Source organism: Candidatus Kurthia intestinigallinarum (genome assembly GCF_003991225.1).
In the GTDB taxonomy this organism is placed as follows: domain Bacteria; phylum Bacillota; class Bacilli; order Bacillales_A; family Planococcaceae; genus Kurthia; species Kurthia populi.
The window spans coordinates 1-57671 of the sequence record NZ_JTFC01000010.1 but is presented as its reverse complement, the minus strand read 5'-3'; the positions used below and the strand labels follow the sequence as shown (position 1 = coordinate 57671).

53 protein-coding genes, 1 rRNA gene and 2 riboswitches (1 of these 56 running past the window's edge) are annotated in these 57671 nt (G+C 39.7%); of the genes, 39 read left to right on the top strand and 15 right to left on the bottom strand.

Annotation, left to right across the window (positions count from 1 at the left end; all coding sequences use genetic code 11):
* Positions 1–86, top strand: the end of a protein-coding gene (locus tag QI30_RS03610; protein ID WP_126989589.1) for an ABC transporter ATP-binding protein. It extends 685 nt beyond the left edge of the window; the window shows 86 of its 771 coding nt (coding positions 686–771); its start codon lies off the left edge, out of view; its stop codon occupies positions 84–86.
* A gap of 64 nt (positions 87–150) precedes the next feature.
* On the opposite strand, the gene QI30_RS03605 is transcribed toward QI30_RS03610, so the two are convergent.
* Positions 151–414, bottom strand: coding sequence for a hypothetical protein (locus tag QI30_RS03605; RefSeq protein ID WP_126989588.1), 264 nt, complete (start codon positions 412–414; stop codon positions 151–153).
* 56 nt (positions 415–470) lie between these two features.
* A complete protein-coding gene (locus tag QI30_RS03600; RefSeq protein ID WP_126989587.1) occupies positions 471–1385 on the bottom strand; it encodes an EamA family transporter in 915 nt (304 codons plus the stop codon).
* Positions 1386–1478: 93 nt separating this feature from the next.
* On the opposite strand from QI30_RS03600, the gene QI30_RS03595 reads away from it, so the two are divergent.
* Positions 1479–2168 carry a Crp/Fnr family transcriptional regulator gene (locus tag QI30_RS03595; protein ID WP_126989586.1) on the top strand — a complete coding sequence of 230 codons (690 nt, stop codon included), beginning with the start codon at positions 1479–1481 and terminating at the stop codon, positions 2166–2168.
* Between the two features lie 34 nt (positions 2169–2202).
* Here the strand turns inward: QI30_RS03595 and QI30_RS03590 are convergent, their stop codons facing one another.
* Positions 2203–2769, bottom strand: a complete 567-nt coding sequence (locus QI30_RS03590; protein ID WP_126989585.1) for a GNAT family N-acetyltransferase — start codon at positions 2767–2769, stop codon at positions 2203–2205.
* A 187-nt stretch (positions 2770–2956) separates the two neighbouring features.
* On the opposite strand from QI30_RS03590, the gene QI30_RS03585 reads away from it, so the two are divergent.
* Together QI30_RS03585 and QI30_RS03580 are read left to right on the top strand one after the other, a co-directional pair.
* Complete coding sequence (locus QI30_RS03585; protein ID WP_126989584.1) at positions 2957–3907, top strand: carbohydrate kinase family protein; 951 nt, start codon at positions 2957–2959, stop codon at positions 3905–3907.
* 101 nt (positions 3908–4008) lie between these two features.
* Positions 4009–5205 carry an MFS transporter gene (locus QI30_RS03580; RefSeq protein WP_126989583.1) on the top strand — a complete coding sequence of 399 codons (1197 nt, stop codon included), beginning with the start codon at positions 4009–4011 and terminating at the stop codon, positions 5203–5205.
* Between the two features lie 147 nt (positions 5206–5352).
* Here QI30_RS03580 and QI30_RS03575 read toward each other — a convergent pair whose 3' ends face one another.
* Positions 5353–6033 carry a histidine kinase gene (locus tag QI30_RS03575; protein WP_126989582.1) on the bottom strand — a complete coding sequence of 227 codons (681 nt, stop codon included), beginning with the start codon at positions 6031–6033 and terminating at the stop codon, positions 5353–5355.
* A gap of 283 nt (positions 6034–6316) precedes the next feature.
* Here QI30_RS03575 and QI30_RS03570 point away from each other — a divergent pair, with 283 nt between their 5' ends.
* From QI30_RS03570 to QI30_RS03520, 11 genes are all read left to right on the top strand, one after another.
* Entirely contained in the window at positions 6317–8722 is a 2406-nt protein-coding gene (locus QI30_RS03570) for a Na+/H+ antiporter subunit A (protein ID WP_126989581.1), read from the top strand.
* Complete coding sequence (locus QI30_RS03565; RefSeq protein WP_126989580.1) at positions 8712–9140, top strand: Na(+)/H(+) antiporter subunit B; 429 nt, start codon at positions 8712–8714, stop codon at positions 9138–9140. Before QI30_RS03570 ends, QI30_RS03565 begins: the two co-directional genes overlap by 11 nt.
* On the top strand, positions 9140–9484 hold the full coding sequence (locus QI30_RS03560) for a Na(+)/H(+) antiporter subunit C (RefSeq protein ID WP_126989579.1): 345 nt from the start codon (positions 9140–9142) through the stop codon (positions 9482–9484). Before QI30_RS03565 ends, QI30_RS03560 begins: the two co-directional genes overlap by 1 nt.
* Positions 9477–10955, top strand: a complete 1479-nt coding sequence (locus QI30_RS03555) for a Na+/H+ antiporter subunit D (RefSeq protein ID WP_126989578.1) — start codon at positions 9477–9479, stop codon at positions 10953–10955. Before QI30_RS03560 ends, QI30_RS03555 begins: the two co-directional genes overlap by 8 nt.
* Positions 10956–10969: 14 nt before the next feature.
* On the top strand, positions 10970–11464 hold the full coding sequence (locus QI30_RS03550; RefSeq protein WP_126989577.1) for a Na+/H+ antiporter subunit E: 495 nt from the start codon (positions 10970–10972) through the stop codon (positions 11462–11464).
* Entirely contained in the window at positions 11457–11741 is a 285-nt protein-coding gene (locus QI30_RS03545) for a Na(+)/H(+) antiporter subunit F1 (RefSeq protein ID WP_126989595.1), read from the top strand. Before QI30_RS03550 ends, QI30_RS03545 begins: the two co-directional genes overlap by 8 nt.
* A complete protein-coding gene (locus tag QI30_RS03540) occupies positions 11719–12096 on the top strand; it encodes a Na+/H+ antiporter subunit G (RefSeq protein ID WP_126989576.1) in 378 nt (125 codons plus the stop codon). Before QI30_RS03545 ends, QI30_RS03540 begins: the two co-directional genes overlap by 23 nt.
* A 128-nt stretch (positions 12097–12224) precedes the next feature.
* Entirely contained in the window at positions 12225–12842 is a 618-nt protein-coding gene (locus QI30_RS03535; protein WP_126989575.1) for an NAD(P)-dependent oxidoreductase, read from the top strand.
* A gap of 25 nt (positions 12843–12867) precedes the next feature.
* Positions 12868–13539 carry an ankyrin repeat domain-containing protein gene (locus tag QI30_RS03530; RefSeq protein ID WP_126989574.1) on the top strand — a complete coding sequence of 224 codons (672 nt, stop codon included), beginning with the start codon at positions 12868–12870 and terminating at the stop codon, positions 13537–13539.
* Between the two features lie 232 nt (positions 13540–13771).
* Entirely contained in the window at positions 13772–13972 is a 201-nt protein-coding gene (locus tag QI30_RS03525) for a cold-shock protein (protein WP_126989573.1), read from the top strand.
* A 173-nt stretch (positions 13973–14145) separates the two neighbouring features.
* Positions 14146–15402, top strand: coding sequence for a hypothetical protein (locus QI30_RS03520; RefSeq protein ID WP_126989572.1), 1257 nt, complete (start codon positions 14146–14148; stop codon positions 15400–15402).
* A gap of 988 nt (positions 15403–16390) precedes the next feature.
* On the opposite strand, the gene QI30_RS03515 is transcribed toward QI30_RS03520, so the two are convergent.
* Positions 16391–17569, bottom strand: a complete 1179-nt coding sequence (locus QI30_RS03515; RefSeq protein WP_126989571.1) for an alanyl-tRNA editing protein — start codon at positions 17567–17569, stop codon at positions 16391–16393.
* A gap of 132 nt (positions 17570–17701) precedes the next feature.
* On the opposite strand from QI30_RS03515, the gene QI30_RS03510 reads away from it, so the two are divergent.
* The 6 genes from QI30_RS03510 (at position 17702) to QI30_RS03485 (ending at position 23141) form a co-directional block, all read left to right on the top strand.
* A complete protein-coding gene (locus tag QI30_RS03510; protein WP_126989570.1) occupies positions 17702–17992 on the top strand; it encodes a DUF6509 family protein in 291 nt (96 codons plus the stop codon).
* A gap of 63 nt (positions 17993–18055) precedes the next feature.
* Positions 18056–19204, top strand: coding sequence for a VanZ family protein (locus QI30_RS03505; RefSeq protein WP_126989569.1), 1149 nt, complete (start codon positions 18056–18058; stop codon positions 19202–19204).
* Positions 19205–19337: 133 nt separating this feature from the next.
* Positions 19338–20102, top strand: coding sequence for an ABC transporter ATP-binding protein (locus QI30_RS03500; protein ID WP_126989568.1), 765 nt, complete (start codon positions 19338–19340; stop codon positions 20100–20102).
* Positions 20089–21981, top strand: a complete 1893-nt coding sequence (locus QI30_RS03495; RefSeq protein ID WP_126989567.1) for an ABC transporter permease — start codon at positions 20089–20091, stop codon at positions 21979–21981. The genes QI30_RS03500 and QI30_RS03495 overlap by 14 nt, the downstream gene beginning before the upstream one ends.
* Position 21982: 1 nt before the next feature.
* Positions 21983–22339, top strand: a complete 357-nt coding sequence (locus QI30_RS03490) for a YxeA family protein (RefSeq protein ID WP_126989566.1) — start codon at positions 21983–21985, stop codon at positions 22337–22339.
* A 169-nt stretch (positions 22340–22508) separates the two neighbouring features.
* Positions 22509–23141 carry a DedA family protein gene (locus QI30_RS03485; protein WP_199754631.1) on the top strand — a complete coding sequence of 211 codons (633 nt, stop codon included), beginning with the start codon at positions 22509–22511 and terminating at the stop codon, positions 23139–23141.
* A 136-nt stretch (positions 23142–23277) separates the two neighbouring features.
* On the opposite strand, the gene QI30_RS03480 is transcribed toward QI30_RS03485, so the two are convergent.
* Together QI30_RS03480 and QI30_RS03475 are read right to left on the bottom strand one after the other, a co-directional pair.
* Entirely contained in the window at positions 23278–24690 is a 1413-nt protein-coding gene (locus QI30_RS03480; protein WP_126989565.1) for a sensor histidine kinase, read from the bottom strand.
* 4 nt (positions 24691–24694) lie between these two features.
* Positions 24695–25387, bottom strand: a complete 693-nt coding sequence (locus tag QI30_RS03475) for a response regulator transcription factor (protein ID WP_126989564.1) — start codon at positions 25385–25387, stop codon at positions 24695–24697.
* A gap of 105 nt (positions 25388–25492) precedes the next feature.
* On the opposite strand from QI30_RS03475, the gene QI30_RS03470 reads away from it, so the two are divergent.
* On the top strand, positions 25493–26110 hold the full coding sequence (locus QI30_RS03470; protein ID WP_126989563.1) for a PH domain-containing protein: 618 nt from the start codon (positions 25493–25495) through the stop codon (positions 26108–26110).
* 44 nt (positions 26111–26154) lie between these two features.
* Here the strand turns inward: QI30_RS03470 and QI30_RS03465 are convergent, their stop codons facing one another.
* Positions 26155–26628 (bottom strand): hypothetical protein, encoded by a 474-nt coding sequence (locus tag QI30_RS03465; RefSeq protein WP_126989562.1) that lies wholly within the window; start codon positions 26626–26628, stop codon positions 26155–26157.
* 236 nt (positions 26629–26864) lie between these two features.
* Here QI30_RS03465 and QI30_RS03460 point away from each other — a divergent pair, with 236 nt between their 5' ends.
* A complete protein-coding gene (locus QI30_RS03460; RefSeq protein ID WP_158620951.1) occupies positions 26865–28694 on the top strand; it encodes a S8 family peptidase in 1830 nt (609 codons plus the stop codon).
* 123 nt (positions 28695–28817) lie between these two features.
* On the opposite strand, the gene QI30_RS03455 is transcribed toward QI30_RS03460, so the two are convergent.
* A complete protein-coding gene (locus tag QI30_RS03455) occupies positions 28818–30017 on the bottom strand; it encodes a class I SAM-dependent rRNA methyltransferase (protein ID WP_126989560.1) in 1200 nt (399 codons plus the stop codon).
* 224 nt (positions 30018–30241) lie between these two features.
* On the opposite strand from QI30_RS03455, the gene QI30_RS03450 reads away from it, so the two are divergent.
* The gene (locus QI30_RS03450) at positions 30242–31138 is read left to right on the top strand and encodes an NlpC/P60 family protein (RefSeq protein ID WP_126989559.1); all 897 of its coding nucleotides are present in this window, start codon (positions 30242–30244) and stop codon (positions 31136–31138) included.
* Between the two features lie 66 nt (positions 31139–31204).
* On the opposite strand, the gene QI30_RS03445 is transcribed toward QI30_RS03450, so the two are convergent.
* Positions 31205–32365 (bottom strand): acyl-CoA dehydrogenase family protein, encoded by a 1161-nt coding sequence (locus tag QI30_RS03445; RefSeq protein ID WP_126989558.1) that lies wholly within the window; start codon positions 32363–32365, stop codon positions 31205–31207.
* 143 nt (positions 32366–32508) lie between these two features.
* Positions 32509–32856: a heme oxygenase gene (locus tag QI30_RS03440; RefSeq protein ID WP_126989557.1), complete on the bottom strand. Its 348-nt coding sequence runs from the start codon at positions 32854–32856 to the stop codon at positions 32509–32511.
* Positions 32857–33313: 457 nt separating this feature from the next.
* Here QI30_RS03440 and QI30_RS03435 point away from each other — a divergent pair, with 457 nt between their 5' ends.
* From QI30_RS03435 to QI30_RS20310, 4 genes are all read left to right on the top strand, one after another.
* Entirely contained in the window at positions 33314–34888 is a 1575-nt protein-coding gene (locus QI30_RS03435) for a sensor domain-containing diguanylate cyclase (protein ID WP_126989556.1), read from the top strand.
* Positions 34889–35036: 148 nt separating this feature from the next.
* Positions 35037–35483 (top strand): helix-turn-helix transcriptional regulator, encoded by a 447-nt coding sequence (locus QI30_RS03430; protein WP_186439700.1) that lies wholly within the window; start codon positions 35037–35039, stop codon positions 35481–35483.
* Between the two features lie 158 nt (positions 35484–35641).
* Positions 35642–36574, top strand: a complete 933-nt coding sequence (locus QI30_RS03425) for an AEC family transporter (protein WP_126989554.1) — start codon at positions 35642–35644, stop codon at positions 36572–36574.
* A gap of 63 nt (positions 36575–36637) precedes the next feature.
* Complete coding sequence (locus QI30_RS20310; RefSeq protein ID WP_158620950.1) at positions 36638–36778, top strand: hypothetical protein; 141 nt, start codon at positions 36638–36640, stop codon at positions 36776–36778.
* A gap of 178 nt (positions 36779–36956) precedes the next feature.
* Here the strand turns inward: QI30_RS20310 and QI30_RS03420 are convergent, their stop codons facing one another.
* Entirely contained in the window at positions 36957–38444 is a 1488-nt protein-coding gene (locus tag QI30_RS03420; RefSeq protein WP_126989553.1) for a catalase, read from the bottom strand.
* A 461-nt stretch (positions 38445–38905) separates the two neighbouring features.
* Here QI30_RS03420 and QI30_RS03415 point away from each other — a divergent pair, with 461 nt between their 5' ends.
* The 5 genes from QI30_RS03415 to QI30_RS03395 all read left to right on the top strand — a co-directional run bounded on the left by QI30_RS03415 (position 38906) and on the right by QI30_RS03395 (position 46475).
* On the top strand, positions 38906–39958 hold the full coding sequence (locus QI30_RS03415; RefSeq protein ID WP_126989552.1) for a nitric oxide synthase oxygenase: 1053 nt from the start codon (positions 38906–38908) through the stop codon (positions 39956–39958).
* A 100-nt stretch (positions 39959–40058) separates the two neighbouring features.
* Positions 40059–40886 carry a response regulator gene (locus tag QI30_RS03410; protein WP_126989551.1) on the top strand — a complete coding sequence of 276 codons (828 nt, stop codon included), beginning with the start codon at positions 40059–40061 and terminating at the stop codon, positions 40884–40886.
* Positions 40883–41929: a HEAT repeat domain-containing protein gene (locus tag QI30_RS03405; RefSeq protein WP_126989550.1), complete on the top strand. Its 1047-nt coding sequence runs from the start codon at positions 40883–40885 to the stop codon at positions 41927–41929. Before QI30_RS03410 ends, QI30_RS03405 begins: the two co-directional genes overlap by 4 nt.
* Positions 41913–43304, top strand: coding sequence for a glycosyltransferase family 2 protein (locus QI30_RS03400; protein ID WP_370323578.1), 1392 nt, complete (start codon positions 41913–41915; stop codon positions 43302–43304). The genes QI30_RS03405 and QI30_RS03400 overlap by 17 nt, the downstream gene beginning before the upstream one ends.
* Before the next feature lie 12 nt (positions 43305–43316).
* Positions 43317–46475, top strand: a complete 3159-nt coding sequence (locus QI30_RS03395) for a hypothetical protein (RefSeq protein WP_126989548.1) — start codon at positions 43317–43319, stop codon at positions 46473–46475.
* 797 nt (positions 46476–47272) lie between these two features.
* Here the strand turns inward: QI30_RS03395 and QI30_RS03390 are convergent.
* Entirely contained in the window at positions 47273–48478 is a 1206-nt protein-coding gene (locus QI30_RS03390) for a CynX/NimT family MFS transporter (protein WP_126989547.1), read from the bottom strand.
* Positions 48479–48659: 181 nt separating this feature from the next.
* Positions 48660–48838: riboswitch (Lysine riboswitch) on the top strand.
* A gap of 123 nt (positions 48839–48961) precedes the next feature.
* On the opposite strand from QI30_RS03390, the gene QI30_RS03385 reads away from it, so the two are divergent.
* The 4 genes from QI30_RS03385 (at position 48962) to QI30_RS03370 (ending at position 53797) form a co-directional block, all read left to right on the top strand.
* Complete coding sequence (locus QI30_RS03385) at positions 48962–50413, top strand: amino acid permease (RefSeq protein ID WP_126989546.1); 1452 nt, start codon at positions 48962–48964, stop codon at positions 50411–50413.
* A 249-nt stretch (positions 50414–50662) separates the two neighbouring features.
* A riboswitch (purine riboswitch) is annotated at positions 50663–50764 on the top strand.
* 128 nt (positions 50765–50892) lie between these two features.
* Positions 50893–51462, top strand: coding sequence for a xanthine phosphoribosyltransferase (locus QI30_RS03380; RefSeq protein WP_126989545.1), 570 nt, complete (start codon positions 50893–50895; stop codon positions 51460–51462).
* A gap of 15 nt (positions 51463–51477) precedes the next feature.
* Positions 51478–52827, top strand: coding sequence for a nucleobase:cation symporter-2 family protein (locus QI30_RS03375; protein ID WP_126989544.1), 1350 nt, complete (start codon positions 51478–51480; stop codon positions 52825–52827).
* 184 nt (positions 52828–53011) lie between these two features.
* A complete protein-coding gene (locus QI30_RS03370; RefSeq protein WP_126989543.1) occupies positions 53012–53797 on the top strand; it encodes an SDR family oxidoreductase in 786 nt (261 codons plus the stop codon).
* Between the two features lie 139 nt (positions 53798–53936).
* Here the strand turns inward: QI30_RS03370 and QI30_RS03365 are convergent, their stop codons facing one another.
* A complete protein-coding gene (locus tag QI30_RS03365) occupies positions 53937–54527 on the bottom strand; it encodes an SLOG family protein (protein ID WP_126989542.1) in 591 nt (196 codons plus the stop codon).
* Between the two features lie 219 nt (positions 54528–54746).
* Between QI30_RS03365 and QI30_RS03360 the strand changes: the two genes are divergently transcribed.
* Positions 54747–55796, top strand: a complete 1050-nt coding sequence (locus QI30_RS03360; RefSeq protein WP_126989541.1) for a 2,3-butanediol dehydrogenase — start codon at positions 54747–54749, stop codon at positions 55794–55796.
* 154 nt (positions 55797–55950) lie between these two features.
* Here QI30_RS03360 and QI30_RS03355 read toward each other — a convergent pair whose 3' ends face one another.
* Complete coding sequence (locus tag QI30_RS03355; RefSeq protein WP_126989540.1) at positions 55951–56946, bottom strand: hypothetical protein; 996 nt, start codon at positions 56944–56946, stop codon at positions 55951–55953.
* Positions 56947–57356: 410 nt separating this feature from the next.
* Here QI30_RS03355 and QI30_RS03350 point away from each other — a divergent pair.
* Positions 57357–57671, top strand: a 16S ribosomal RNA gene (locus QI30_RS03350); the annotation flags it as partial.

Here is a 57671-nt window from a genome sequence, read left to right as displayed (position 1 = left end):
AACGTGTGTATAATGTATATGGTGTGACATCACGTGTTTATCAAGACGAAGAGCTTGGTACAGTGATGATGCCAGTATCTCGTTAAAAGGAATTGCGTCAAGCGCAGTTCCTTTTTTAATGCAAAAAAAGCTAAGAGAAAAAAACGCCTCTTAGCTCTTTGGGACAATTCTTGCTATGCGAATAAGTGACAGTACGGCGCAGATGACTACTGGAATACCAAGATACAAAATGAACGCTAGACCGAGGTCGAGTGAACCAATTACGATAAAAATAATGCCAGCTGATAAAAAGGAAAAAGCAATCATCATCGCCGTTTGTTTTGGCATACCTTGTTGTAGGAAATTGCCAATTACCCAGTATTCAGTGACGCCCATGACGATGCCAACAGCGAGCATTAAAAAAGTGATTGTCATTTATATTTCGCCTCCCTATAGTATCCTTTACCCACACATGAAAAAAAGGAACCGCACTAATGTGCAGTCCCTTTTGTGTGTAGCTGTAATTTTCGTTGCTCTAGGTAGGTCGGTAAAATCATACCACCTAACACAAGGATGATGCCGAAAACTTGTAGGGGTGTTAATACTTCGCCTAGTACGATAACTGATGCAATGATAGCTACCGGTAGTTCTGTCGCACTCAGAATAGACGCTGTTGCGCCACCAACTTTTGGTACGGCAATCGAGAATAAAATAATCGGTAAAATAATCCCGAAGAAGCCAAGTGCTAGACCAAAGTATAAAAGATCTGTTGTAAATAATTTTCCGTTGACCATTACTTCTGGTGATTGGAAAAGGGATACGATAATTAAAGCGAATAGTGACATAATCAGCATGCGGCTAATCGGTGTCACACCTTCGACTGGTTTTGAGTTGAACTGCATAAAGCAAGCAAAGCTAAAGGCAGCAGCAAAACCAAATACCCAACCGCGCCAATCAAGACCTGTTAAATCAGCATCAAGTACGCCGGCAGCTAAAATGGTACCGACAATTAAAATGATGATTGAAATGACTTCCATGCGCTTTGGTAGGCGACGATGGATAAGACAATCTAGTAATACACCAATCCATGTAAATTGGAAAAGCATTACTACCGCTAATGAAGCGGGTAAATAATGGACAGATTGCCCGTAAACAATACCAGTCGTTCCGGTGAATAAACCCGCAAACATGATAATCAAAAATCCTTTGCCTGACATGCGAGGCATTTTGCGTTGTGTCAAAATAAATAATACGGCTGCTAATAAAAAGCCGATTGCATATTGTGCTGTGACCGCTTCAGAAGTAGTAAAGCCATGTTGCATGGCTACTTTAATCATCGTTGATAAAATCCCGTAACAGCTTGAGCCGACAATGATTAACAGCGGATAAAGTAATTTATTATTCATAATTTTTTTCTCCTCAAGTAAATTCACTTTCCTCATCATAACAATTCTTTTTATAATGAAAAAGGACATATGTCCAAAAAAGGGGAGCTTCTAATGAAAATTGTAAAGAATGACCAGTTATTGCATGAAAAACTAATGGCGTATCATTTTGACACCATTTTTCCTCAGCTAGAAAAGCACCCATTCATTTTACAGTCATTTGAAGCGGGCGAGATCATGCTTGATGAGGGTGTAGATATGACGGCACTGCTCTATTTAGTGGAAGGAACGATAAAAGTGACGGCAAGTGTAGGGAACGGTAAGTCGCTATTACTACGTTTCAATCATCCATTTGCGGTTATCGGGGATATTGAATTTATTCGTCATGTACCGGTGCAATCTCAAATTACAGCGGTGACCGACTGCTTATGTATTGCGGTGTCTTTTGAATATTTACGTCGTTTTGAAATGAATAACGCGGCATTTTTAAAATCACTTTTACAGCAAGTGACGTATAAATTACAGACGAATACAACCGCATCACGTGTCAATTTATTATCATCCGTTGACCAACGTTTCGCGAGTTATTTACTATCGGTCACAGATAGTGAGCATTTCGCTTATGAAATGCAGTATGCGAGTATTAGTGAGATTGCAGACTTACTTGGTACAACACATCGCCATTTAAATCGTGTTATTAAGCAACTCGTCGAACAAAAGATTATTGAAAAGAAACGACGTTCGATTCATATTTTAAATAAAGAGGCGCTAGAGGATTTATCCCAGGGCGCGCGCTATGAATAAAAAAGAGGCATCGCATGATTGCGCGCCTCTTTTTTTAATGCAATTCTTTTACTAAATGGTCAAATTCTTCGCCAATAATCATCCATGGCTCAGAAAATTTAAAGCCGACACGTTCGTATAACTGACGTGCACGGACCTTTTGTTTTTCAACGCTTAGCGATACTTTTTTATAGCCTTTTTCCTTCGCTACAACATCGGCATAGTTTAGCAGCGCTGTGCCAATACCTTGTCCGCGATGTGCGCGTGAAGAACAGATCGTATCAATATAAAATTCATCAGGGCGCGCTTCGATTTCGATTTTTGGAACCGGTGCACCTTTATCTGCTAGCCATTTTTCTAAGTTGTGATCGAGTGTTTCGGCTTTATCACCGCCGTAAACGACCATGATGCCTGCTAGCTCACCATCGAGTTCTGCTACATATGTGTTTAAGTATGAGTGGCGATTTTTTGTACCTTTAAATAAAACATTTAACATTTCTAATACTTTCTCAGAATCCTCTTCACCTGTTAAGTGGTTTGCGATTTCATCAATTGCATCCACGATTAACGGCGCAGCAAGTACGCCATCTTCCGGCTTCGCTGGTCGAATGGTTACTACCATGAAAAATCATCTCCTCTACAAAGCAGTATAGCAGACAGAACATAAAAAAGCGTTCAATAGACATAGAGCATACAGGCTAATTTTCACATTTTCGAAAAAATTGATGTAATTCTTTTTCATGTACCTTTCCTGTCGTCAGACTTCTATGGTACGATAAGGAGACATATTAATTTGAAGGAGCAGAGCAATGACACAGTCCAAAAAAGAATTCGTTTTATTATATGGGGACGCATTTGTTGATTTTATTTCAAACGACCGAACAAATACAACATTTACGAAGTTTTTAGGGGGAACAACGGTTAATGTGGCAGCCGGCGTAGCACGTATTGGCGCACCGGCCGCATTAATTACAGTTACAGGTGATGACGAGGTATCTGATTTCGTACGCAATGAGATTACGTCGGAAGGTGTTCGTTTAGATTATGCAAAAATCGTTCCAGAGAAACGCGTAACGAGTGTGGATGTTCATTTATTAGAAGGCAATGAACGCATGTTTACAAACTATATTGATGAAACACCTGATTTACAAGTAGAAGCGGATTCTTTAGTGGAAGAAGCGTTTGAAAAAGCTTCTGTCTTTAGCTTCTGTTCCAATACGATGTTTCACCCGGTAGCACTTGAAACGACGAAAAAAGCGGTTGATTTAGCTGTGAAGCATGATGCGATTATCGCAATGGATGCGAATATTCGCCCGCTTCGTTGGGAAAGTCCAAAACAATGCCATGATACGATTGCTGAGTTCTTATCAAAAGCAGATGTGTTAAAGCTAGCTGATGAAGAGCTACTGTTCTTAATGGAAGCAGAAACAATTGAAGAAGGTATTAAAAAATTAGCAGCCTATAATATTAGCCTTGTGATGGTTACAGTCGGCGCAAATGGCACTTACTTAGTGATGAACGGTGAAACACGTCACGTCCCATCAATTAAAATCGTTTGTGTGGATACAACTGGTGCTGGGGATGCCTTTATGTCGGGGATTTTACGTCAAATCCATTTAGAAGGCATGCCAACAACATTAGACCAAGCTTTTGATTACGTTTATTTTGCGAATCAATTAGGTGCAATGGCCGCAACTAAATCTGGCGCGATTACAGCGATGCCACATTTAAAAGATATTCAGCAATTAATTAAAGCGTAATTTTATAGAGGAGTAGCTCAAAAATGAGCTGCTCTTTTTTTGTGGTAAAAAACGAACAACAATTGACAGATTTTTCTGTATACTGAGGAGGGGGAGATTTCATGAATAAGACAACAGGGGTGACCGGAAATCCAATTTATCCAATTATTTTAGCGATTGGATTTTGCCATTTATTTAATGATACATTACAAGCCGTTGTGCCAGCGATGTTTCCGGTGCTTGAAAAGGAGCTCGGCTTAACGTTCACACAGCTTGGCTTTATTACATTTACACTGCAGATGATTGCATCGGTACTGCAGCCGGTATTTGGGTACTACAGTGACAAGCAGCCGAAGCCATTTTGGTTACCGCTAGCGATGATTTCGTCGTCTGTCGGCATACTCGGACTTGCGCTTGCACCAAGCTATACATGGATTATTGTGTCGATGATTTTCTTAGGATTTGGCTCTGCGATTTTTCATCCAGAGGGCTCAAAGGTGTCGTTTATGGCGGCGGGCTCAAAGCGTGGACTCGCGCAGTCGATTTACCAAGTAGGTGGCAATATTGGTCAGTCACTCGCACCATTAATTAGCGCATTCGTACTTGTACCATTTGGTCAAATCGGTGCGGCATGGTTTTTAATCGTATCAGCCGTTGGGATTTTTGTGTTATCGCGCATTGCCCTTTGGTACCGTGGTGTATTAGAAGAAGAAAAACGTTCAAATAAAAAGCGTACGCTCATTTCTAAATTTACGGCATTGTCGAAGAAGCAAGTATATGTTGCACTTGGCCTCTTATTATTTTTATTATTTATACGGTCCTTTTACGTGGCGAACATCACAAACTTCTATGTTTTCCACTTGATGGATCACTATGATTTACATGTGAAATCAGCGCAAATTGTCGTATTTGTCTTTTTATTCTTTGGCGCACTCGGCACGTTCTTCGGCGGACCACTTGCAGACCGCATTGGCAGTAAGACCGTTATTATGGCGTCGATGATTATTCCGATGCCATTTGCGATTATGTTGCCATATGTGCCACTTTGGGGCGCATGGATCCTTGCCTTTATTATCGGTTTTAGCATTATGCTTAGCTTTTCTGTAACGGTTGTTTACGCACAGGAGCTGATGCCAGATAAAATCGGTATGATGTCTGGTTTAACGGTTGGCTTATCGTTTGGGATGGGTGCACTCGGCTCTGTCGTCATTGGTATGCTGATGGACCATATAGGCATTATGGCGACGATGCAAATTGTCAGTTTCCTGCCCCTACTCGGGATTGTTGGCTTTTGGATGCCAAACGACCGCAAAGTATAACGAAAAAGAAGCGGTTAGGACAACATACGTCCTTTTTCTTTTTTCGTGTTCGCAACGAAAAACCGGAACCGCGCCACAGCGCAATTCCGGTTTTTTTATGCTCATCGGAGCGGTTGTTTTTACACGTCTTTTCCAATCTCTTCTTATTTATGCTGATTCAAATTCTGGTAATTTTTTCGCGTCTAGCTCGTCGACAGCGCCTTCATCAATTGGTACCTCATGCAGCGCACCTTTGTACATAAATTTGAAGATACCATTTTCAAAATCCGTCCCGATTTCTTTAAAGAAAATGCCCTCACAAATGACGTTTTTCTTACATACGAATGTAACTTTGTAGCGGTCGTCTTCATTTACTAAATAAGCGCGTGCACCCTTTTCAAACATCGCATCATTTGAATTGACAACCTCTCGTTCAACGGACACGACGTGTAAATCAACGAATGGCAACGCACGCAATAATAAATTGACGAATGAGCCTTTCGTGATTTCCTCCCAGCGACTTTGTGCCGTTTGACCAATGATAGCCTGCGTAATATTTAGGTCATGGCAAACTTCTGCAACGACACGCTGAATCGGGCGGTCCTCATCATCTTTAATAATAAATTCCTCAACCTCAAGCTCGTCACAAAGTTTTTGCCAATGCTCGATACTATCACGTTTTGTTGAGTCGATTTCATCTAATGGTAGACGATCGATTGTTAGTACATATAAAGGGCAATCGAGCATTTGCGCGATTTCATGCCCTCTGCGAATTAAGCGTTCTCCGTTTGGACCGTAGTATACACATACTAAAATGCTTTCATCCATACGTCCGCGTAGATATTTCACAGAAATTCCCACCTTTTCAACGATTTTTTGTATTTTCAATATAATTTCATGCAAAAGCAACCCTCATTGAATGAAAAGCACGAGAGGATTGTGTATAATTTTAGTATAAAAATAACACAAAATAGATTTTTTAAGTGCAAAATAGTACTTATTATTATGTGTTTTAATGTGGTGTTTCAGGCAAGAAAAATAATAGGGTGTTCTTTTTTCTCTATATGGCTTTCTATTATGATGGGTTACCACAGTAACGTCAAGTAAATTACAAAAGGGGGACAAAAGATTTGTGACGATTCATTTAGCGATTATTTTACCATTACTAATGGCTGCACTTATTCCATTTATTTATAAACTTTTCACAAAAATAAAAATCGGCTGGCTCGTATTGCTCGTGCCAGTGACTGTATTTATTCTACTTGCTCGGTTTATTCCACTGATTTCCTCAGGTGAAACACGAACGTATACATATGAGTGGATGCCATCGCTCGGCATTAATTTTACAACCTACTTAGATGGTCTAAGTATGATTTTTGGGTTATTAATTTCGGGGGTAGGGGCACTCGTCGTGTTATACTCTATCTTTTATTTATCCACAAAAGAGGCACTTCATAACTTTTATTGCTATTTACTATTATTCATGGGTGCGATGCTCGGCGTCGTGTTCTCAGACAACTTGATGGTGCTTTATGCATTTTGGGAATTAACGAGTGTGTCGTCATTCCTATTAATCGCTTTTTGGCATCATCGACGTGCTTCGAAGGCAGGCGCACGAAAATCAATGCTTATTACCGTATCGGGTGGTATCGCGATGTTAGCAGGCTTTATTATGCTGCACGCGATGACGGACAGCTTCAGCATCCGTGAAATCATTGCTGAGATGCCAGCGCTTACGAATGAGTCACTTTTCATTCCAGCAATGATTTGTGTATTACTTGGTGCATTTACAAAATCAGCGCAGTTCCCGTTCCATATTTGGTTACCGGATGCGATGGAGGCACCAACGCCAGTGAGTGCGTATCTTCATTCCGCAACAATGGTAAAGGCGGGGATTTATGTCGTCGCTCGTTTGACGCCAGTATTCGCCTACGATTTGACGTGGTTTTGGACGGTAACGATTGTCGGACTGATTACGCTGTTTTGGGGTTCATTTAATGCGGTGAAGCAGACCGATTTGAAGGCGCTACTTGCATTTTCAACGGTCAGTCAGCTTGGTTTAATCATGAGTCTTTTTGGTATGGGTTCTCTAGCGTTTCATGTAGATATTGATGCGTCTACGATTATTTATACGCAGGCAGCGTTTGCTGCGCTATTCCATTTAATGAATCACTCGACCTTTAAAGGGGCGCTATTTATGATGGTCGGCATTATTGACCATGAAGCGGGAACGCGTGATATTCGCCGACTTGGTGGCCTGATGACGATTATGCCAGCGACATTTACAATCGCTGTGATTGGCAGTATGTCGATGGCGGGGTTACCACCTTTTAACGGCTTTTTGAGTAAGGAAATGTTTTTAACATCGGCACTAAAGGTTGCTGAATTTGATATCTTTACGCTTTCAAGTGCAACAGCGCTTGTACCAGTCATTGCCTGGGTAGCGAGTGTCTTTACGTTTATTTATTGCATGATTATTATTTTTAAAACATTCTTTGGTACGACGGAAAAACTACCACAAGATCGTCATATTCACGAGGCGCCAATTGGCATGCTGATTTCGCCATTCGTGCTCGTATTTTTCGTCATTGCGATTTTCTTCTTTCCAAATGTGCTCGCAAAATACATTTTGGCACCGGCAATGCTGAGCGTTTATCCAGGGCTTGCATCAATGACGGATATGACGCCGCATGTCTATGCATGGCATGGCTTTAATACAGAGCTATGGATGACGATTGGTGTCGTTGTTTTTGGTTTTGTATTGTATGCGACATTATCAAAATGGCGCAATATCTACAATACGATTCCGGCACAATTCACATTAAACAATGCATTTAATCGTGTATTGGCTGAGGGTGAAAATGTGTCATCCTTTATTACGAAATTATATATGACGGGGTCGCTGCGTCATTATTCATTGTATATGTATGGCTTTTTAATTTTAGTCGTTGGCAGCTACTTTGCCTTTAGTGATACTTTCCGCTTTAGCATGGAAAATAATGCGGAGATTCATGTGTATGAGGTATTACTTGTACTTGTAATGGCAGTGGCGGCAGTAGCGATGCTGTTTGCGAAATCGTGTGTCACAGCGACAGTTTTAAATGGTGTTGTCGGCTTTGGAATTTCGCTCTTCTTCGTTATTTTCCGCGCACCAGATTTAGCGCTGACACAGCTTATTGTAGAGTCGGTAACAACGGTACTGTTCCTACTATGCTTCACGTATTTACCAACATGGAAGCCGGAGAAAACATCGCATCGCCAAAAAATGACGAATGCGACAATTTCGATTTTAGTTGGCTTGCTTGTTGTTGCGGTATCGTTATCCGTTTTATACTTCAATGAATTTAAAACCATCTCGTCATTCTTTGAAAATGCCTATGAGCTTGCGGGTGGTAAAAATATCGTTAATACGATTTTAGGTGATTTCCGTGCATTTGATACAATGCTTGAAGTTGTTGTTCTATGCATCGCGGGAATTGGCGTCTATACGATGATTAAATTTAGAACGAAGAAGGGGGACGACCGCCATGAGAATTAATGATGTCATTTTACGGACGGTCGTACGCTTTGTCGTATTTATTATTTTAACGCTAGCGATTTATTTATTTTTCGCAGGGCATTATTCGCCAGGGGGCGGCTTTATCGGTGGCTTAGTCATCGCGTCAGCTTTCGTATTATTATATGTCACATTCGACATTGAAAAAGTGAAAAAAGGCATTCCTGTCGACTTTAAAAAAGTGGCCGCGCTAGGCGTCTTCTTAGCAGTCGGTACAGGCTTTGGCTCGGTATTATTCGGCGTCGATTTTTTAACGCAAGCAGCAAAGAAATTCCATATTCCACTGCTTGGTGAAAAGGAACTTGGTACGGTGATGCTATTTGAGCTTGGCGTAGCGCTAACGGTTGTTGGTGTCGTTATGACAATCATCGTAAGTATTGCAGAGGGGGACGGAGACTAATGGAAACGTTAATGATTTTATTAATTGGCGTACTCGTCTCTGTCGCCACTTATTTAGTATTATCACGCAATGTCATTCGCGTGATTTTAGGGACTGCCGTATTATCTCATGCGGTGCATTTATTAATTTTAACAATTGGTGAAGTGAAAAAAGGGGAGGCACCACTGCTTGGTAATCAAACCGCAGATGGCCCGTATACAGATGCGCTACCACAAGCCTTGATTTTAACGGCGATTGTCATTAGCTTTGCGGTGACGGCTTTTGTGCTTGTGCTCGCATTTCGTGCCTATAAAACAAATGGTACCGACGATTTAGAAAAGTTGCGAGGTGATGAGTATGACTAACTTGATGGCGATGCCACTTGTGCTCCCAATTCTTATGGCAGTGCTACTCATTTTCTTACGTAACTACCGCTATGTACAGCGCGTACTCGTTGTGGTGACACTTCTTGTAATGATTGGCATGAGCATTGTGCTGTTACAACATGTGCATACAGATGGGATTTTACGCCTTGATTTCGGCGGCTGGCAACCACCATTTGGCATTTTATTTGTAGCGGATCCATTTGCGGTATTACTCGTATTAATTGCAACGATTGTGACGCTATTTTGTATGGTATATGCTTTTAGCTCGTTCTCAGCACGCTATGAGCGCATGTTTGCGTATCCCTTAATGTTGCTGATGCTTGCAGGGGTAAATGGCTCGTTTTTAACAGGCGATATTTTTAACTTATTCGTGTGCTTTGAAGTGATGCTACTGGCCTCTTATGCGCTCATCGCACTTGGTGGTCGTACAGAGCAGCTACGCGAATCATTGAAATACGTTATCACAAATATTATCGCGTCATGGCTATTCCTTGTAGCGATTGCCTTTTTATACGGCACAATCGGAACGCTAAATATGGCACATATTGCACAGCGTGTCCAAGAGGTCGGGTCAGACCCACTGATTACGACGATCGCACTATTTTTCTTAATTGTGTTTGCTTTAAAGGGTGGCTTACTGCTGTTCTTCTGGCTACCTGGTTCGTACAGCGTGCCTCCTGTGCCGATTGCGGCGATGTTTGGGGCCCTGCTGACGAAGGTAGGGATGTATGCGATTATTCGAACATTTACGTTAATGTTTACGGCGCAACCGGAAATCACGCATCAGCTTATTACCATTATGGCGATTATTACGCTAATTGCGGGGTCACTTGGCGCACTCGCTTACCGAGATATTCGCCAAATTGCGGCGTTTAATGTCATCATTGGTGTCGGCTTTGTATTACTAGCACTTGGCGCAAATAATGAAGCGGCTTATGCAGGGGCTATTTATTATATGATGCATGATATGGTCGGCAAGGCGATGCTGTTCTTAATTTGTGGCACGATGATTTATTTAACGAAGCAGGAGCGCTATGACGATATGAGCGGTCTGATTCGTCATTATCCGTTATTCGGCTGGATGTTTTTAGTGGTCATGGTGTCGTTGACTGGGATGCCACCGTTTAGCGGCTTCGTTGGGAAAGTTATGATGGGTGAAGGGCTTGTTGCCTCAGGTTCTTATGTGTCACTTGCAATTGGATTTGGCGCAAGTGTCATTATCTTATATTCATTGCTGCGCGTGATGCTACATGCGATTTTCGGTGAAACGATGATTGCAGATGAAGATAAGGTTAAGCTACCAAAGCCAATGCTTTTATCCATCGTTGTCCTTGGTGCTGTATCGCTTTATTTAGGAACAAGTGCAGAAATGGTATTACCATATGTGACGGATGCGGCGCGGGTACTCGCAGACCCATCGATTTATATAGAAGCGATTTTAGGAAAGTAGGAGGTGTACGAAATATGTCATCGCAGTTTTTATTAAATTTATTTATCGCGGTACTATGGATGCTATTAAAGGATGAAAATAAAATCCATTTAACGACGTTTTTTAGTGGATTTTTAATCGGCATCGTCGTGCTCTATTTAATGCATCGCTTCTTCGGTACACCGTTCTATTTGCGTCGTGTCGTAGCTATTATTAAATTAATTCTGTTGTTTTTAAGAGAACTAATCATGTCGAGTATTCTCGTTTTCAAGCAAATTTTAAGCCCGAAAATGGATATTACACCGGGAATTTTTACGTATAAAACCGATTTAAAAAGTGAAACAGAAGTGACGACACTGGCATTACTTCTTACATTAACGCCAGGCTCAGTCGTAATGGAAGTATCACCATCTGGGAATGTATTTTATATTCATGCAACGGATATGGGCGATACACGCCTGTCGATTTTAAAATCGATGCAGTCATTTGAAGATGCCATCAAGGAGGTGACACGTCGCTATGATGATTAAAGGAATCCTTACCATTGCGCTCATTTTCTTTACGATTACAGTAGTCATTTGCTTGTATCGTGTCATAAAGGGCCCAACACTACCAGACCGTGTTGTGGCGCTTGATATGATTGGTGTTAATATGTTGTCGATGATTGCGATTATCTCGCTGCTTCAAAATACGACAGCTTATTTAGAAGTTATTTTGATTCTTGGCATTCTATCATTTATTGGGACGATTGCATTCTCAAAATATATTGAGCGAGGTGTTATTATTGAACGCAAATCAAATCGTTGAGTTAATTGCAGCGTTACTTATTTTATTCGCGAGTATCATGAGTGTCATTAGTGCGTTTGGAATTATTCGAATGCCTGATGTTTATACACGTTCTCATGCGGCAACGAAAAGCTCGACGCTTGCGGTATTACTCGCACTGACAGGCGCGTTCATTTATCTAATTGCATCAACAAACTACGTCAGTATTCGTTTGCTATTAGGCATTATTTTTGTGTTCTTAACAGCACCAGTAGCGGGTCATTTAATTACGCGAGCAGCCTATCGTTCGGGTGTACCACTATCCGAGCAATCAGGTGATGATGCACTCTATGAACAAATATTTGACGAAAAAGGGAAGAAAAGAATAGAACAATGAGATGGGGAAGCCAATTTATAGGGCTTCCTTTTCTTTTTGATTACAAAGCAGGCACTTTCTAACTATTTTACGTAAAAATAAATTACAATAAAGATACCAATATCATTCAAACAAAGGGGGAGTAAGTCGTGCACATCGCTTTATTTGGCGCAACCGGGCGCGTCGGAACTGTTTTTTTACATAAGGCATTAGAAGAGGGGCATCATGTAACAGCACTTGTGCGTGATGCGACAAAATTAGCTACACATCCAAATTTAACGCTTATTGTTGGAGATGCGAAAGTATATGAGGATATTGAAAAAACGGCAACAAAAGCCGATATTATCCTATCGTCACTTAGCACAGATCAAACGACGACGCTGACGGATTCGATGAAACATATGATTGCCGTTTGTTTGAAACTTCAAATCAATCGAATCGTCTCTATTGGCACAGCGGGTATTTTAGATAGTCGTTTAGAGCCAGGCAAACTTCGCTATGACTCTGTGGAATCTCGTCGCTCGAAAAAATTTGCGGCGGAGGAACACGCAAAAACATTTTATATGTTGCAGCAAACGACGCTTGATTGGACACTTGTTTGCCCAACAGCCTTGCCAATGGGCGAACGTCTTGGCAACTACCGTGTAGAAGCCGACTTACTGCCTGAGGAAGGAAAACGCATATCCGTTTATGACACCGCAGACTTTACGTACAAAGTAATGACCGAGCATTTATTTTCAAAAAAACGTGTCGGCATTGCGTATTAATCGACTATAGGATGTGTTTGCTTTTATGAAAAATCGCAATAAATTAGCGATGCTCGCGCTCTCAGTGGGTGTGGCGCTGGGCTATAAAAAGAAAAAAGATGGCCAGGAACCTACATGGTTTCGAGCTATTCAAGACCAAGAACTTAAAGAAATAAAACGATATATAACACATGGCCAAAATGTACATGTGACAAATCGCCGAGGCCGCTCTGCATTAATGATGGCTACATACAATCATCATATAGAGCTTGTGCAGCTTTTAATTGAAGCAGGCGCCGATGTGAATCAGCAAGATGATTTAAAAAATACACCCTACTTATATGCGGCAGCAGAGGGCTATACCGAGCTTTTAGAGCTGATGAATGGAAAAGTGAATCCATACATTACAAATCGTTATGGTGCTAGTGGATTAATTTCAGCCTGTGAGCGAGGATCTGTGGATGCAGTTGAATGGATTTTAAAACATACAGCAAGTGATGTAGACCATATTAATAATCTCGGCTGGACGGCGCTACTTGAAGCTATTATTTTAGGAGATGGCAGCGGAAATTACCAGCAAATCATAAAATTATTACTTGACGCAGGGGCGAATGCCAATATTGCGGATAAAGACGGTGTTACACCACTTGAGCATGCAGAAAAGCGTGGATACACTGATATTGCTTCTCTGCTTGTACATCAGCAAAATCTGCTGTAAAAACGAAATTTACTATGTAAAAGGCTGATAATTCCGATGTTTTGTAAATTTTTTGTTCGACATTTAGGCCTATATCGTTATATAATGATTGTAATAAAGAAATCGGTTCATCGTAATTAATACATTCACTTATTGGAAGGGGATCGTGTTTTGCGATTCACTCTCTAGTAAGTGTATTTTTTTACCAATTGAAGGATCTCTATTATTAATTTTTTTTAGGAGGTCATTACACATGACACAAGGTACAGTTAAATGGTTTAACGCAGAAAAAGGCTTCGGCTTCATCGCAGTAGACGGCGGCGAAGATGTATTCGTACACTTCTCAGCAATCCAATCTGAAGGTTTCAAAACTTTAGAAGAAGGTCAAAAAGTTGAATTCACAATCGAAGAAGGCAACCGCGGACCACAAGCAGCTAACGTAGAAAAAATCTAGTAGCTGATTAAAACGGAGTTGGGATTTCCCAGCTTCGTTTTTTTTGTACCTAAATGTAGTCCTATAGTGGATAATTTCAAAAACCTATGGAATCTTTTATAATAGAGCTAATATGAATAATTTAACTATTGAAAACTGTATGCGTATACATACGAGGGGAGTGTGGGATAAGTATGACGATTTCAAATGATGGGAAACGAACAGATCACATCGAGGGGGATGTTGATTTAGCAGATTTATCTGAACTGAAACGAGTTTATATTGAGCAGGCAGAGAAGCGTCTGCCACATTATTATTCGCCGGATAAGCAAGTGATGCTACAAAATATGTCGCGTACTGAAATTTACGAAAAGGGTTTGCCACGTGAGATTTTATGGAAAATGGTCGAGTATAACTTGAGCGCTAAAAATGGAATTTCAACGAAACGAATGTGTACAATCGTCGAGCATATTGATTATTTAGCATCGCAATATGTAACGTATCATGCACGGATTCATCGTGATTTTGAACAAGATGAGCGTGAAGTAGAGCTAAACAATTTGCGTGAAATTTTCAATCGTAGCTTTGAGCGAATGGCGAGTGTATTTGTTGAAGACATTGGCGACTTTCTTGCGCGGAATGAATTACCAGATGAAGGCCCGTTATTATTTGAATCAATCCAAGAATTATACCGCCGTAAAATTTATCAGTATGCAGAATATGTACGCTTGCATGAGGATTTTGCACAAGTAGTTGGTACAGCGGAGGAATGGCTATTACGCGATTCTTATTTCATGGGCGATATTTTACGTCTTGTAACATTAAAGAACGGTACAGAGCTTCCTGAGCGCCTTTATAGTGAACAGGAGCTGATTGCGGTAGCAGCGTTCTATCAGTCTGCACGTAAATGGCTCATTATGCAAAAATCCACAGCTGTTAGTGAGGAGCAGTTAGGGATTGAACTAGGGATTTTCGCGATGAAGACACAGGTGTTAATTGAGCATCCACAAATCACACCAGGCCTACGTAAAAAATTCCAAATTGCTTACAACTCATTTTATAACTATAAGGTGAATGATTTAGACAAGCGTCAGCACGAAGAAGCTATGAATCCGTATGAGCCAGATAAGCGTTTATATGGACCAATTGACCGCGAGGCTGTGGCGCTTTGGACGAATAAATTGCATAAGCTTGCTATTGCACATGCTATCGAGCCGATTTTCACGAATGTCGTACATGAAGCGTTTGAAATCTTTGATGAAAAGGTTCGCCTTGGTAGTACACTAGAGCGCTATCAAGATTCAAATGAATGGTACCGCTTCAATCAGCAAGATGATATGATCAGTCCAGAGGCAGATGCTTTTACGTTACAGCTTCGTATTGCTGACTGGAATAAATTTTTGAAAATCATTAAAGCAGAAGAATTTTGGTTTTTCGAGATAAAATATTAAATTATTAACTGAATTGTGTTTTATATAAAAAGAAGTGGGTAAATAATAAGTAATCCTTAATAGAAAATGCGAAATAGTTAATGACCACATTGTTGGCTTATCCATTTCGCTTGGATAAGCGAATATCACTTACACCTAATGCTTTCTATTAAGGAACGTAATTAGACAGCTAGAATCTCCCATAGTCTAGATTTGTCAAATAGGCGTTCGCTCTTCCTTTTACCGATTAACCGTCGGGCGTGTCCATAATGATGAGCAGGGGCTAACGTCTATACATAACCACTTGCTTTGCAGGTGGTATGTAATCTCCCTTTTCATATTCTTTTTTGACTCATCGATGTTGATGAGTTTTTTTTTTGCGACAAAATTTGTCTTAATAGCTTCGAAATAAAAGAGGGCACTTTCAAAGGGGATAATCTTTGGAAGTGTTTTTTTGATGAAAAAAACAAGCGTATGCATGCAAAACAAAATTGAAAACGATTAGAGATGAAGTTAGCAAATGCACTAGTGACTGAAATGAAGATGGTGAGGGACATCATTTACACAAAGTAATGCAGTTAGGAGAAAGGACCAACGGAAGAAACATTGCTAGCGGTACAAAGTGAAGTCTAGCTAGCACTTTTAAAAAGTACAGTGCATGCTTATCAGCAATCAAAAAAGGCGTTATCATGAGCATGCCTAGGAAAGACATACTAGCTGATAACGCCTGCATTAAAATAGTTAACTATGACAATTATACGCGCATTTTAGCAAAGCTAAATCTCAGTTACGTACCGAAAAAAAGATGGCAAAATAAGAATTTGACGGCGACTCCTAGGGGAATAGCATGAGTGGAAGACCCCGCAGTGAGCTTGCGAGCGAGGCGGCTTCCGCCATGCCCCAGGAAAGCGTCCGTCAAATTTAATTGAAAAAATGTGTCTTTTTCTTTGTCTTACTTTCGTAGGTCAGTTCCCTTTAGCGCGATGCCTTTTTTATTACGATTCTTTAATTAATGTAGCTGTGCACATATATTCGCCAGCAGTTCAGTCGTTGAAACCGTTGTATCACCGCCACCTTGTGCGAAGCTATCGTTACCGCCACCCTTGCCGTTAATGGCTGTAAGTACTTGTTTTAGGACATCATTGGCACTTTTTGCTACGGCTGTTTCTTTTCCTTTTGCAATAACGATTTGTGTTTTCGTACCATCAGCGGATACGAGTGCTACTGTTTTGTCAGTATGCTCGTTTGTTAGTGTACGCGCAATTTTTTGGAGTTGCTGCATTGAGTAATCATCAAATGTTGTCGCAATGACAATGTTGTCTGTTGCTGCTAATTGAGCGATTTCAATGTCGAGTAATTGCTCGCGTGCTTGTGCCAATTGCTTTTCAAGCTTTTTATTCGTTTCAAGTAAGCCCTCGATACCAATCGCAATCTCGCTTTCTGGACGACTTACGAGCTTCGCTGCTTGTGCCATAACGTCTTTACGCATTGTCATATTTTCACGTAGGCGTTCGCCACACATAAAGTGCACACGCGTTTGTTTTTTCTGACGCTCAGTTGATAAAATTTTAATCATTGCGACCTCGCCAGTTGTGCGTGGATGCGTACCACCGCAGCCGTTATAGTCAAAGTCTGGGATGATGACAAGACGTACATCGTCAGTGAATTTTAATTGCTTACGGAGCGGATAACTTGCAGCCTCTTCTGCCGTTACCCATTTCGTTTCGATTGGACGGTTTTCAAGCACAATTTCATTTGCGCGGTCCTCTGCCTGTTGTAGTTGTGCAGGCGTCACATGTTCTGTGTCTAAATCAATCGTAATCGTGCCAGAGCCTAAATGAAATGACACCGTTTGATAATCAAATAACTCAACGAATGCGGCCGTTAAAATATGCTGTCCCGCATGCTGTTGCATATGATCAAAGCGTACCGCCCAGTCGAGTTGACCATGAACCATACCGCTAAGTTCGGCGTCTACATAATGACGGATTTCGCCGTCAATTTTTTGAACATCTGTGACACGTACATCATTGAGTGTCCCGATATCTGCCGGCTGACCGCCACCTTCTGGATAAAAGGCTGTATTGTCTAAGACGACATAGAAGCCTTGGTCGTCTGTCCCTGTGTGAAGAATGTTTGCGTCAAATGCTTGTATGTACGCATCTTTGTAATAAAATAAATCGTGCATGAAAAAACGCCTCCTTTTCGTGTTATTTCTATTGTACCGAATTTTATCGAAAGAAAAATAGTGGTCAAAACTTTACTAATTGAAAATATTCGTTATCATAAAGAGTGAACTAGTATTAAAGGAGCTTAAAGAATGAACATTCTCGCATATATGATGGAAGAAATTAAAGACCCAACAAACATTTTGGAAGGTCAACGCTTCGAATTTTTATTAGATATCGAAGTAGACGAAGAAGATGAACTTTATACTGAAGGTGGCATCGACCTACGTGTTATCGTTTCAAAAAATGACGATGACATTAAAATCGAAAATTATTTCTTCATTCAAAAATCAGACCAAAAAGTACTTGAATTTGGTTTAGAAGACGATGAAGAAGCAGAAGTGTTGGCATTTGTTAAGCAACATATTCTAGCTGGAGAGTAATCACGAGGGAGGGGCTATGACAATCGTCAAGCCTCCTCTTTTTTAATGAAAGGGGGAATAAATATGTCGGCTTATATGCAGCCGCTTTATTCTGCTTCGATTGCCTTTGTGTTATTAGGCTTCGTATTATGGATTCCTTGGATGATACATATGTATCGCAAACACGGCTTTTTCTCATTATCCCAAACGTTATTATCATTTTCATTTGTTTTTTATATGATATCAGCGTTATTTTTAGTACTACTACCACTGCCTGACACGCGCAATACGTGTGCGATGCAAAATCCCAATACCCAGCATTATTCGCTGATGCCATTCCGTTTTATTGCGGATACATTAAGTGGGGGCTGGTTTGATATTAAACGGCCCGCAACGTATATGCTCGTCTTTAAACAACCGGCATTTTATCAAGCATTCTTTAACTTCATTTTATTAATGCCACTTGGCGTTTACTTACGTTATTTCTTAACGCATAAAAAATTATGGTGGAAAGCGGCGATCATTGCTTTCTTCGTGACATTATTCTATGAAGTAACACAAATTACCGGCATTTATGGTATTTACAACTGCGCATACCGTATTTTTGATGTTGATGATTTAATGTTAAATACAATGGGCGGCATTTTAGGCTTCTTCTTAGCACCAGCGGCTCTTGCGATTTTCCCATCAAAAGAACGCATTGATGCGCGTGCGAAATATTTATTAGAGCGCGATGAAGTGAAAGCCATGTCCGTATTGCTTGCGATTGCGATTGATATTTTCTTAGTAGATATTATTCGTCAAATTATTTTACACTTCACGAATCAAAATGAAGTAACATCGTTTATCGTGTTCTCGGTCGTATCATTCCTTTGGATGTGCGTCGTACCAATTCTTTGGAATGGTCGCACAGTTGGTACCGCCATTATGCGCTTCCGCTACGATAGTAAGTTATCGAAGAAAACGACGATTTCACGTTTAATTAAACGGTATGCCGCTTTTTATATGGCGTACTTTACGCTTGCGATAGTAGGTGTATTAAATAATGTCGAAGTAACGATGGCTTCACCTTACTACAAAGCATCTGTCTTTTTAGCATTCGGCTCTGCGGTATTAACGGCGATTTTAATGGTTGTACTCTTTATCCACATTATGCTTGTCGTATTTGGTAAAGGAAAACGTCGCTTCTTCTTTGACGAATCTGCAGATCTGTATACAACACGTAAAAAATAATGATTAAGACGTTCCTCACAAAAAGGGGCGTCTTTTTTTGTGGAATTAAGGTTGTTGTAAGGTTGGCATAAACCAGCTGTAAGGAGCCTCGTTTATAGTAAGGGTATGAACAACGATGAAAGAGGGATGGCATATGACATTATTAGATGTAGCACATATACAAAAAAAGTTTGGTAAAGGACAAAATGAAGTTACTGCGCTGAACGACGTTACATTTTCAATCGACAAGGGTGAATTTGTTGGTATTATGGGGCCAAGTGGAGCAGGAAAATCAACACTGCTTAATTTATTAGCAACGATTGATACACCAACTGAGGGCTCGATTATTATGAATAATTTAAATTTACATGCGATGAGTGAAAATGAGTTGGCGGATTTTCGTCGTGATCATCTCGGCTTTATTTTTCAGGACTATAACTTACTTGATTCACTGACGGTGAAAGAAAATATTTTACTACCACTCGCTATAGCGAAAGTGAAGGCGAGTGAAATTAATCAGCGCGTCCAGGACATCGCGAATTTATTTGGTATCGCAAATCTACTCGAAAAATATCCCGTGCAAATTTCAGGTGGACAGAAGCAACGTACGGCAGCGGCACGTGCACTTGTGACAGAGCCTTCGATGATTTTAGCGGATGAACCAACCGGCGCACTGGATTCAAAATCAGCGACCGATTTACTCGAAAGTCTGCAGCATCTAAATGAAGCAAAACAATCAACGATTATGATGGTGACACATGATGCCTTTGCGGCTAGCTTTTGTGAGCGTATTTTATTTATTCAAGACGGGGCGTTATCAACAGAACTTCATAAGGCGGGGAAACCACGAAAAGAATTTTTCCAAGAGATTTTAAGCACAGTCGCAACATTTGGAGGTGGCGCGCATGACGTTATTTAGCATCGCTAAAAAGAATGTTGCGCGTAACTTCTCGCAGTACTTTCTCTATATCGCATCGATGGTTTTTTCGATTGTTATTTACTTCACGTTTGTGACATTGAAATATAGCGACACCATTGAACGCGAAATTGAAAGTTCACAAAAAATCGGCTCACTTATGAGTGGCGCAGCGTTCGTATTAATCTTTTTTGTCGCGATTTTCATTTTTTACTGCAATGCCTTTTTTATGAAGAAGCGAAAAAAAGAAGTGGCACTCTATGCATTACTCGGTGTTCGAAAACGCCAAATCGGCTTTATGCTATTTTTTGAAAACTTATTACTTGGCGCTGTATCATTGCTTGCGGGTATCATTATCGGCTTTCTGGCATCAAAAGGACTGTTGTCGATTTTAATTCGATTAATGGGCTATGATGTCGCGGCACCGTTTGCCTTTTCATGGCAGGCAGTAATGAATACAGTCATCATCTTTATGATTATTTTTCTTGTGACGTCACTGCAAGGCTACCGCGTCATTTACCAATTTAAATTGATTGATCTATTCCATGCTTCTGCAAAAGGAGAGGCTGTTACAAAGCCCAATCCAGTCATCGCAGCTATTGGCGTCTTTTTAGTTGGACTTGGTTACTTCCTTGCGCTACAAGATATGACTAGTAAAATTTGGCAGGTGCTCGGCTTCTTAGTAACCCCAATGGTTATTTTATTCGCAACGATTATTGGAACGTATTTATTGTTTCATAGCTTTACAGGAACGATGTTAAAATGGCTGAAAAAATCCGAAAAATGGCTATGGCGCGATCTGCGTGTGCTAACCATTTCACAGCTATTACATCGTGTGAAGGCACATGCGACGACACTTACGCTCATTGCGATTTTAAGCGCAACTACGATTACAGCGGGCGGTGCGGTCTTCGGCTTGTATTACAATATTTCATCGACTGTTAAACAAATGGATCCAAACACGTATATGTTTGTCGAGCAGGACGAGGCGACAACGAAAAAAATCAATCGTATCGTTGGGGATACGGATTATAACCGTGTTGTCGAAACAATTGAACAAAACTTCACGTATAACGACGAGAAGATGGCGTATACATTACTATCAGAAAGTGAGTACAATCGTTTAGCGAATGTACAACAGCGTGATGAAATTCATGTGAAGGGGCATCAACTTTATGCGCTTGATGCGGCATATGATGAACGTTTTTCACCGAGCTATACGAATATGACGCTACAAACGAAGCAAGAAGATTTTAAAGTCATCGATTACAAACCGTATAATTTGTTGAACTCAGCGCTTGCGTACTCAACAATGGTTGTGTCTGATGACGTATACGATACATTTGCTGCAAAAAAATCAGCAAAACTTCAACATTTCCGTGTCGTCATCGACCCAGATGCGACAAAGGCTGATGCGAAAAAAGTGGCGACAATACTTCCAGAAGATGCACAGTTAAGCAGTCAGCCGGCAGATATGCAGGCAAATGTTGAAAGCATGGGGGTGCTACTATTTATCGGTAGCTTCTTAGGGCTTGTATTCCTCGCTGCAACGGGCAGCATCATTTACTTTAAAATGTTGACAGAGGCAGAAGAGGACAAAGCAAAATATGTGATGCTTCATAAAATGGGGGTATCAATGAAGGCCATGCGTCGCTCGATTGCAGGACAAAATGTTGTGATTTTCTTCGTACCATTACTTATCGGTATCCTTCACAGTGCAGTCGCACTAAAGGCATTTTCGAGTTTACTAAGTATGAATTTAATTATCCCAGTATGCATGTGGATGCTCGCGTACACAATGATTTATGCGTTATTCTATGTATTAACAGTATGGTCGTATACAAAAATGATAAAACAAACAATTCAAACGGAGGGTGTATAATATGAAAAAATTTCTACTAACAATCGCGATTTTATTTGTCGTTTGCCTTGGTGCGCTCTATGCACTTATGACAATTGACTTTAATCGTATGAATGCAGATCATTACTATTTACAAATTACGCAGGACGGGGAAGTATCGGAATCTCGTGCCTCAGACGGTAAAGTGTATAAGGATTATAATTACAAACTACCAGCCTACAATGAAGATGGCAAAGAACGTGAGCTTGAGTTTATGGCACAGAAAGATTTACGCAAAGATGCGTATTTAAAAATGTATGTGAAAAAAGATGGCGTATCGTCGTATGATGAAGTGAAGTTTGAGGAAATTCCTGAAAAAGCACAGGCTAAATTGAAGTAATGGAAGGAGGTTGCGAAAATGCAGCCTCTTTTTTAAATTTAATAGGAATATATGGCGGCGCTATGGCAAAAATCAAATTTACATGATGTGCTTTGTTGTTCATAGTTGCATTGCTAAATGAATGTATGTAAAAATCGAAGAAACGACAAAATAAGATTGGAGTATTCTAGTGATTGAAGAGTTGATTTTATCGTTAATCATGATGTTTAAAAGTCTCGGCTATTTTGGCGTGCTATTAGCATTATGCTTTGAATTTATTCCAGCAGAAATTGTGCTACCACTTGCAGGCTTTTGGGTCGCAAATGGCGAGTTTAATTATATCGGCATGGTACTAGCAGGGACAGTCGGGGGGACGCTTGGACCGCTGACACTGTATGCGCTTGGACGCTACGGTGGTCGCCCGCTCGTTGTGAAGTACGGCAAATATTTTTTAATTAATGAACGACAAGTAGATGCAGCAGACCGCTTCTTTGATAAATACGGTGCCGGTGTGGCATTCTTTGCGCGCTTTTTACCAATCGTGCGTACAGCGATTTCCGTACCGTGTGGCATGACAAAAATGAGTGTTTGGAAATTTTCGATTTATACGTTTTCTGCGATGCTACCAATTACAGCGCTCTATATTTATTTAGGCATGAAGCTCGGTGAAAACTGGGAAGAGGCGAGTGCATTATTCTCTGAATATATGACGCCTGTCATTATTGTCATTGTTATCGGCATTGTGATTTATGCAGGTATTAAATTGTATCAAAAGAAACGTCAAAAAGATGCGAATTTAATTCAAGTAAAAGAGCGTAATTAAGAAAAAGAGGCTATGACATACGTATAAAAAAACCTCTCCTATGAGCATAAGAAAAACCGGAATCGCGCTGTGGTGCGGTTCCGGTTTTTCGTTGCGAACGCTAAAAAAAATGACATGTTTTGTCCCAGCCTATTTTTTAAGGAAGTAACACAAAAATGGTCGTCCCTTTACCTCGTTCACTGCGGAGTACAACGCGACCACCATGTGCCTCGACAATATCACGCGCAATCGCCGTCCCAAGTCCGGTACCACGTGTATTTGTCGTATTCGTACCACGGTAATAGCGTTCGAAAATATTATTCAGCTCATCTTCAGGGATGCCTTTACCTGTATCTTGAATCATTATGCAGGCACGCATTGTGGATAACTTTTCATCGTCTAAAATTTCCTGTGGATAACTTTTTGAAACACTAACAGTTACATTGACCGCTTTATCATTGTGGATAAATGCATTATCAATAAAGTTTAATAATGCGCGTTTCATTAGCTTTTGGTCAATCGTTGTCATAATCACGTCATCCGCTACTTGATAGTCAAGTGAGCGCGCCACAAATGCCTCATCATTTAATACATCAATGACGATTTCACGACTAAAGGGTACGAGATTCGTTTCCTTTAATTGAAGCGGCAGGGCATTATTACGTAGCTTCATTGTTAAATTCAAATCGTCGAGTAGCTCTTTCATATAATGCGATTTTTGCGTAATAATCTGGCTGTATTCAGCGACCTCTTCAGGTGTATTGGCATATTCAAGTAGCTCTGCATAACCTTGAATGGATGCAAGTGGCGTTTTTAGGTCATGTGAAATATTACTAATCCATTCATCACGCATTTTCTCGTGCTGCTGCTGTGCTTTTTCATACATATCTAGCGTATTTGATAGCTCATTCATATTATCAAAAACTTCCTTATAAACACTGCTTTTCACTGGCATTTGTGTGAAGTTACGTTTGCGTAAAGTACTAATACCCTCGATTAATTGATGCAGTGGTTTTGTGAGCTTTTGACCGAAAAAGACGCCAATCAAGAGTGCAATTAAAATATCGACAAATAAAAACATGAGTAAGTAACGCCCAATTATGAGCGCGGCGGTTTGAATATCAAACGTAAAAACGCTACGCTGAACGTTTGAATTTTTAATACCAACAAAATAGCTTTGCCCCTTTTTTGTTTCACTAATATAAAGTGTCGTATCTGCGACAATGCGGTTTTTATAGTTATTAATTAATGCATTTGGACTGTAATGCTTTGGAAATTCCTTGGCAACCCGGTAGCGATAAATTTCATTACCATTATCATCAAGTACTTGTAGCCAGGCGTTTCGTTCATCAAGACGTTTTTTCCCTGCTGGTGAGAGAAAAATGGTTTCATTGCTACCAGAAATTTCATTCGCTAGCTGGCGCGTAAATTGCTCTGGTGTATTTTTGAATTGTTCTTGTGTGGCCTGATACCAAATAAGACTAATGCCAATAATCGTATTTACAACAAGGACGATAATGACGATGATAATGGTCGATAATAAAAAGCGACTCGCAATTTTCCAGCGCATCGTATCAGCTCCCTTGTACGAATTTATAGCCAAGTCCTTTTACAGTAATAATATGCTGTGGCTTTGAGGGCTCATCCTCGATTTTTTCACGCAGACGACGAATATGGACCATCATTGTATTGTCAGAGCCAAAAAAATTTTCACCCCACACACGTTCAAATAAGGTTTCCTTACTTAAAATTTGATTTGGGTGATGCATAAATAATGCCATCAAGCCCATTTCTTTAGCGGTTAAATCGAGTGCACGATTATTTTTCGTCACACTCGTTTCAGCGGCATCCATCGTGAAGGGCCCTACCTGAATGACTTGTGGCTCTTGCTCACGATAGCCGAGACGGCGTAGATGTGCCTTCACACGGTAAGCGACCTCTTTTGGGCTAAAAGGCTTTGTAATATAATCATCGCCGCCAATTGCAAGTCCGAGTAATTTATCAACTTCCTCATCTTTTGCAGACATGAATAAAATCGGAATATTGGATTCTTCGCGTACTTTTTTGCATAGCTCATACCCTTCGCCGTCTGGTAACATAATATCGAGCAGCATGAGAGAGGGACCTGCCTGCTTAAATTGAGTATAGCCCTCTGCTACCGAGCTTGCTGTGACGGTATGAGGCATGCCTTCTTTATGTAAAACACGTTCAAGTAATGATGCAATTTCAGGTTCATCATCAACAATTAAAATCGTATGCTCTGTCATCGTAATCCCACCTTTTTCTTCAGTATAGAGAAAGCGCCAAAAAAAATGAAACCTTTTGATAGATTTCGGGGTAAAGAATAATAACAACATGAATGGGGGAATTAGATGTTTAAGAAAATGGCTTCAGATGCGTTAGGTTTATCAGATATTGGGATTGTCGTACCAAGAGAGGATTTCGATAAAACGGAATCAGATGATTTTGTAAAACATGAAAAACAGGAAAAAATCTATTTTCTAATTAAAACAAAATCCGATGAGTACTGCTTCACAAACCTAGCATTAATTCACGTTGATGGTACGAGTGCGATGAGTAAAAAGCGTACCCTTCGTCGCTATGACTATGAGACAACAACCTTTACAGATGTGACACTTGAAACAGCCGGTACAATTGATTTAGATGTAGAAATTAAATTTACCGTAGCGGGTGTGCCGGTGTCGATCGACATTCATAAAAAATTCGATACAGAAATTAAAGATTTATATAAAGCATTACATGAGATTTCAACAATCATGTATAATAACACGATTAAAATGGAATACGCACAGCAGAGTTTAAATTTAGCGGCTTCTGCGGTAGGGCGTAACAGCTCTGCGGGTACGGTGACGCCTTCGCAGTCATTTGAGCAAATTACACGCTTTTCAAATAGCTGGTTAGTCGAGCATAAAAAGGAATACAAACGCGTGGACTACGGCGATGTGTTTGAGTTGTACATTAATCAATAACCTAAAAAAGAAGGCATCGTGCCAAAGCGCGGTGCCTTCTTTTTTTATGATTCTATCGGTGTTTTTTTCTCGTAACTAAAGATGGCGATGATGCCATAAAGCAAGATAAATAAAATGATGAGACCCGGCCATTCAATCGAAATGCGATCAAAGTAGGGCAAAACAAACCGATGGAAAAGGCCAATTGAAATGACCATTTGTACGATAATACTTAAAAGATCCACAAGTGTCGTAATTTGAATCTTAAATGCTGCAAGAATAAATAACGTTAAAAAATCGAGTGCAAATACTAAAATTACAAGTAATAAAATAAATCCGCCAAAATACGTTATATCATGCCAAAAAGATTCGAATAAATCGATATGGGCAAAATCAAATTTTGCAAGAATGTTGTAGAGACCGAACATTACGAATAACGGAATGAATACGATCGCGCCAACAAATAATACGAGCCCTAGTAAAATAATGACTAGTGCCGACCAACCATTTAGACGAATTTTGAAATTTTTGTTCTTCAATGTAAAATCCCTTCTCATATGTAAATGTCCCAGTTGTTAGTGCAATAATTTCTATTATAGAACAGACTTCAAAACATTGCACATTTGAGATTTAGCTTAGCATGTTTTGTCTTTAGCTGAGAATACCTAAAATTAAGCTATCTCAACGTATAAAAATTTGAGCGAACAATGAACCATTCAACAATTGGGGTGAAATACGTTATAGTTAGAACAACTAAAATGAAATGGTGGAGAATATGAAAAGCTTTTATCAATGGAGTGTCATTTGTTTTTTAGCGGTTTGTAGTGTGTTCTTTATGACATCACAAGCAAGCGCAAAGGAACAGACGGCCATTGTGATATATAATGATGCAACAGGATTAGCGAACATTCAACAGAACCATAGAGGGATAGAGAATCATTATGAAAACTTAAAGACAGTTGAAGGTGATTTTACAGCAACACAGCTGAAACAATTGAAGAAAGATCCACATATTGCGCTCGTTGAAACACGTGATATCGAGCTCAACACGCTTAGTGAGGATATCCCTTGGAATTTAGCATTATTAAATACTACGTATGCATGGAGTCATGATTTAACGGCGGGAAATATGAAAGTAGGGATGCTCGATACAGGTGTTAACTGGCAATCAGGCTTAGAAAAAGTACATCGTATCACCCTCGTTGATAGTGATGCATACCGAGATATTCGAAATCACGGAACGATGGTCGCAAATATTTTAGCCTCAACGAATGAATATTTACCAGGCATTGCGCCGAATATGGATTTATATAGTATTAAAATTTTTGATGATGACAATGAAGCCTCTGTATCTGACTTTTTAGCAGGTATTGATTGGGCGATTGATAATGACTTAGACGTATTAAATATGTCGCTTGGCACAAAAAAGGATTATCAATTGCTACATAATGCGGTACAAGCTGCTGAAAAAGCAGGCATCACGATGGTCGCTGCGGCTGGGAATGACTATTCGAAAAAACCCATTAATTATCCCGCAGCCTATAAGGAAGTTATCGCAGTAGGCGCAATTAATAAGGAAAAAGAACATGCTGATTTTTCAAATGGGGGTAAGGAACTCGAATTTGTTGCACCAGGTGAAAAAATACCGAGCCTAACAAATAAATTGTATAGTGGTACATCTTTTGCGGTACCACATGTCACGGCGAGAATCGCAACACTCAAGCAGCAGTATCCTACATGGTCGACAGCAAAGCTTCGTAGCTATTTACGTAATTATACCGAGGATTTAGGGAGTGCCGGGCGAGATAATCTATATGGCTACGGACTTATCTCGTATACATTACAAGCACCTCAACCCCTTAGTACATTAAAGACAGATTATATCGGAAAAAATGAGGTGCGTATTCAGTACAGTATGCCGAAAAATGTCACGGTGCCGATTGCTAAATATGAGCTATATGTTGATGGGAAACGTGTGAAAACAACAACAAATACGACGTATAGAATTACGAAGCTTAAAACGAATTCTAAGCATAAAATCGAAGTGATACCGGTGAGTACGGCAGGCAAGAAAGCGAAAAAGGCAAAGGGCATTGTTGTGCGTACCGCAAAAAAGACGGCTTCTAAAGAATACCTTGATCGTCATAAAAAATCGATGCAGTCCTTATTTTCGAATTTAGCAAAAGCAGATATGCGCGATGATTATTCAAAGCTATATAGTTTAAGCGATGAATTAAGTCAGTCGAAGCGTAAAAAAATGCGTACTGCCGCTACAAAAAAACATGCCGTTGTTTTATCAAAGGATAAAACGACGGCATCGTTTGTGAAAGTGAGTAATTTGAATAAAATGCCTGCAAAGGGATATAGCGATATTAAATTTTCGACGGCATTAAAATCGGTTAAATCATCGAGCTATCGATTGAAACGAAGCGGGGCAACCGTATCTGGCTATAAGGTCAGTAAAGTTGATAGTAAGATACTTCGCTTAAAGCTACCAGCGAATGCGAAGCCCGGGCGCTATGCCTTCGTGCTCGAACGTAATAACGTAAAAACGACGAAAAACAAAATGATTGATAAGCATATCATCATTTATTTTGAACTTTAAAATACATCCCTTAATATTCTTCTAGAAACAGCGCAGGCGCATTTATTTATTTTTATTAAAAAAACACGTTCAAAAATGATACTTTGAACGTGTTTTTTCGTTTATATTGGCCTCGTATTTAACTTATGAAAGTTTTTGAATGAAGACAACTTTTAAATAGTTGAACTCAGGGAATTCACGTGTTGCACGGAAATCTTTTGGTAAGCCAAATTGTTCAACGATTTTATATTTAGTATTTGTGTCTTTAAATGCTTGGTCTACGAATGATTTGAATTTCTTCATACCAAAGCTTGCATTGTTTGTTGAAGCGACGATGAAGCCTTTTTTCTCTGTAATCGCAATCGCATCTTTTAATAATTTTGGATAGTCTTTTGCGGTAGAGAATGTCATTTTTTTCGTACGTGCGAAGCTTGGTGGATCTAATACAACTAAATCGAATTTCATTTCATGGCGCGCTGCATATTTGAAGTAGTGGAACACGTCCATTACTTTAATATCTTGCTCTTCAAAATCGATACCATTGATTGAAAACTGTTCGATTGTTTTGCCTAGACTACGAGAAGCTAAGTCTACGCTTGTTGTTTTGTTTGCGCCGCCGATTGCAGCTGCAACAGAGAAAGCACCTGTGTATGAGAATGTATTTAACATATTTGTGCCAGCCGCATATTTATCACGAATCGTACGACGTACATCGCGTTGGTCTAAGAAAATACCTGTCATTGCACCGTCATTTAAATCGACTGCGTAGTTGATGCCATTTTCTTTAATGATGATTGGGAAATCGCCAGGTGTACCTGCTACAAAATCATCTTGTTCCATATACATGCCTTTCGTATCGAAACGTTTTTTCTCATATAATGCATGGAATTGTGTAAGCTCTGTTAATGCTTCGATAACAAATTCACGGAATGAATAAATACCTGCGCTATACCAGCTCATCATGTAATAGCCATCAAAGTAGTCAATTGTTAAACCACCGATGCCATCGCCTTCGCCATTAAAAACGCGGAAGGCATTTGTATCGTCATTGTTGAAGAAGTCTTTACGTAGTGCAAGTGCCTTGTTAATTTTTTTTGTAAAGAATGCTTGGTCTAATTCTTGGTCTTCTTTTGTCGATAGTACCCAGCCAATTCCTTTATTTTGATTGCCGTGATAGCCTTTACCAATAAAGCGCTTGTGGTGGTCGACTACTTCGATAATATCGCCTTCTTCTAAACGGGCCATATCCGCATCTGTTACTGCTTTACGTAGAACAAGTGGATAGCCTTTCTTTAAATCTCCAGCGTACTCGGGGTCAATCGTTAATGTAATAGTTTCTCGCATAATGTCATCCTTCATTTTTAAGTTTCTTCTATTATCTCATGTTTCAAATAATAAAGCGATGTTACAGAAAAGTATTCTCGTGTCATATTTCTTAATTGATTTGTAAACATACTGTCGTTGTATGACAAGGGTTATTATCCTAGAATTAGTATTAGTTAATAATAAGAAAATAATAAAAAACATTTTAAATATCAAAAATATACTAAAGAATATGGAGATTAACTTTGAAGAAAATTCTAGCAACAACAATGGCAGCAGCAGTAGGTTTAGGGACAGTCACGAGCATCGATTTAACGCAAGCAAGCGCAGCAACATCACAAGCAACGAAGGTGTCAGGTACATATGTGACGACAGCTACGAAAAATGTTTACTACCGCGCAGCATCTAAAAAAGTCGGCACAGTTTCAAAGAGTAAAAAAATTAAACTTACACATAAACGTACTGTAAATGGTAAAACATGGTACAAAATTTCTTACAATGGTGGGAAACGAGGCTGGATTGTTGGAGCTAATATTAAACGCTTAACAGTCTCTAGTGCATCAACATATAAGAAAACATTCGTAACGAAAAAAGCGAAAAACTACTATAACTTAGCAGGTGGACATAATAAACGCTTAGGTACACTTGCATCAGGTAAAAAGATTACTACTTCTTATTACCGCACAGTAAATGGTGCTGGCTGGGTAAAAGTGAATGGCTACGGCTGGACACCAAAATCAAATTTAAAATCATATGTATCACAAACATCAAACTCATCATCATATGATAAATTAACATCATACGGTGCACAGTTCTTAGGTGTTCCTTATGTATGGGGTGGATCGACTCCAAATGGCTTTGACTGCTCTGGCTTCACAAGCTATGTGTATAAAAAAGTGTTAGGCAAAACGATTCCACGCACGTCAGCAGCACAATACACAGCTTCAAAAAAGATTTCAAAATCACAGCTTAAAAAAGGTGATTTAGTATTCTTCAACACATCAGGTGGCGGTGTATCACATGTTTCAATCTACGCAGGGAATAATAAACTACTTCATGCGGCAGGAAACAGTGTAAAATATTCAAACCTTTATGATGGTTACTGGGATAAACGTATCGTTGGTTATGGTACATTCCGTTAATTGTAAAAATAAGATATAGTTTAAAAAAAAGAAGGCATCGCGCAAACTCGCGATGTCTTCTTTTTTTTAGTTTTCTTCTAAAGCCGCTGTCGCTAATTTTGTAATCGTCATATCGTCCATTGGTGGATTATGAAGTCCAGCACGCACATCGCGATAATAGCGATTAAGTGGATTGCTTGTCTTTAAGCTCTGAGCGCCAACAATACGCATCGCAATATCGACAATATCAAGTGCATTATTCACAACAACATGTTTCGCTGCACCTAACAGGCCTGCCGCATAGTCATGTGTTTTCGGGTCCTCAAATTTTTGTGCCACATCATATAAGAAATGGCGAGATGTTGTAAGCTTCAATTCCATCTGACCAATTTTTTCCTGAATATGAGGGAGCTGACCAATCGGGAAATCTAAGCTATTTGGTTTATACGTACGCGCAAATTCAAGCGCATGATCGCGAGCCGCTTGCGCAATGCCTAAATAAACAGCTGGAATATGCAGTGCCCAGCCATTTCCCTTTGCGCCGCGCGGTTTATTGTTCAGTTCAACGAGCGCATCTTCTGGTAAGACGACATCATCAAAAATTAAATCATGGCTTGCTGTACCGCGCATGCCCATCATATCCCATGTTTCTTTAATCGTTAACCCATTACTTTGTTGTGGAATTAAGAAAAAGCCGATTGATTCTTTTTCAGGAATCCATGCAGAAGTAATATAATGTGTCGTTGCATAAGATAGAGATGCGAAACTTTTATGGCCATTTACATGCCACTGCCCGTCACTAAATATCGCATTTGTGCCAGGGCGTCCACCACGTGTGGGGCTCCCTGTAATGACCTCGCTTAAAATACGATTTGTTAGAGCGCGCTCATTCACGATTTTTTTTGCGAAATCTTCTAAATGCGCATCATCCCACAGTTTTTTATCATATAAATCACCAACAATACCAAGATGCCAGCCGATCGATAAAGCCGTTGCCGCATCAAAGCTTGCGAGTGTTTCTTGGAATAAAATCATATCGTAAATACCAAAGCCAAGTCCACCGTATGCTGCTGGTAGCGTGACTTTGTTATAGCCAATGTTTAATAAATCTTCGAAGTTTTCAGCGGGGAAACTATTTTCTAAATCGGCCTTTGCACCGCGTTCCTCGATGTTTCTTTTTAGTGTATGTAATTGTGTAATCATCGCTTGCTGATTGTCATTTTTAATAAAAGCATTAAGTGCAGCCATATAAAGCATCTCCTTAAAACATAGTTTGTTAGTAAGAATTAAATTGAATACTTTCATCATACAGATAATAGTCAGAAAAATCCATCAGCTAATTAAGAACATAAAAAAAGGAACTACCTAAGCAGTTCCTTTTCTATATAATGTTATGCTTCTGTTGAAGAAACGATTTCTGAAATAACGATTTGGCTGCCTAGCATTGGTGAACCAGCTTCTGGGCCACCATGTTTTGGAGCTGCTTCGCCTTCTTTTGGTTCTGGACGTTTGTGTGCAGCTTTGAAAGCATCACTTTCACGCCATACTTTAAAGTCTTCTAATGATTCCCAGAACATATTAACGCTCATTTCATCATAGTCTTCAAAGTCGCGTGCAACAGCTACCTCTGTTTTCACGAATCCTTTAAAATCTTTTAAGCCTTCATTTGCTGTGAAACGTGGCGCCATTTTTTCTGCAAAACCTTTTTTAACTTGAATGCGGTTTGTTACGATAAACATAAATTGCCACTCCTTTAGTTATAAATATACTATACAGTAAAAATCCTATATTATTTTCGATATTGTTGCAATGAAAAAGCGCCATTCTTTTTGGGGGAAGAATGGCGCTTTTTACAATTAAGGAGAGTTCTACTTTTGGGTGTGCGTTATGTGTAAAATATAAAGTCATTTGGGGAACGACCTTCAACATAATGTAGAACCATGCACGGTACTAGTATGAGCGATACTAGCAAGGCGATAAGAATACAGGGGGACTAATTCCTAATATTCTAATCTATCTCAATTATAAAACAGGTAAGGATTTCCATCAATACAAATTGGATATTTATAGGAAAAGATACGATGAAAGTCTAAAAAATGACAGTTAATTAAATAATTAAGTACTTGCTATATTGCTTACATTAGGTAAAAAGGGTATGTTAAAATGCGTATAAGTCACAAAAAATTGAGGTCTACAATGAAAAAATATACAACGTTTAAATTGCAATATTTAATTATGGGTGTTGCCTTTTTAGCGGTGTTTTTAACGTCGTTGGTAAGTATTTGGAGTGGTTATCGTATGAACGAAAAGACACTCACAGAAAATACACTTGAAACCCATCGAGTATATGCTGAGAAGCTTGCATCAAGTGCAAATGGTTATTTAGAGGAAACATTTAAGTTATTAAATGTAAATGCGACTGAGATGAGTGCTTATATGGATGACGGAGAACGATTAGAACGCAAGGCGGATTTATTACGCCGCGGCTCGACCGCTTTTAATTCCATTATTGTAATGAATGCAAAAGGAAAAATCATTGCTACTTCGCCGCAGTCACTAAATTTAAAAGGAATTAAGGTGACATCTAGGGCGTCGAAAAAAGCGCTTGAAGAACGAAAACCAATGATTTCAAAGCCGTATAAAACAACGACTTCCGGGCGTGAAATCATCTTTATTTCGACACCAATTTATGATGCCAATAATCGCTTTTTAGGTGTGTTAGGTGGCACGATTTATCTAAAAGAAAATAATGTCTTAAACCAATTGCTTGGCAAGCATCCGTATGAGGATGGCTCGTATGCGTATGTTGTCGATGCGGACGGTCAAATTATTTATCATGAAGATAAGACACGTATTGGCGATAATGTGATGAAAAATACGGTCGTTAAAAAAATGCTAACGACCGATTCAGAGACAGGGGCCGAACGCGTTGTAAATACGAAAAATACAGATATGCTCGTAGGCTATGCGAAGATGGAAATTAGCGGCTGGGGTGTTATTACACAGCGCCCAACGGAACTAGCATTAGCACCAGCAGGTGAAATGGTCAATCATATGATGCTTGTTGGATTGCCTTTATTATTGTTAGCTTTAGTAATTGTCATTATGCTTGCACGTAAAATCGCAAAGCCACTGCAGGAACTTGCGGATATTACAGTGGTAGACCGCGATGAGGCGGATGCTGCGCAGAAAAACTTCCAAAGTGTCACGGCTTGGTATTATGAGGCAATTCAATTAAAGCAATCGCTGATGTCGAGCTTCTCACATTTACACAACCAAGTGCATTTTTTCCGAGACCAATCGGCAACTGATGCGCTAACAGGACTGACGAATCGTCGTACCATTGATGAGTTAATGAATAGCTGGCATATTGAGCAGCGTATGTATTCGCTTATTTTAATTGATATTGATAAATTTAAATCAATTAATGACACCTATGGGCATGGCGTGGGGGATGAGGTACTACAGTTTTTAGCACGCAAAATGGAGAATGTCGCACGTAGTGAAGATGTATGCTGCCGCTATGGCGGAGAAGAGTTCGTGATTTTACTACCGAATACACCGAGTGATATTGCGATGACAATGGCGGAGCTACTGCGTCAGGATGTAGAATCAACGGCTGCACCGCATGCCATTCAGGTGACATTGTCAGCAGGTGTAGCGACATTTCCAGTGGATGCACATCATCCGAAACAATTACTTGAAAAGGCAGATGATGCGCTCTATTATGCAAAAGAACATGGCAGGAACCAAGTTATCCTAGCTAAATAGTCATATCTCACAAAATACGTTAATTGATTAACTGGCATAATAATGGTAACAAAATAGACAATTTTTTCGGATTATTTTAACGATCATCTCTTTTTTAAATATCCATTTCATTTGAAAATGTGTAACATGTGAAAGAGAGGTGGAAATGATGAATCGCGAAGAAATTATTCAAATTGTTTCGGAAAAGATCAAGCTTATACGTACAGAAAACAGTTACACACAAGACCAAATGGCGGATATTGTGGGTATTTCAAAAAAGACACTCGTGCAAATCGAAAAACAACGAATTGCCTGTGGGTGGAATGTGGCTGTAACGATCTGTGCGTTATTTAGAGACAGCACAATTTTACAAAACGTAATGGGTGGCGATCCACTCGAAGTAATTGAACTAACTGCGCATGATTGCATTACTCGACCAATGAAAACAACACCAAATACGAATGTATGGTGGAAAACGCTTGAAGAAACGACTGCGTATCGTTTACAGCAAAATCTTTTAAGTCATCATTATCGTATTGTAGATACAGAAGGATTCCGCATCTTCACAAGCTTCGATGAACCACTGACGCGTGACCATTACGCAAAAATTCAGTAGTCTTGCATCATTGATTGAACGATTCAATTTAAGAGCAAATAGCAAAAAGGAAATATTAGAAAAGAGCGTTAGGTGATTGGGATGAATCATCTGGCCCTCTTTTTCTTTTTGCTAAAAAGGGGCATAATGAAAATGAAATAACAATTTGAGGTGACAGAATGTACTATTTAAGCATGATTTTCTTTCAAGTCGTTGCGCCCATTTTGCTATTACTTGTATTAGGTGGCGTTATTCAAAAACGATTTCAATTTAATTTAAAAGCATTATCAAATTTGGTGACATTTTGTTTAATGCCCGCTGCGATTTTTTTAAATATTTATGAAACAGAAGTTGATGCGGCGGTACTCGGAAAAATTCTTCTTTATTTATTCACGTTTATTTTCTCACTCATGCTAATTAGTAATTTACTCGTGAAAATCCTGCGCTTAGAAGGAGCGAAGGCGGCAGTATTTAAAAATAGCATCGTCCTTATGAACTCCGGAAACTACGGCTTGCCCGTAAGTCAGATGGTTTTTAGTACACAACCTCTTGGGACGGCGATTCAAATTATTACGATTGTCGTTCAAAACTTAACGACCTATACGTATGGTTTATACAATTTGATTGCAACTTCAAAAAAAGGGCTTGATATTTTACGTGATATTATTAAATTACCGATTGTTCATGCACTTATTTTAGGCTCGATTATGAATTATTTTGATATTCCGCTACCACAGTTCGTTAGTATTCCACTGAATCATGTAGCAGATTCCTTTATTGCGATTGCACTTATTACCTTAGGGGCACAGCTCGCGAAAATTAAAATGAAAACATTGTTTAATAAGATGCTGTATTTAAGCTGCTTTGGTCGTCTGATTTTAGGACCTTCTGTGGCAATGGTGCTCATTTATTTATTCCGGTTTGACGGCATTGTGGCGCAGTCACTGCTCATTGCGAGTTCATTCCCGACATCACGAAATAGCTCCTCTCTTGCACTTGAATATGATGTGGAGCCGGATTTAGCAGCGCAAACAGTGCTTGTGACAACGATTGTCAGCTGCTTGACCGTTACAATTGTGATTTATATGGCTCGTTTATTGTATCCAGTTTAAATTTGTCTAATTGGTTATTGTGTAGTAAAATATGGCTAAATAATGAAAGGAGGCCGTTATTCGATGAAGAAAAAACTAGTATTCGTGTTGACGGCGTGCATTCTTGTACTCACAGCATGTGGTCCAAACGATAACGAATCGAATGATGACCGAGACCGTAATTATTACGCATCAACAACTGTAAATGACAACGACAGCTTATAATTTTTTATAATAGATGGGGCTGGGACATATGTGTTAAAATCACCGCTCCTATGAATAGAAGAAAAACCGGAATCGTGCTGTAGCGCGGTTCCGGTTTTTCGTTATGAACGTAAAAAAAAGAGAAGTAGCCAAAGCCACTTCTCTTTTATAGACGGATAATTGTCGGATTATCTAGTGTCTAGAAGTATTTGATTTCTTTATTTAGGTCGATTGAATTGATATCGATGCCTAAAGCTTTTGCAACACCTTCACCATAAGCTGGATCCGCTTTATGGCAGTGGATGATGTGGCGTTCTTTAATGAAGTCTTCTACGCCATTCATTTCTGCAGCAGTGTTGTTGAATAATTGTTGTTTTTGGTCGTCATTCATTAAGTTGAATAATTTACCTGGTTGCTCGAAGTAGTTATTATCATCTTCGCGGAAGTCATAGATATCAGCAGGTCCATCAAGTTGTAATGCAGGGTCTTTGTATTCTGGTTGACCATGTAATGCACCGTAGCTGTTTGGATAGTAAGTGATTGCAGAACCACGGTTACCATCTGCACGACCTTGACCATCGCGGTGGTATACCATGAATGGACATTTTGGTGCGTTTACAGGAATTTGGTGATGGTTCACGCCTAAACGGTAACGTGTTGCATCTTGGTAGCCGAATAAACGAGCTTGTAGCATACGGTCAGGTGAGAATGAGATACCTGGTACAACGTTTGATGGCGCGAAAGCAGCTTGCTCAACATCAGCGAAGTAGTTTTCAGGGTTACGGTTTAATTCGAATTCACCAACTTCGATTAGTGGGTACTCAGATTTGTACCAAACTTTTGTTAAATCGAATGGGTTATCTTTATGGTTGCGCGCTTGTTCTTCTGTCATAACTTGGATGAACATTTTCCATTTAGGGAAGTCACCTTTTTCGATTGAATCGAATAAGTCACGTTGTGAAGATTCACGGTCAGAAGCGATGATTGCACCAGCTTCTTCGTTTGTAAGGTTTTCGATACCTTGTTGTGTACGGAAGTGGAATTTCACATATACGCGTTCGTTTTCAGCGTTGATGAATGAATAGGTGTGAGAACCGAATCCATGCATATGGCGGTAACCATTTGGAATACCACGGTCAGACATAACGATTGTTACTTGGTGTAATGCTTCAGGTAACATTGTCCAGAAATCCCAGTTAGAATTTGCATTATGCATATTCGTTTTAGGGTCACGTTTTACAACGTGGTTTAAGTCTGGGAAGTGTAATGGGTCACGGAAGAAAAATACAGGTGTGTTGTTACCAACCATATCCCAGTTACCTTCTTCAGTGTAGAATTTCAATGCGAAACCGCGGATATCACGTTCAGCATCAGCAGCACCACGTTCACCAGCTACTGTAGAGAAACGCGCGAACATCTCTGTTTGTTTACCTACTTCAGAGAAGATTTTTGCTTTTGTATATTTTGTAATATCATTTGTAACAGTAAATGTACCGAATGCACCTGAACCTTTTGCATGCATACGACGTTCTGGAATTACTTCACGGTTAAAGTTTGCTAATTTTTCAATTAAGAATACGTCTTGTAATAAAACTGGTCCACGACGGCCAGCTGTTTGTGTATTATCATGTGATACGACTGGAGCACCAGTGATGGTCGTTAACTTTTCATTGTTATTGTTCGTCATTCATATTGCCTCCCATATGTTTAATCATCTCTTCAATCATTACTATAACAGAAGTTATTTAGAATGAAAAGTAAATAATAATTATTATTGTTTAGAAATTATGATAGTTAAGTGAAAAATGTGCAAATCGACATTTCTCCTTATTATAATAGGTCAACATTAATTTATACCCTTTTAATGTGCAAAAAAACATTTGAAATGATTAAAAATCGCTATTTTTCTTTTAAAATAAATTAAGTGATTTTCTCATTAACATCATAAAAATAGTGATAATAAGTGCTCTAATTGATAATTATTGTTTTTTTAAAGTTAAAAATCTAGAAGTATGCGAAAGGCAAATGTCCATTTGTGACAACTTCTTTACATGGATATAAAATACATATTTTTTGCGAGGAAGAAAGATTGTACAATCAACAACAGAGTGCACATTATTAAGACAGACTTATTTTAGGGAAGTGAAGATGTTGTTAGAACAAGTACGAATCTTTTTAGAACAATACACAGCGGAAAATAAACTAGCACAGTCGTATGTTGAAGAGCGTTTACAGCAATTCACAGCTGCAGGAGCTGTCGATTACACAATAGAAGAAATGGATTACGCGCTAAAGCTTGCATGGCGTAATAGTAACAAATGCATTGGTCGTCTTTTCTGGAAATCATTGCATACATTTGACCGACGACATTTAAAGACAGTACAAGAAATCTATGAGGCGTTACTGGCGCATATTGACTACGCGACAAATGGTGGGAAAATTCGTTCGACGATTTCAGTCTTTGATCCAAGTGTGCGCATTTGGAATCATCAGCTTATTCGTTATGCTGGTTATAAAACAGCAAATGAGATTATTGGAGATCCAGCCTCTGTTGAATTCACGCAGAAATGCCAAGAGCTTGGTTGGCAAGGTGCGGGTGGTCGTTTTGATGTTTTACCACTTGTTATACAAGTAGGGGATGCGGCACCCGTCGTTTTTGATATTCCAAAGACGCATATTTTAGAAGTAGAGCTACGTCACCCGACGCTTGAATGGTTCCGTGAGCTTGGCTTGAAATGGTATGCTGTACCGATGATTTCAGATATGAAGGTTGAAATTGGCGGATTAGATTTTGTATCCGTTCCGTTTAATGGCTGGTATATGGGCACAGAAATTGGTGCTCGAAATCTGGCCGATTCAGAACGCTACAATATGCTACCGATTATTGCAGAGAAGATGGGCCTTGATACGTCTAAAAATATGACGCTTTGGCAGGACTACGCACTTGTCGAATTAAATCGTGCGGTATTGTATTCATATAAGGAAGACGGCGTATCGATTGTCGACCATCATACGGCGGTTGAACAGTTTCTTCTATTTGAAAAACAGGAGCAACAGGCAGGGCGTGAGGTGACAGGCAACTGGGCGTGGCTTTTACCACCGATGTCCCCAGCGACAGCGGCGATTTATCATCGCCCGATGGACAATACAAAACATAAGCCGTTTTATCGTTATCAACAAGCACCTTATCAAAATAGGTAAAAAGATTCATTTTTAGGAAAAAGGACCGAAAATATTTAAAAATGTGAAAAAATGGGTATAGTATTTTTTGCATATTATTAGTGAAAGTGAGGTTAGGAAGATGGGAGAATTACCGAAACTCATATCTGAATCTGAAGTAAAAAGGATTTTTCAATTTTTTCAAAATCAGATTGATCGACAAGCTATTGTTGTATCAGTTATTGCTTTGCGTCCAGTTGGCGAGACGCCATTTGAGAAGCTACAACAAATACTTCTTGAAACTGCACGCTCAAGTAACTTATATTTTTTACTATCAAAGGATGTAATAGGCATTGTATTATATGAAGCAACGCAAAAAGATGCGCAATTTTATTTGAAGCGTTTAGAACGAGATTTTCCACAACTAACGTGGCAAGCATCCATTTGTGAATTGCGCCAGAAAGTAGCAGATTTTCAATTCATTAAAGAGGAGCTAATAGAACAGCTACCGACAACTACAACTATCTTTGAAAAAAATATTAGTACGCGTTTTAGTCAGCGCAAAAAAATGAAGAAAAAAGTTAGCATTGTTGAAGCAAATGATGTAGCTCGTCATTTGCTTGAAAATGCCATTCATACGATTAAGCTTCCGAATGTGGAAATTGCGCTTCAGACATTTTCAGATGGAGAAGCTTTTTTGGCGTCTGATTGGTATCAATCAGAGCACGAACATATCGTGCTACTTAACGCAAAATTGCCACGAAAAAATGGTCTGCAAGTCGTCAGTGAACTACGTGATTTACCGAATGACCGGAAGTTTTCGATTTTCTTAATGTCTCGGTTACCTGCAGCTGAGGATCAAATTTCAGCGTATGAGCATGGCGTAGATGCCTACATAATACGCCCGTTTAATCTCGGCGTGTTAAGCGCGCAAGTTAAACAAAAATTAATGAAGAGGGCACATAAATGACAGGTGTTGTATGGCTTTCTTATGGCGTAGTGGCGGCATTTATTGTGCTAGTTTTGATTATGCTTTATGTATCAATTGATACGAAAAATTATCAAAAAAGACAGCAACAAATTAAAAGGGATGTGCAGGAACATACGGCCGCGTGCTATCGCTATTTTATTGAAGGAGACGATGACAGTTGCGTGATTGCTAATACGAATGAAGAATTTGAAGCAATTGAAGAAATTGTAGAAAGCTATATTGCTTATGTCGAAGATGAGGCCATTTTAACGCGTATTTATCAGTATATGGATACGTATTATAGCGCAACATATCGACGACAGTTACGCGGTAATGATACGACAAAGCGTATTAATGCGCTGTATCAAATTATGGATTTTCATATTATTTCACTCTTGCCAGAGGTAAAAGAAATGCTGCTGAAAAAGCATATTACGCTGAAGGAATGCTTTATTGGTCTAAAAATCGTTGCGACATTAGAGGAAGAGAGCACGTACAAATTTTACGTGCACCATAAATCAAAACTTGCCGCAAATCAAGTAACGATGATTGTGAATTGTATGACCGATGATAGAATTTACGATATTGTCGACCATGAGCATACGGATATCGAATGGCTGGTGGCAGCATTAAAGGTGATGGCGAAGCGCCAATTGGCGTATTCAAGTCTTGTTGTGCACGAGCTACTCCATCATGATGTGCAGATTGTGCGAGACGAAGCATTACAGGTGCTTAGTGCCATTGGAACCGAGAAATCATTGATGGATTTTGAAGAGTATTTTTACTCAGAAGATGTAGAGAGCCGGATGCTGTTTGCGAAACTTGCATCCCAGTATAAGCTCGAAGATGTGTCTGCTTATTTAGTTGTGCTAGCGCAGGATAAGTCGTTTCTTGTACGTCAGGCTGCGATTCATGCGATTGCACAATATCCAAAGGGACAAGAGATGTTTGAGCGAATGCTTGAGACGATTGATGATGCGTATATGCATGATTCCATTCATACTTATCTGAAAGGAGGACATGAGCATGTGGCATTGGATTAATCTTTTTTTCCAAACGCTTATTTTAATTTATATGTTTATCGTTATTGGTGTCTATGTGATTATGCTGATTTTCTCGTTGATTGAACTTTATCGCGGGCGCAATATTTCACGTGAGTCGGTAGATGAGGAGCTACAGGATGTTGACTATGTTTATCCATTGTCGATACTCGTGCCAGCTTATAATGAAAGCATTAATATTATCAATACGGTCCAATCACTGCTGAGTAGTCGTTACCCCGAGTATGAAATCATCATTATAAATGATGGTTCAAAGGACGATACGTTAGAAGTAGCGATAACGCATTTTAAAATGAAAAAAGTACATCGTGTCATTCAGACAACCTTGCCGTCGAAGGATGTGCGCGGTATTTATCAGTCAACGATTGATCCACGTATTTTAATGATTGATAAGGAAAACGGCGGAAAAGCAGATTCATTAAATAGTGGTATTAATTTATCAAAGTATCCGTACTTCTGCTCGATTGATGGCGATTGTATTTTAGGGGAAACATCGCTTGTACAAGTGATGGAGGCGTTTGTGAAGGACCCGAATGTCATTGCGGCAGGTGGTAATGTCAAAATTGCGAATGGCTCAGATATTCAAATGGGGACATTAATGCGTTATGGTATGTCAGATAAGCCGCTTGTGATGATGCAAGTTATCGAATATTTCCGTGCTTTTCTTATGGGGCGCATTACATTTAGTCGCTTCAATATGGTGTTTATTATTTCTGGCGCCTTTAGTATTTTCTCGAAAAAGGAAGTCGTCGAAGTAGGGGGTTACTTGCGGGATACAATCGGTGAGGATATGGAGCTTGTCGTGCGTCTACATCGCTTGATTCGCAAAAAACAAAAGTCTAAAAAAATTAAGTTTTTACCGTATCCAGTATGCTGGACAGAGGCTCCTGAAACGTATCAGCAGCTGAAGCGTCAGCGTAGTCGCTGGCATCAAGGGTTAATGGAAAGCTTATGGCGTAATAAACAAATTTTCGCAAATCCCAAATACGGTAAGCTAGGCTTTATCGCCTTTCCGTATTTCTTATTTATCGAATGCTTAGGACCGATTATCGAATTTGCGGGCTACTTATATGTAATTTTCGCCTTTTTCACAGGTGGTGTGTATTTAGAGTTTGCGTTGTTATTACTCTTATTGTTCGTTATCAATGGCGCACTATTTTCGATGGTATCTGTCATTATGGAGTCATGGCTAATGAAGCGTTACATATCAGTAAAAGATATTTGGCGCTTATTCGTCTTAGCCATCACTGAAATCTTTTGGTATAAACCATGTACATTATGGTTCCGTCTACTCGGCTTGTGGAATTATGCTCGCGGTAAAAGTAGCTGGGGCGAAATGGTTCGAAAAGGCTTATAAGGGGATGCGACGATGAAAAAATTACTGATTATTTTTGGTGCGGCCATAGCGCTTTTACTTGTGATTTTTGGGGGCTGGCAATTGAAAAGTGACCAAAAACTCTCGATTGCGATTATCGATAAAACAGTTGCAACGACGGAGTATCAAGAGCATCAGGGGTTAAACTGGCTATTAAAAGCAGAGAAATATGTAAATGACAAGGGAGAACCGTATGCCCTAACAGATTACTTTGGCTATCATCCTGAGCAGGACCAGCCTGTAGGGAAACTCCCGACATCATATGACGATACGAATTTGATTTATATTGCAGATACATATGGTGTCTATGAGGAGAAGCAAGGACAGGCTAAGCCGAAAAAGCTCGATGGTGGGCTGACGATGGATGAATGGAATGCGGTTTTTAAACGTCTTGAAGATGATAAGGCGGTTACGCTTGTAACGGAATTTAATACACTCGCATCGCCAACAACGACCGAGGTACGTGAGCATATGAGCAGTGTACTTGGCATTCATTCGTCTGGCTGGATTGGCCGTCATTTTAATGAGTTATCACTCGACAATCCGGATATGCCGAGCTGGTTAAAGAACGAAAAAAATTGGCCGTATAGTGGCGCTGGCTTTGTGCTTGTGAATGAGGAACAAGAGAAATACTTTATTCTCAAGGATGACAAGGATGTGGCTAGTAAACTTACGGTGAAGTACACCGAAGCGGGTCAAAAAGCATTTGATTTAACAGAGTCCGTCGCATTTAATGGCTGGTTTGATATTGTTGAAAGTGAATCAGCAGAAGCGACACTCGCAAACTTCCACTGGGATTTAACGGATTCAGGGAAGCAGTTAATGAAAGAACATGGTGTGCCAACAAAATTTGTCGCTGTTAATAAAATGACGATGAACAATGCGACAGCGTATTACTTTGCGGGGCAATTCAATGTAACACCGTCTGTGCCGAATTACTATCAATTCCTTGGTGTGGAGATATTGAATAGTTGGATTAGTCATTTTAGTAAGGAAACGGGCTTCTACTGGGATGCATATGTACCGATGATGAAAAAGGTACTCGCCCAAACGACCGCACAAAAAAATAAAAAGGTAGCGGCCCTCAAAAAACCAAAGGAAGTTCAATATGTGTCGCGCATTCATGACAATGATATGCAGGTGCAAGTGAATGGAAAATGGCAGTCAATGAAAATTCAAGGCGTCAATGTAGGGATGGGAAAACTCGGTACGTTCCCTGGACAGGCAGCGATTACGGAAAATGAATATTATAAATGGTTCCAAGATATTGGTAAGCTTGGCTCCAATACGATGCGTGTTTATACGGTGCAACCACCTGGGTTTTATAATGCATTGAAGCGTTATAACGAAGCACACGAACAAAAGCTTTATTTGTTGCATGGTACGTGGATTGATGAGGAACGAATTGTTCATAAGGGTAATGTCTTTGACAAGCAGGCGACAACGGAATTCCGTGATGAAATTCGCCACATCGTCGATATTCTTCATGGCAATGAAATGATTGCTTATAAAAAGGGGCATGCAACAGGGGCCTATACAGCCGATGTGTCAGAGTATGTCATCGGTTGGGTGCTTGGCATTGAGTGGGACCCAGTGATGGTGAAGTCAACGAATAAGAAAAACAAAGCAGTTGGCGACTATAAAGGCACATATGTATATACAAAGGGTGCATCGCCATTTGAACATTGGATTGCTGAAAATCTAGATTACGTCGCAAAATATGAAAAAGATAAGTATAACTGGGTTCGTCCACTAAGCTTTACAAACTGGGTGACGACAGATCTACTGGAGCATCCTGAGGAGCCTGATCCAGAGGAGGACTTAGTATCCGTCAATCCGAATGTTATTCATTTAAAAGGGGACGTAACGAAAACACAGCAATTCGCAAGCTATCATGTGTATCCGTATTATCCTGAATCGCTGAATTACCAATACAATGATTATATCGATTTTCGTGGCAAGAAAAATAACTACGCAGCGTATTTAAAGGATTTACATGCAGCACATGATATGCCGGTGTTAATCGCAGAGTTTGGGATTCCATCATCACGAGGGAAAACGCATAATAACGTCAATGGTTGGAATCAGGGGCATATGTCTGAAACACAACAAGGCGAGACACTCGTTCATTTATTTGAGGATATTTTACATGAGGATATGATGGGTGGCTTAATCTTTACCTGGCAGGATGAATGGTTTAAGCGGACGTGGAATACGATGGATTTAGATGACCCAGATCGTCGTCCATTTTGGTCAAATGCACAGACGAGTGAGCAGCAATTTGGCTTATTGAGCTTTGATGTATTAAAGGTGAAGGTCGATGGGGATGATCGTGACTGGGAAGGCGCAAAGACCATGTATGAGTCAAGTGGGCCAATCGAGTCACTCATGATGCAGCATGATGAGCGCTATGTGTATTATAAAATTCAAATGAGTGCTGATGCGAAGGGGTATCCGATGCTCATGCTTGATACGAAGCAGACGCAAGGTAATACAAAGATTAATAACTATAAGTTGAAAACTGAAAATGGACTCGAGTTTATCGCGCCGTTAAAATCAGCGAAAAATGCTCGTCTACTTGTCGATACACAGTATGATATTTATGCACTGTATTACGGCAAATACGATCCAGAAAATATTACGTATCATCCTGAAAAAAATACAGGAAATTTTACGAAAATTAATTATGTACTAAGCAATGAACTAAACATCCCAACAACGAAAGAAAAAATCCCATTCGTTGGGTATGAAACGGGTAAATTACTTGAAGGCAATGCGAACCCTGAAGCAGAAGACTATAATTCTCTTGTTGATTTTAATATAAATGAAGAAGAGCATTTTATTGAGCTACGTGTGCCGTGGATGCTCATGAGCTTCTCAGACCCAAGTTTGAAGGAAGTAATTGGCGATATTGATAAGCCGGATTATATGGCACGTGAAAAGGTAGACGGCATTCACGTAGGTGTTGCCTTTATGAATGATGAGGACAAAGTTGTTCAAACGTTGCCAGCAAAAAAAGGCAATACTACCCGTCCGTTCAAACAATATACATGGGCAAACTGGGAGCAGCCGAACTCGATTTATCGTCTGAAACCATCCTACTACATGGTACAGGATGCCTTTATGAAAAATGAACAAGCCTTTGTGAAATAACGAAATGAGGCTTTGACATACGTGTAGAAATCAGCTCTCATATGAGCATAAGAAAAACCGGAATCGCGCGGTGGCGCGGTTCCGGTTTTTCATTGCGAACGCTAAAAAAAGAACATGACATGTTTTGCCCCAGCCTCATTTTTTTATGCACTGTCAGAAATCATTGATTGCCTCAAGGAGCGAGTTTTGGCTACGACATATTTCTAAATAAGTGCCAAACTACGTCTATTTTCGTACGTAAAAAGAGAGTTTTAATAAGCATCATGCAGAAAGCTGTCAACGAAAATTTTTATTTGCGATTTTTTCATAGATATTTATTATTTTTAAGATATGAAAAAGGCCCGTTTTCAGTTGTTTTCGGCAAAAACAGGTGCTTTCAGGCTCTCCGAGGGTTGTTTTTGCACGAAAAATCGGATTTGGTCAGTCTAGTATGTCATTTATTGAAATGAATCAAAAATGCGCCATGCAGCACGCTTTTTCTAAGTGAAAGAGAGCCGTTAGAGGCCGAAAATAGACCCGAAATCGTGAAAAATGGGCTGAAAACGTCCCTGTTTTGTCCGGTTTTGACAAGATGCTGTACAAAGTTATGGTACGTATCAACCGAAAAAAACATAATTATTTGATATGAAATGCTATTTGGACAAATGATTAGCGTTTCACTAGGTTCATAGACATAGCGCTGACACTTATTAAAAAATAAGTCGTATGCAAAAGACGCTTTCTAGCAGGATGTGGCTTTTTAAATAAATGATTCGAAATAAAAAATGGTGTGACATTTAAACGTCACACCGCATGTATTAATCATTTGTTACATACCGATCTTTCGCGCTCGCATAGGAGAAGAAGAATAAAATAATCGCAACGGCTAAGTAAACAAAGTTCGCGCTATGGAAGCCACCAGCGTAATCATGTACGAAGCCGTATAATACCGGACCGGTTGCGGCTAATAAATAACCGATGGATTGCCCGAAGCCAGATAGCTCCGCTGCCTCGTAGGCGTTACGTGCCCGAACAGAGAAGAACATCATACAAATACCAAACGATGCACCACCCGCAAGCCCTAGAAAAATCATCCACAACCATGTGAGGCTCGTCCATTCAAGTAAGAGACCACCAAAACCGATTAAATAAAACAGTGAAAACATCGCAACAAGTGGGCGCTGGTCGCGTGTACGGCCTGCTAAAATGGGAATGATAAAGGTCATCGGAATTTGTGAAAATTGTAGTACAGAGAACATTGCACCCGATGCACTCGCGCTCATTCCTTGCTCGGTAAGCATTGCCGGAACCCATGCGACGGTCGTATAAAATAAAAATGACTGAAAGCCCATCGCAAAGGTCAAAGCCCATGTCAGTGGATATTGCCAAATTTTCTTTTTCGGTGGCTTACCTGAAAGATTGGCTGCATTTACATGATCCGTCTTTTTCGTTTGTGGTAGCCACACGATAATCGCAATAATGATAAAAACAAGCCAAATGGATAGCGTGCCTTGCCAGCCAAGTGCTGTGGTTGCGATTGGATAGCTTACACCGGCTGCTAGACTTGCTGTTACATTCATCGAAACGGTAAAAATGGCTGTCAGTAGCCCGATTTGAAGCGGGAAGCGAAGCTTAATGATGCTTGGCATCAATACATTACTAAATGCAATACCGATACCGATTAGCACTGTGCCGATGTAGAGCATCGTGCTACTGCCAAGCGAGCGTAAAATAACACCGATTGCTAAAATGAACATCGCAATAAATAAAGTGCGCTCGATGCCAATTCGGCGAGATACCTTTGGAACGATTGGTGAGACGACGGCAAATGCTAGAAGCGGAATCGTCGTAATGAAGCCTGCTATAACATTTGAAATATGTAGGTTATCACGTAAAATTTCGACAATTGGGCCGACTGATGTTATCGGGGAGCGCATCGTAAAGGAAATACAAACGATGCCTAGTACGAATAACCAGGTCGCCTTCGTCCATTTGCGTGAAGTTTCAAAATGTGATTGTTCCATATTCCTCCTCCTATTCCTGAATTGAACTAAGCGTAACAGGTTCGACAAGTAAAGTATAGAAACAAATTATTAGAGGATTACATAAGTTTTAATGTCAATTAAGTCTTGAAGTGAATTGTGTTTTATATTAGAATGAAACGAGTATTAAAAAGAATATTGCAATGCCTCATCCAGCAAAAAAAGGTGAGGTAGAGGTCGCGAACGTTATTAGTATCATTTTCGAGATGAGAAAGCATTACTGACAAAATGAGAAAGGAACGTTTGCCGAAGTATTTCAAATGCTTTTATCATTTGAATGCTGGGGCTGTCGCTTAATAGGTGCAGAACTGTCACGTAACAACGTGTTGAGCTATCTTTAATCTAAGTTTGGTGGGACTACTGTATACATACAACCCATTTTAGAGAAAGTTCTAGAATGGGTTTTTTTATTCAGAAAAACCACTGTTAGACCTTGATACGCAATAGGAAAAGAGGAAATTTTTTATGAGCAACAATACAGAACAGCTCGAGTTGAGCCGTGGTCTTAAATCACGCCATATCACGATGATTTCGCTTGGTGGTACGATTGGAACAGGGTTATTACTAGCAAGTGGGAACTCGATTGCACAGGCAGGTCCTGGTGGCGCACTTTTAGCTTATGCCTTAATTGGTGTGATGGTGTACTTCTTAATGACCGGCCTTGGTGAAATGTCGGCTTACATGCCAGTATCATCTACGAGCACATACGCAACACGTTTTATTGATCCATCACTTGGATTCGCATTGGGTTGGAACTATTGGTATAACTGGGCAGTAACAATCGCGGCAGAAGTAGCGGCCGTAGCACTTGTTATGAAATATTGGTTCCCAGATACACCTTCATATATTTGGAGTGCTGCATTCCTAATTATTATTTTCTTACTGAACTATTTATCAGTAAACACATTTGGTGAAAGTGAATATTGGTTTGCGTTTATTAAAGTCGCAACGATCATTATTTTCTTAATCGTATCATTCTTAATGATCTTTGGTATTATCGGTGGGAAAGCGCCGGTTGGCTTCACAAACTTCTTTGAAGGTGACGGTCCATTCCACGGTGGTTTCTTCGCAATACTAGGTATTTTCCTAGCAGCAGGGTTCTCATTCCAAGGGACAGAATTACTTGGTGCGACTGCTGGTGAAGCAAAAGATCCTGAAAAAACAATTCCAAAAGCTGTGAAATCTATTTTTTGGCGTATTTTATTATTCTATATCTTAGCGTTATTCGCGATTGGTTTATTATTACCTTACACAGACCCTCGCTTAGTGAATGCTGATGACAATGTAGCGATTAGCCCATTCACATTAGTATTTGAAAATGCGGGTATTGCGTTTGCGGCAACATTAATGAATGCGGTTGTGTTAACAGCGATTTTATCAGCAGGTAACTCTGGCTTATACGCATCATCACGTACATTATGGCAGTTAGCAAAAGACGGCTTAGCGCCAAAAATCTTCTTAAAATTAAACCGTAAAGGCGTGCCAGTAGCTGCATTAGTATTAACGGTATTAGTAGCCTGCCTAGCGTTCCTAACATCATTCTTCGGAACAGGTGAAGTATATATGTGGTTATTATCTTCATCTGGTATGTGTGGCTTTATCGCTTGGATTGGGATGGCCGCAAGTCATTACCGCTTCCGTCGCGCATATATCGCACAAGGAAAAGATTTAAATGATTTACCATATCGTTCTGGCTGGTACCCATTTGGTCCGATTTTCGCCTTTATTTTATGTGCGATTATTTTAGTCGGCCAAGTTCAAGATTTTATGGGTGGCGACATCGACTGGGTAGGAATGACGGTTTCATACATTAGTGTACCGATTTTCTTACTATTATGGATTGGCTATAAAGTGAAACACAAAACAAAAGTATACAAACTACAAGATGTTGATTTAGAAACGGATCATCGTCAGTAGCTAAAAAAAGAGTCGCATTGCGGCTCTTTTTTTGTTCGTAAAACGATATAAAACGAAAAACTTTTCATATCATAAAATTGACGTTATATACAAAAATGAGAAAAATGTTCGTGAAACAGCTAAAAAAACGTGCATGAGTAAAAGAATGTTAAGAAATTAGTTTATTTTCATAATATTCGAAATAAATAAAATTCTTAAACGTGTATTGATTTTAAGAAGTAGAGTGATATACTTTGTACATTATTTCTTTTAAATAATAAACAACTTACTCATATAATAGTGGGGATATGGCCCACGAGTTTCTACCAATTCGCCGTAAATGAATTGACTATGAGAGGCAATTATCCAAAACGTTTATTTCGTTTTATATTCGACTTAATACTCGATGTATATTGCCCTACTCGTAGAATTACGATTAGGGTAGTGTGCGTCGAGTTTTTTTATTTTAAAAAGTGAACATTCGAAGGGAGCCTTTCATCGTGAAAGCATTAGAACAAGCAATTTTAGCAAAAGGTAAAGTTTTATCAGAGGACGTATTAAAAGTGGATTCATTTTTAAATCACCAAATTGACCCAGCATTAATGCAAGCAATGGGCCAAGAATTTGCTGACTTATATAAAGATGCAGGCATTACAAGAATTTTAACATTAGAAGCATCAGGTATCGCACCAGCAGTAATGGCTGGCTTAATCTTAGGCGTACCTGTTGTATTCGGCCGCAAACGTAAATCAGTTACATTACAAGACAATCTTTACACTGCGGATGTTTATTCATTCACAAAAAAAGTAACGAACACCATTTCAGTTTCTAAAGACTTTTTAGATAAAGAAGACACACTATTAATCATCGATGATTTCTTAGCGAACGGAGAAGCAGCGAAGGGCTTACTTGACGTTGCCAACCAAGCAGGGGCGAAGGTTGCCGGCATCGGAATCGTAATTGAAAAAGGATTCCAACCAGGTGGTAAAGCACTTCGCGAACAAGGATATCGCGTTGATTCATTAGCAATTGTTTCTTCATTGGAAAATGGCACAGTAACATTTGCTTAGGAGGCAATTAGGACAATGAACAAGGCAAAACTTGCGACATTAGGGATTCAACATTTACTTGCAATGTATGCGGGTGCGATTTTAGTACCGATGATTATCGGGGGCGCACTAGGCTTTAACGCCACGCAAATGACGTATTTAATTTCAATTGATATTCTGATGTGCGGCGTTGCGACATTACTTCAAGTAATGCGCGGTAAAGTATTCGGAATTGGGTTACCACTCGTTTTGGGTTGTACGTTTACAGCCGTTACACCGATCATCGGTATCGGCAATGAATTTGGCTTAGGCTCAATTTACGGTGCTGTTATCGCATCTGGTTTAATCGTTGTATTGATTTCAGGTTTCTTCGGAAAGTTAGTAAAATTTTTCCCACCAATCGTAACGGGCTCTGTTGTAACGATTATTGGGTTAACATTGATTCCAGTAGCATTTAATAATGCTGCCGGTGGTCAAGGTGCGAAAGACTTTGCATCAGCTGAAAATGTTATTTTAGCATTTACAACAATGCTTCTGATTGTGTTAATTTATCGCTTCTCTACAGGTTTTGTACGTTCAATTGCCATCTTAATTGGCTTAGTCGTTGGAACAGTCATTGCCTCATTTATGGGCAAAGTTGACTTTACGAATGTAGCAAATGCTTCATGGCTACATATGGTGAAACCGTTCTACTTCGCGACACCAGAATTTAATCTTGTACCAATCTTAACGATGACGCTCGTTGCTATCGTGTCATTAGTCGAATCTACAGGTTCTTACTTTGCGCTTAGCAATATGACAAAAACGCCAATCGACTCAAAAGCATTAGCACGCGGGTATCGCTCTGAAGGGTTAGCATCAATTATTGGTGGTATCTTCAACTCGTTCCCATACACAGCGTTTTCTCAAAATGTTGGTCTGATGCAAATGACAGGCGTGAAAAATCGCGCGGTTATCGTTGTGACAGGCGTTATGCTTGTGGCACTTGGCTTCTTACCAAAAATCGCTGCACTCGCAACAATCATTCCAACGGCTGTTCTTGGCGGGGCAATGATTGTCATGTTCGGGACGGTAATGTCACAAGGTGTTAAAATGCTAGCAGTTGCTATCGGTAAAAATGAAGGAAATGCGATGATCGTCGCTTGCTCATTAGGTATGGGTTTAGGCGTAACGGTTTTACCAGAAATATTCAAAGTCTTACCGAGTGTGCTTCAACTGATTACAAGTAACGGCATTGTAGCAGGTAGTTTAACGGCTATCATTTTAAATATTGTATTCAATATGATTCCTTGGAAAAGAGAATCATTGTCTATGGAGGCGCAGCAGGAGTTAGATGCAGTGAATCCACGTAAACAATCAACAAAGTTCTCTGAAAAAGAGGCTTAACAGTATAGAAGAAAGAGACGAGGGAAAGAATTCCTTCGTCTCTTTTTTTATGGTATGATGATGAAAAATATTTTCTTTTTACAATTTTAACCTTTTATTAATGAACATGTTGTTTGTCGCTAGTTTCCGGGAATATAGTATATGAACACGAAATTTATTTTCATAAATTAGGAGGCGTTTTTTGATGTATGAAGATTTAAAAGGTAAGGTAGTAGCAATCACAGGTGGCTCAACAGGTCTAGGTCGTGCAATGGCACTGCGTTTTGCGAAAGAAGGTGCGAATGTCGCGATTAACTACTATAAAGACGAAGCAGAGGCGCAAGAAGTAAAGGCAGAGCTAGAATCTCATGGTGTCAAAGCCATTATCTTCGGTGGCGATGTACAAAAAGAAGAAGATGTTGTGAATTTCGTACAGACGACGATTAAAGAATTAGGGACACTTGATGTCATGGTGAATAATGCAGGGATCGAAAACCCTGTGCCATCACATGAGATGCCACTAGAGGACTGGAATCGCGTTATTGGAACGAATTTAACAGGGGCATTTTTAGGAAGTCGCGAAGCTATTAAATACTTCGTTGAACATGATATTAAAGGAAGCGTTATTAATATGTCATCGGTGCATGAAATGATTCCGTGGCCTTTATTTGTACACTATGCGGCATCAAAAGGCGGTATTAAGCTGATGACAGAGACCCTTGCACTTGAATATGCGCCAAAAGGCATTCGCGTAAACAGCATCGGGCCTGGTGCCATTGATACACCGATTAACGCGGAGAAATTTGCAGATCCAGAGCAGCGTGCAGATGTGGAGAGCATGGTGCCGATGGGCTTTATCGGCGAGCCAGAAGACGTTGCAAACTGTGCAGCTTTCCTAGCATCTGAGCAGGCGCGTTATGTAACGGGGATTACGTTATTTGTAGATGGCGGTATGACGAAATATCCGGACTTCCAAGCAGGTCGCGGTTAGATAGAAAGAGACTGGGACAAAACACGTCATGTTCCTTTTCTAGCGTTCGTAACGAAAAACCGGAATCACGCCACAGCGCGATTCCGGTTTTTTATGCTTCTAGGAACGGTTGTTTTTATACGTATGTTCCGTCTCTTTTTTATTCAAAAGAATCTTTTTCCTGCTGCTCCCACATACGTTGCTGTTCTTCTTCAGCCACAACTTGCAAGTCATAGGCATCAATCGTCAACAGCTCGTAGTCCGCGTTATGTTTATCGATATAAGTTTTTACAAGCTGCTTCACATATTTTGGTGAACCATCCTGCTCCTCATCATATAAAATTAAAAATGCATCTGAATGCAGGACGAAAAATTTATTTTTCTCAACAAATTGCCATGGTGCTTCATAAGGACGATTGGTAATTGCTGTTGTGAAATCAGCCTTTGCCATTATGTCATTATAATGAAGCTTTTTTTGCTCGTTCCAATTTTTTTCTTGGTCTAAAAACGGAATCATCACACCATATTGTAAGTTGGGAAACACTTCTTGAAGTTCCCATACAACCTCGACGACCCATGTTTCAACACCAAGTTGGCCGCTAACAAGCACCCATTCAAGCCCATCTTCTATTAATGGCAGCAATCGGTCCTTTAAAGCTTTTTTAATCACAGCCAATCCAGGATGTGAATCATTGAAAATACCTAGCTCCTGTGGTTTGTATCCTGTGACAGCTAATCGTTTAATCGCCATATTTTCACCTCGTTTAAATAAGCATATCACAGTGTAATAGCGAGAAAAACGAATGCAATCGACAACAATCATTTTCATTCAAAAAAGGCATATACTGTATGCCATATTGATATAGCGAAAAAGTGGCTGAGCATTGAAATTTTATGTGCATTGAACGACAATACAGTTGTATAACCGGTTAATGCATAATAAAATCAATTCGCTTGGAGGCGTAGGAATATGAAAGCAGCAGTATGGCATGGTGAGAAAGATATTCGCGTTGAAGAAAAGGAATTAAAAGCATTAAAGGATAATGAAGTAACCGTACGTGTCGCATGGGCGGGGATTTGTGGCTCTGATTTACATGAATATCAGGAAGGGCCTGTATTCATTCCTGTGAACGAGCCAGATGAACTAACAGGTGAAGTAGCGCCGATCATTATGGGGCATGAATTTTCAGGTGTTATTGAAAAGGTAGGGAAAGACGTTACGAACTATCAAGTGGGCGACCGTGTTGTTGTGAATCCAACAATCACATATGGTAATAAACCAGAAGATGTAGATTGCTATGATGGCTTTAGTTTTATTGGATTACACGGTGATGGTGGCTTTGCGGCATTTGCGAATGCACCTGAGCATAATATTTATAAGTTACCCGATACACTATCATTGCAAGATGCAGCACTTGTGGAGCCAACTGCAGTGGCTGTGCAAGCAGTGAAGGAAGGAAATCTACTATTTGGTGATAATGTGGCTATATTTGGCGCAGGCCCAATCGGTTTATTAACCGTAATTGCAGCAAAAGCAGCGGGTGCAAGTAATATTATCGTCTTTGACTTATCAGAAACACGTCTACAAATGGCGAAGGATTTAGGTGCTACGGCTATCTTTAATTCTGCCGAAGTCGATCCAGTTGAAGCGGTAAAACAATATGCGCCTGCTGGTGTAGATGTGACCTTTGAAGTGGCCGGCGTTGCACCAACATTCAAATCATCGATTGACGTGACACGCCCTCGCGGAACGGTTGTTATTGTCTCCATTTTTGCACGTCCAATTGAATGGAATCCAATGCAATTAACGAATACAGGTGTAAAAGTGACATCAACGATTGCCTATACGCCAACTTCATTCCAGCAAACGGTTGATTTAATGGGAACAGGCCAATTACAACCGCAAGGCATTATTACCTCACAAATTGAATTAGATGATATTGTTGAAAAAGGCTTTGAGGCATTAACGAACGATAAATCTCAGGCTAAAATTTTAGTGAAATTAAGCGGTGACATGTAAGCACCAGCAACTATAAGAAAAGAAGCTTGGATAAAACACGTCATTTTTCTTTTTTAGCGTTCGCAACGAAAAACCGGAACCGTGCTACAGTACGATTCCGGTTTTTCTTATGCTCATATAAACGGTTGTTTTTATACGTATGTCCCAGCCTCTTTTAATTTGTGAAAAATTCTTCATATAGAAGGAACTCCGGTAATGTGAATGCAAATTCTTTAGTGCTAACATTGCCAGTCATTTTATAAAATGCATAGCCTTCAAATAATCGTGCTAAAACTTCTTCTATAGAAAGTAAATACTTTCGATAATCCTCTGGAAGCTGTGTATTAGATGAAATTTGCTGTAATGTTTCCGATGCTTGTAGCTGTTCATAAAGCTGCTGTCTTTTATATGCATAGACCTCATCATGTTTTTGATGTAAATCAATGAGATGACCGTATTCATGGAAAAAGGCAAGCTTCATTTGCGCGGGCCGGTCATATTTATAGTAAAGCCCAATCGTTTGCGTCGCAGTATCAAAGAAGCCATTCGCACCTTTTAGCCCAGAATGAAGGGTTAATGATGGAATCTTGACGAAGGTTTTGAAGGATGCTGATAAAAATATACAGCAGTCCTCAATAATTGTTAAGAAATTCAATGCTTTTTCACGTGGCATATAAGCAATAGACCATGTAGTAATAAACGGTGTTAACCGTGAAAAATCATAATATTGTTGTAGTATGGTGGGCATATCTTTTGGAGCTTCGTTTTTTTGTTGCTGCTTTAAAGCGCATGCAGCATGCTCGACTTCAGTAGAAAATGCAGCATCGTGATTATGTTGTGCATCCCGAATGACAAATGAAGTACGTCCAATTGTATAGAGTGTTTGCTGATCAATTTGTAGAAGCAACTTATTTGCACGTCCAGGTAGCAGTGTAATAACAGGAATCAATGTATCAAATAACTGAATGGCAATTGTCGCTTTTGTAAAAGGAAATACACAGCACTGCGCAATTCCTTCTATAAGTGTAGTTAAAAATCCCGTCATCTTTGTCGCATTGCCATCAATTGTTAATAGAGTAGCGCAGGCACTTTCTTCTATAGTATGTTGCTGTGGTAATGAAATGATAGAATTTTCGTATGAAAAGGGAGTTGTTTTAACGTTAAAACCCAATGAAATCACCTCTTTATCTATCATATAACAATGTTTTTTTCATTGGTGAAGAAAAAAATAAAAAAATCATAAAAAACTATTGCATAATTGTTTTTTATGACATATAATATTTCTTGTCTTGAAAAACATAAGACATAAAAAAATGATTGACACACGTTAATCAGATTTGTTATTATCTAATAGTTGCTTAACAACTTCTAAAAAAAACATTAAAAACTTTTTAAAAAAGTTGTTGACAAACAAAAAGATATAATGATATAATAAGTAAGTCGTTAAGATAACGGCAAACGAAATGAACCTTGAAAACTGAACAAGCAAGATGTAATCACAATAAATTCGGTTCAATTGAATCGAAAAAAATGTTATCAAGCAAGATAACGCTAGCAAAGCAAATGAGCTTTCAAACACTTTTTATGGAGAGTTTGATCCTGGCTCAGGACGAACGCTGGCGGCGTGCCTAATACATGCAAGTCGAGCGAATGATGAGAAGCTTGCTTCTCTGATTTAGCGGCGGACGGGTGAGTAACACGTGGGCAACCTGCCCTGTAGACTGGGATAACTTCGGGAAACCGGAGCTAATACCGGATAATTCTTTTAGCCTCATGGCTTTAAGCTAAAAGGCGCTTCGGCGTCACTACAGGATGGGCCCGCGGTGCATTAGCTAGTTGGTGGGGTAACGGCCTACCAAGGCAACGATGCATAGCCGACCTGAGAGGGTGATCGGC

Excerpts from the sequence above, each read along its gene's own strand:
- QI30_RS03605 (WP_126989588.1), bottom strand. The coding sequence starts at position 414 with ATGACAATCACTTTTTTAATGCTCGCTGTTGGCATCGTCATGGGCGTC.
- QI30_RS03600 (WP_126989587.1), bottom strand. The coding sequence starts at position 1,385 with ATGAATAATAAATTACTTTATCCGCTGTTAATCATTGTCGGCTCAAGC.
- QI30_RS03595 (WP_126989586.1), top strand. The coding sequence starts at position 1,479 with ATGAAAATTGTAAAGAATGACCAGTTATTGCATGAAAAACTAATGGCG.
- QI30_RS03590 (WP_126989585.1), bottom strand. The coding sequence starts at position 2,769 with ATGGTAGTAACCATTCGACCAGCGAAGCCGGAAGATGGCGTACTTGCT.
- QI30_RS03585 (WP_126989584.1), top strand. The coding sequence starts at position 2,957 with ATGACACAGTCCAAAAAAGAATTCGTTTTATTATATGGGGACGCATTT.
- QI30_RS03580 (WP_126989583.1), top strand. The coding sequence starts at position 4,009 with ATGAATAAGACAACAGGGGTGACCGGAAATCCAATTTATCCAATTATT.
- QI30_RS03565 (WP_126989580.1), top strand. The coding sequence starts at position 8,712 with ATGAGAATTAATGATGTCATTTTACGGACGGTCGTACGCTTTGTCGTA.
- QI30_RS03560 (WP_126989579.1), top strand. The coding sequence starts at position 9,140 with ATGGAAACGTTAATGATTTTATTAATTGGCGTACTCGTCTCTGTCGCC.
- QI30_RS03555 (WP_126989578.1), top strand. The coding sequence starts at position 9,477 with ATGACTAACTTGATGGCGATGCCACTTGTGCTCCCAATTCTTATGGCA.
- QI30_RS03550 (WP_126989577.1), top strand. The coding sequence starts at position 10,970 with ATGTCATCGCAGTTTTTATTAAATTTATTTATCGCGGTACTATGGATG.
- QI30_RS03545 (WP_126989595.1), top strand. The coding sequence starts at position 11,457 with ATGATTAAAGGAATCCTTACCATTGCGCTCATTTTCTTTACGATTACA.
- QI30_RS03530 (WP_126989574.1), top strand. The coding sequence starts at position 12,868 with ATGAAAAATCGCAATAAATTAGCGATGCTCGCGCTCTCAGTGGGTGTG.
- QI30_RS03525 (WP_126989573.1), top strand. The coding sequence starts at position 13,772 with ATGACACAAGGTACAGTTAAATGGTTTAACGCAGAAAAAGGCTTCGGC.
- QI30_RS03520 (WP_126989572.1), top strand. The coding sequence starts at position 14,146 with ATGACGATTTCAAATGATGGGAAACGAACAGATCACATCGAGGGGGAT.
- QI30_RS03515 (WP_126989571.1), bottom strand. The coding sequence starts at position 17,569 with ATGCACGATTTATTTTATTACAAAGATGCGTACATACAAGCATTTGAC.
- QI30_RS03510 (WP_126989570.1), top strand. The coding sequence starts at position 17,702 with ATGAACATTCTCGCATATATGATGGAAGAAATTAAAGACCCAACAAAC.
- QI30_RS03505 (WP_126989569.1), top strand. The coding sequence starts at position 18,056 with ATGTCGGCTTATATGCAGCCGCTTTATTCTGCTTCGATTGCCTTTGTG.
- QI30_RS03500 (WP_126989568.1), top strand. The coding sequence starts at position 19,338 with ATGACATTATTAGATGTAGCACATATACAAAAAAAGTTTGGTAAAGGA.
- QI30_RS03495 (WP_126989567.1), top strand. The coding sequence starts at position 20,089 with ATGACGTTATTTAGCATCGCTAAAAAGAATGTTGCGCGTAACTTCTCG.
- QI30_RS03490 (WP_126989566.1), top strand. The coding sequence starts at position 21,983 with ATGAAAAAATTTCTACTAACAATCGCGATTTTATTTGTCGTTTGCCTT.
- QI30_RS03480 (WP_126989565.1), bottom strand. The coding sequence starts at position 24,690 with ATGCGCTGGAAAATTGCGAGTCGCTTTTTATTATCGACCATTATCATC.
- QI30_RS03475 (WP_126989564.1), bottom strand. The coding sequence starts at position 25,387 with ATGACAGAGCATACGATTTTAATTGTTGATGATGAACCTGAAATTGCA.
- QI30_RS03470 (WP_126989563.1), top strand. The coding sequence starts at position 25,493 with ATGTTTAAGAAAATGGCTTCAGATGCGTTAGGTTTATCAGATATTGGG.
- QI30_RS03460 (WP_158620951.1), top strand. The coding sequence starts at position 26,865 with ATGAAAAGCTTTTATCAATGGAGTGTCATTTGTTTTTTAGCGGTTTGT.
- QI30_RS03455 (WP_126989560.1), bottom strand. The coding sequence starts at position 30,017 with ATGCGAGAAACTATTACATTAACGATTGACCCCGAGTACGCTGGAGAT.
- QI30_RS03445 (WP_126989558.1), bottom strand. The coding sequence starts at position 32,365 with ATGGCTGCACTTAATGCTTTTATTAAAAATGACAATCAGCAAGCGATG.
- QI30_RS03440 (WP_126989557.1), bottom strand. The coding sequence starts at position 32,856 with ATGTTTATCGTAACAAACCGCATTCAAGTTAAAAAAGGTTTTGCAGAA.
- QI30_RS03435 (WP_126989556.1), top strand. The coding sequence starts at position 33,314 with ATGAAAAAATATACAACGTTTAAATTGCAATATTTAATTATGGGTGTT.
- QI30_RS03430 (WP_186439700.1), top strand. The coding sequence starts at position 35,037 with ATGAATCGCGAAGAAATTATTCAAATTGTTTCGGAAAAGATCAAGCTT.
- QI30_RS03425 (WP_126989554.1), top strand. The coding sequence starts at position 35,642 with ATGTACTATTTAAGCATGATTTTCTTTCAAGTCGTTGCGCCCATTTTG.
- QI30_RS20310 (WP_158620950.1), top strand. The coding sequence starts at position 36,638 with ATGAAGAAAAAACTAGTATTCGTGTTGACGGCGTGCATTCTTGTACTC.
- QI30_RS03420 (WP_126989553.1), bottom strand. The coding sequence starts at position 38,444 with ATGACGAACAATAACAATGAAAAGTTAACGACCATCACTGGTGCTCCA.
- QI30_RS03415 (WP_126989552.1), top strand. The coding sequence starts at position 38,906 with ATGTTGTTAGAACAAGTACGAATCTTTTTAGAACAATACACAGCGGAA.
- QI30_RS03410 (WP_126989551.1), top strand. The coding sequence starts at position 40,059 with ATGGGAGAATTACCGAAACTCATATCTGAATCTGAAGTAAAAAGGATT.
- QI30_RS03405 (WP_126989550.1), top strand. The coding sequence starts at position 40,883 with ATGACAGGTGTTGTATGGCTTTCTTATGGCGTAGTGGCGGCATTTATT.
- QI30_RS03400 (WP_370323578.1), top strand. The coding sequence starts at position 41,913 with ATGTGGCATTGGATTAATCTTTTTTTCCAAACGCTTATTTTAATTTAT.
- QI30_RS03395 (WP_126989548.1), top strand. The coding sequence starts at position 43,317 with ATGAAAAAATTACTGATTATTTTTGGTGCGGCCATAGCGCTTTTACTT.
- QI30_RS03390 (WP_126989547.1), bottom strand. The coding sequence starts at position 48,478 with ATGGAACAATCACATTTTGAAACTTCACGCAAATGGACGAAGGCGACC.
- QI30_RS03385 (WP_126989546.1), top strand. The coding sequence starts at position 48,962 with ATGAGCAACAATACAGAACAGCTCGAGTTGAGCCGTGGTCTTAAATCA.
- QI30_RS03375 (WP_126989544.1), top strand. The coding sequence starts at position 51,478 with ATGAACAAGGCAAAACTTGCGACATTAGGGATTCAACATTTACTTGCA.
- QI30_RS03370 (WP_126989543.1), top strand. The coding sequence starts at position 53,012 with ATGTATGAAGATTTAAAAGGTAAGGTAGTAGCAATCACAGGTGGCTCA.
- QI30_RS03365 (WP_126989542.1), bottom strand. The coding sequence starts at position 54,527 with ATGGCGATTAAACGATTAGCTGTCACAGGATACAAACCACAGGAGCTA.
- QI30_RS03360 (WP_126989541.1), top strand. The coding sequence starts at position 54,747 with ATGAAAGCAGCAGTATGGCATGGTGAGAAAGATATTCGCGTTGAAGAA.